At 56.7% G+C, this 57,671-nt stretch carries 44 protein-coding genes and 4 pseudogenes (1 of these 48 cut by a window edge); 29 read left to right on the top strand and 19 right to left on the bottom strand.

What is annotated here, in order from left to right; genetic code table 11:
- Positions 1 to 156 precede the first annotated feature (156 nt).
- Both P3T21_RS22585 and P3T21_RS22580 read left to right on the top strand, forming a co-directional pair.
- Complete coding sequence (locus P3T21_RS22585; protein WP_429258161.1) at positions 157 to 477, top strand: hypothetical protein; 321 nt, start codon at positions 157 to 159, stop codon at positions 475 to 477.
- A gap of 166 nt (positions 478 to 643) precedes the next feature.
- Positions 644 to 1,273: a 2-hydroxychromene-2-carboxylate isomerase gene (locus tag P3T21_RS22580; RefSeq protein WP_429258160.1), complete on the top strand. Its 630-nt coding sequence runs from the start codon at positions 644 to 646 to the stop codon at positions 1,271 to 1,273.
- Positions 1,274 to 1,781: 508 nt separating this feature from the next.
- Here P3T21_RS22580 and P3T21_RS22575 read toward each other — a convergent pair.
- Positions 1,782 to 2,546, bottom strand: coding sequence for an enoyl-CoA hydratase (locus P3T21_RS22575; protein WP_429258159.1), 765 nt, complete (start codon positions 2,544 to 2,546; stop codon positions 1,782 to 1,784).
- Positions 2,547 to 3,340: 794 nt separating this feature from the next.
- Here P3T21_RS22575 and P3T21_RS22570 point away from each other — a divergent pair.
- Both P3T21_RS22570 and P3T21_RS22565 read left to right on the top strand, forming a co-directional pair.
- Positions 3,341 to 4,450 carry an alkene reductase gene (locus P3T21_RS22570; RefSeq protein ID WP_429258158.1) on the top strand — a complete coding sequence of 370 codons (1,110 nt, stop codon included), beginning with the start codon at positions 3,341 to 3,343 and terminating at the stop codon, positions 4,448 to 4,450.
- An 11-nt stretch (positions 4,451 to 4,461) separates the two neighbouring features.
- Entirely contained in the window at positions 4,462 to 5,574 is a 1,113-nt protein-coding gene (locus tag P3T21_RS22565) for an NADH:flavin oxidoreductase/NADH oxidase (protein ID WP_429258157.1), read from the top strand.
- Positions 5,575 to 5,836: 262 nt separating this feature from the next.
- Here the strand turns inward: P3T21_RS22565 and P3T21_RS22560 are convergent, their stop codons facing one another.
- Positions 5,837 to 5,968 carry a hypothetical protein gene (locus P3T21_RS22560; protein WP_429258156.1) on the bottom strand — a complete coding sequence of 44 codons (132 nt, stop codon included), beginning with the start codon at positions 5,966 to 5,968 and terminating at the stop codon, positions 5,837 to 5,839.
- Positions 5,969 to 6,559: 591 nt separating this feature from the next.
- Between P3T21_RS22560 and P3T21_RS22555 the strand changes: the two genes are divergently transcribed.
- Complete coding sequence (locus tag P3T21_RS22555; RefSeq protein WP_429258155.1) at positions 6,560 to 7,279, top strand: SDR family NAD(P)-dependent oxidoreductase; 720 nt, start codon at positions 6,560 to 6,562, stop codon at positions 7,277 to 7,279.
- A gap of 173 nt (positions 7,280 to 7,452) precedes the next feature.
- Here P3T21_RS22555 and P3T21_RS22550 read toward each other — a convergent pair whose 3' ends face one another.
- Positions 7,453 to 7,677, bottom strand: coding sequence for a hypothetical protein (locus tag P3T21_RS22550; protein ID WP_429258154.1), 225 nt, complete (start codon positions 7,675 to 7,677; stop codon positions 7,453 to 7,455).
- A gap of 263 nt (positions 7,678 to 7,940) precedes the next feature.
- Here P3T21_RS22550 and P3T21_RS22545 point away from each other — a divergent pair, with 263 nt between their 5' ends.
- Positions 7,941 to 8,588, top strand: a complete 648-nt coding sequence (locus P3T21_RS22545; RefSeq protein ID WP_429258153.1) for a glutathione S-transferase family protein — start codon at positions 7,941 to 7,943, stop codon at positions 8,586 to 8,588.
- 270 nt (positions 8,589 to 8,858) lie between these two features.
- Here P3T21_RS22545 and P3T21_RS22540 read toward each other — a convergent pair whose 3' ends face one another.
- The 5 genes from P3T21_RS22540 to P3T21_RS22520 form a co-directional block, all read right to left on the bottom strand.
- Positions 8,859 to 10,460, bottom strand: a complete 1,602-nt coding sequence (locus P3T21_RS22540) for an MFS transporter (protein ID WP_429258152.1) — start codon at positions 10,458 to 10,460, stop codon at positions 8,859 to 8,861.
- Between the two features lie 68 nt (positions 10,461 to 10,528).
- Positions 10,529 to 11,305 carry an enoyl-CoA hydratase gene (locus P3T21_RS22535; RefSeq protein ID WP_429258151.1) on the bottom strand — a complete coding sequence of 259 codons (777 nt, stop codon included), beginning with the start codon at positions 11,303 to 11,305 and terminating at the stop codon, positions 10,529 to 10,531.
- Positions 11,306 to 11,342: 37 nt separating this feature from the next.
- Positions 11,343 to 12,128 carry an enoyl-CoA hydratase/isomerase family protein gene (locus P3T21_RS22530; RefSeq protein ID WP_429258150.1) on the bottom strand — a complete coding sequence of 262 codons (786 nt, stop codon included), beginning with the start codon at positions 12,126 to 12,128 and terminating at the stop codon, positions 11,343 to 11,345.
- A 6-nt stretch (positions 12,129 to 12,134) separates the two neighbouring features.
- Positions 12,135 to 13,340 (bottom strand): CaiB/BaiF CoA transferase family protein, encoded by a 1,206-nt coding sequence (locus P3T21_RS22525; protein ID WP_429258149.1) that lies wholly within the window; start codon positions 13,338 to 13,340, stop codon positions 12,135 to 12,137.
- A gap of 269 nt (positions 13,341 to 13,609) precedes the next feature.
- Positions 13,610 to 14,521, bottom strand: coding sequence for a LysR family transcriptional regulator (locus P3T21_RS22520; protein ID WP_429258148.1), 912 nt, complete (start codon positions 14,519 to 14,521; stop codon positions 13,610 to 13,612).
- A 332-nt stretch (positions 14,522 to 14,853) separates the two neighbouring features.
- Here P3T21_RS22520 and P3T21_RS22515 point away from each other — a divergent pair, with 332 nt between their 5' ends.
- From P3T21_RS22515 to P3T21_RS22455, 13 genes are all read left to right on the top strand, one after another.
- Positions 14,854 to 15,627: an ABC transporter ATP-binding protein gene (locus tag P3T21_RS22515; protein WP_429258180.1), complete on the top strand. Its 774-nt coding sequence runs from the start codon at positions 14,854 to 14,856 to the stop codon at positions 15,625 to 15,627.
- Positions 15,627 to 16,334, top strand: a complete 708-nt coding sequence (locus tag P3T21_RS22510) for an ABC transporter ATP-binding protein (RefSeq protein WP_429258147.1) — start codon at positions 15,627 to 15,629, stop codon at positions 16,332 to 16,334. The genes P3T21_RS22515 and P3T21_RS22510 overlap by 1 nt, the downstream gene beginning before the upstream one ends.
- A gap of 71 nt (positions 16,335 to 16,405) precedes the next feature.
- Positions 16,406 to 17,560 (top strand): ABC transporter substrate-binding protein, encoded by a 1,155-nt coding sequence (locus P3T21_RS22505; protein WP_429258179.1) that lies wholly within the window; start codon positions 16,406 to 16,408, stop codon positions 17,558 to 17,560.
- A gap of 34 nt (positions 17,561 to 17,594) precedes the next feature.
- Complete coding sequence (locus tag P3T21_RS22500) at positions 17,595 to 18,470, top strand: branched-chain amino acid ABC transporter permease (protein WP_429258146.1); 876 nt, start codon at positions 17,595 to 17,597, stop codon at positions 18,468 to 18,470.
- A gap of 8 nt (positions 18,471 to 18,478) precedes the next feature.
- Complete coding sequence (locus P3T21_RS22495) at positions 18,479 to 19,471, top strand: branched-chain amino acid ABC transporter permease (protein WP_429258145.1); 993 nt, start codon at positions 18,479 to 18,481, stop codon at positions 19,469 to 19,471.
- Positions 19,472 to 19,494: 23 nt separating this feature from the next.
- Positions 19,495 to 20,241 (top strand): SDR family NAD(P)-dependent oxidoreductase, encoded by a 747-nt coding sequence (locus tag P3T21_RS22490; protein WP_429258144.1) that lies wholly within the window; start codon positions 19,495 to 19,497, stop codon positions 20,239 to 20,241.
- Between the two features lie 7 nt (positions 20,242 to 20,248).
- The gene (locus P3T21_RS22485) at positions 20,249 to 21,730 is read left to right on the top strand and encodes an aldehyde dehydrogenase (protein WP_429258143.1); all 1,482 of its coding nucleotides are present in this window, start codon (positions 20,249 to 20,251) and stop codon (positions 21,728 to 21,730) included.
- Between the two features lie 46 nt (positions 21,731 to 21,776).
- A complete protein-coding gene (locus P3T21_RS22480) occupies positions 21,777 to 22,607 on the top strand; it encodes an SDR family NAD(P)-dependent oxidoreductase (protein WP_429258142.1) in 831 nt (276 codons plus the stop codon).
- Between the two features lie 42 nt (positions 22,608 to 22,649).
- On the top strand, positions 22,650 to 24,095 hold the full coding sequence (locus tag P3T21_RS22475; RefSeq protein WP_429258141.1) for an NAD-dependent succinate-semialdehyde dehydrogenase: 1,446 nt from the start codon (positions 22,650 to 22,652) through the stop codon (positions 24,093 to 24,095).
- 74 nt (positions 24,096 to 24,169) lie between these two features.
- Positions 24,170 to 24,844 carry an SDR family NAD(P)-dependent oxidoreductase gene (locus P3T21_RS22470; protein WP_429258140.1) on the top strand — a complete coding sequence of 225 codons (675 nt, stop codon included), beginning with the start codon at positions 24,170 to 24,172 and terminating at the stop codon, positions 24,842 to 24,844.
- Positions 24,845 to 25,088: 244 nt separating this feature from the next.
- Complete coding sequence (locus P3T21_RS22465; RefSeq protein ID WP_429258139.1) at positions 25,089 to 25,508, top strand: hypothetical protein; 420 nt, start codon at positions 25,089 to 25,091, stop codon at positions 25,506 to 25,508.
- 205 nt (positions 25,509 to 25,713) lie between these two features.
- On the top strand, positions 25,714 to 27,069 hold the full coding sequence (locus tag P3T21_RS22460; protein ID WP_429258138.1) for an MFS transporter: 1,356 nt from the start codon (positions 25,714 to 25,716) through the stop codon (positions 27,067 to 27,069).
- A 300-nt stretch (positions 27,070 to 27,369) separates the two neighbouring features.
- The gene (locus P3T21_RS22455) at positions 27,370 to 28,137 is read left to right on the top strand and encodes an aldo/keto reductase (RefSeq protein WP_429258137.1); all 768 of its coding nucleotides are present in this window, start codon (positions 27,370 to 27,372) and stop codon (positions 28,135 to 28,137) included.
- A gap of 249 nt (positions 28,138 to 28,386) precedes the next feature.
- Here the strand turns inward: P3T21_RS22455 and P3T21_RS22450 are convergent, their stop codons facing one another.
- Positions 28,387 to 31,581, bottom strand: coding sequence for an efflux RND transporter permease subunit (locus P3T21_RS22450; RefSeq protein ID WP_429258136.1), 3,195 nt, complete (start codon positions 31,579 to 31,581; stop codon positions 28,387 to 28,389).
- Positions 31,582 to 32,144: 563 nt separating this feature from the next.
- On the opposite strand from P3T21_RS22450, the pseudogene P3T21_RS22445 reads away from it, so the two are divergent.
- Positions 32,145 to 32,444, top strand: a pseudogene (locus P3T21_RS22445) (hypothetical protein); the annotation flags it as partial.
- 833 nt (positions 32,445 to 33,277) lie between these two features.
- On the opposite strand, the gene P3T21_RS22440 reads toward P3T21_RS22445, so the two are convergent.
- Complete coding sequence (locus tag P3T21_RS22440; RefSeq protein ID WP_429258135.1) at positions 33,278 to 34,516, bottom strand: MFS transporter; 1,239 nt, start codon at positions 34,514 to 34,516, stop codon at positions 33,278 to 33,280.
- 789 nt (positions 34,517 to 35,305) lie between these two features.
- On the opposite strand from P3T21_RS22440, the pseudogene P3T21_RS22435 reads away from it, so the two are divergent.
- Positions 35,306 to 35,712, top strand: a pseudogene (locus P3T21_RS22435) (IS3 family transposase); the annotation flags it as partial.
- Positions 35,713 to 35,727: 15 nt separating this feature from the next.
- Here P3T21_RS22435 and P3T21_RS22430 read toward each other — a convergent pair.
- The 6 genes from P3T21_RS22430 to P3T21_RS22405 form a co-directional block, all read right to left on the bottom strand.
- The gene (locus P3T21_RS22430) at positions 35,728 to 35,940 is read right to left on the bottom strand and encodes a hypothetical protein (protein WP_429258134.1); all 213 of its coding nucleotides are present in this window, start codon (positions 35,938 to 35,940) and stop codon (positions 35,728 to 35,730) included.
- 447 nt (positions 35,941 to 36,387) lie between these two features.
- Positions 36,388 to 37,398 (bottom strand): LysR family transcriptional regulator, encoded by a 1,011-nt coding sequence (locus P3T21_RS22425; RefSeq protein WP_429258133.1) that lies wholly within the window; start codon positions 37,396 to 37,398, stop codon positions 36,388 to 36,390.
- A gap of 384 nt (positions 37,399 to 37,782) precedes the next feature.
- On the bottom strand, positions 37,783 to 38,895 hold the full coding sequence (locus tag P3T21_RS22420; RefSeq protein ID WP_429258132.1) for a porin: 1,113 nt from the start codon (positions 38,893 to 38,895) through the stop codon (positions 37,783 to 37,785).
- 299 nt (positions 38,896 to 39,194) lie between these two features.
- Positions 39,195 to 40,649 (bottom strand): CoA transferase, encoded by a 1,455-nt coding sequence (locus P3T21_RS22415; protein ID WP_429258131.1) that lies wholly within the window; start codon positions 40,647 to 40,649, stop codon positions 39,195 to 39,197.
- A gap of 209 nt (positions 40,650 to 40,858) precedes the next feature.
- Entirely contained in the window at positions 40,859 to 42,232 is a 1,374-nt protein-coding gene (locus tag P3T21_RS22410; RefSeq protein WP_429258130.1) for an aldehyde dehydrogenase family protein, read from the bottom strand.
- An 88-nt stretch (positions 42,233 to 42,320) separates the two neighbouring features.
- The gene (locus P3T21_RS22405) at positions 42,321 to 43,958 is read right to left on the bottom strand and encodes a GMC family oxidoreductase (protein ID WP_429258129.1); all 1,638 of its coding nucleotides are present in this window, start codon (positions 43,956 to 43,958) and stop codon (positions 42,321 to 42,323) included.
- Between the two features lie 900 nt (positions 43,959 to 44,858).
- On the opposite strand from P3T21_RS22405, the gene P3T21_RS22400 reads away from it, so the two are divergent.
- From P3T21_RS22400 to P3T21_RS22375, 6 genes and pseudogenes are all read left to right on the top strand, one after another.
- Positions 44,859 to 45,296, top strand: coding sequence for a hypothetical protein (locus P3T21_RS22400; protein WP_429258128.1), 438 nt, complete (start codon positions 44,859 to 44,861; stop codon positions 45,294 to 45,296).
- A gap of 48 nt (positions 45,297 to 45,344) precedes the next feature.
- Entirely contained in the window at positions 45,345 to 47,027 is a 1,683-nt protein-coding gene (locus tag P3T21_RS22395; RefSeq protein ID WP_429258127.1) for an MFS transporter, read from the top strand.
- A 722-nt stretch (positions 47,028 to 47,749) separates the two neighbouring features.
- Positions 47,750 to 48,925: a cytochrome P450 gene (locus P3T21_RS22390; RefSeq protein ID WP_429258126.1), complete on the top strand. Its 1,176-nt coding sequence runs from the start codon at positions 47,750 to 47,752 to the stop codon at positions 48,923 to 48,925.
- A gap of 35 nt (positions 48,926 to 48,960) precedes the next feature.
- Positions 48,961 to 49,965 carry a PDR/VanB family oxidoreductase gene (locus P3T21_RS22385; RefSeq protein WP_429258125.1) on the top strand — a complete coding sequence of 335 codons (1,005 nt, stop codon included), beginning with the start codon at positions 48,961 to 48,963 and terminating at the stop codon, positions 49,963 to 49,965.
- Positions 49,966 to 50,165: 200 nt separating this feature from the next.
- Positions 50,166 to 50,804, top strand: a complete 639-nt coding sequence (locus P3T21_RS22380) for a flavin reductase family protein (protein WP_429258124.1) — start codon at positions 50,166 to 50,168, stop codon at positions 50,802 to 50,804.
- Between the two features lie 263 nt (positions 50,805 to 51,067).
- A pseudogene (locus P3T21_RS22375) lies at positions 51,068 to 51,200 on the top strand (MerR family DNA-binding transcriptional regulator); the annotation flags it as partial.
- A gap of 95 nt (positions 51,201 to 51,295) precedes the next feature.
- Here P3T21_RS22375 and P3T21_RS22370 read toward each other — a convergent pair.
- From P3T21_RS22370 to gcvA, 3 genes are all read right to left on the bottom strand, one after another.
- Positions 51,296 to 51,739, bottom strand: a complete 444-nt coding sequence (locus P3T21_RS22370; protein WP_429258123.1) for a PaaI family thioesterase — start codon at positions 51,737 to 51,739, stop codon at positions 51,296 to 51,298.
- 24 nt (positions 51,740 to 51,763) lie between these two features.
- Positions 51,764 to 53,899: a CoA transferase gene (locus P3T21_RS22365; protein WP_429258122.1), complete on the bottom strand. Its 2,136-nt coding sequence runs from the start codon at positions 53,897 to 53,899 to the stop codon at positions 51,764 to 51,766.
- A gap of 628 nt (positions 53,900 to 54,527) precedes the next feature.
- Entirely contained in the window at positions 54,528 to 55,559 is a 1,032-nt protein-coding gene (gene gcvA, locus P3T21_RS22360; RefSeq protein WP_429258121.1) for a transcriptional regulator GcvA, read from the bottom strand.
- A gap of 397 nt (positions 55,560 to 55,956) precedes the next feature.
- On the opposite strand from gcvA, the pseudogene egtB reads away from it, so the two are divergent.
- Both egtB and egtD read left to right on the top strand, forming a co-directional pair.
- Positions 55,957 to 57,165, top strand: a pseudogene (gene egtB, locus P3T21_RS22355) (ergothioneine biosynthesis protein EgtB); the annotation flags it as partial.
- 48 nt (positions 57,166 to 57,213) lie between these two features.
- Positions 57,214 to 57,671, top strand: partial view of an L-histidine N(alpha)-methyltransferase gene (egtD, locus tag P3T21_RS22350; RefSeq protein ID WP_429258178.1) — the 5' portion only. It continues 436 nt past the right edge of the window; the window shows 458 of its 894 coding nt (coding positions 1-458); the start codon lies at positions 57,214 to 57,216; its stop codon lies off the right edge, out of view.

The raw sequence follows: 57,671 nt of genomic DNA, 5'->3' as shown, positions 1-57,671 counted from the left end.
GAAGTGCCACGCCGTCCTATGGGCATGGCGCGGCGAGGGACGATTTCCGCCGGCGCGTCCTACTCGTGAAATCATGCAGCTTTTGTTCCGGGACACCAGCACTTTGGAACCGGACGACCCACCGCGGATGTTGCAGTAAGTATATCGGATGACCCCATGAACCGCACTTACCACTACCAGGGATTCGACATCGAAGTAGCTGTTGAGACTGACTACAGTTGGAAAACCGGCCTGAGCGCAACCGCCAGGAGGGGGTATGCGGCAATCGTGAGGATCCGCAGGGCTGCTTCCGCTGTCGCTGTCTTCTCCCCGCTTCGTTTCGGGGAATATCCTGGCAAGCCATATTTCAGCGAAGTCGACGCACTCATGGGCGGCTATAGCGCGGGGCGGCGTATTGTCGATGACTTGTTCACTGCGAAAACCTGTGCCGCGGAGGAACCTTTAGCATTTCATCCATTCGGCCATGATGCTGAATGACCCAACCGCTTTACCTGACGTCGCCGCGCGATCATTTCGTCATGGTCGCTCCTGTCCTTTCTGCGTCAAGTCCGCGCATAGTCGTCGGCGGTTACGGCGCCTGCAAATCCGATCGCATACCGTAGAGCTGTTTTAGAATGGATTTCCGGGTCCATAGGGGACTGCGATGACTTCGTCACGCTCACCGAGAGACAACTACATGCTCCCTGCAATTCAGTTTTATTTCGATTTCGGCAGCCCGCCGACTTACCTCGCTTCACGCATGCTTCCCGCTATCGCCAGGGACGCCGGAGTCGCCATCGACTGGAGGCCCGTGCTGCTGGGTGGCATCTTCAAGTCACTTGGCAATACATCGCCGATGGACATATCGCAAAAGGCAGATTGGATGCGCAGAGACTTGCAGCAGTGGGCAAGGAAATGGAACGTACCGTTTGAATTCAACCCGTTCTTCCCGGTTAACACGCTCACGCTCCAACGCGGCGCCGTCGCTTACCAGAACAGTCCGCTTTTCGACCGCTATGTCCGAACAGTCTTTTCGGCGATGTGGGAAAAACCACAGAACCTAAACGATCCTGCCACGCTGACCACGGTCCTATCGGACGCTGGATTCGACGCGAACGATTTCCTTAAAATGGTTGCCTCCCCTGAGGTCAAGGCGCGTCTTCGCACGAACACGGAAGATGCCATCAGCAGAGGCGTTTTTGGATGTCCGTCATTCTTTGTCGGCGGCGAGATGTTTTTCGGCCAGGATCGACTGGACTTCGTCAGCGACGCGCTCCGAGACGTCGCGCGATGACGTGGCTTGCAGTCCGTGCGCTCCATACAATTGGGTACAGACCGATATTTAGACGAATTCGATTTTTCCCGTGATGCACTAACGCCTTTCCCTGCGTATTCGCACTTTGCAAATTACGTGTTCTGACGCTATCGTGCGAAGTTGATGTCGGTAAGGCAACAGGCGAATCGGCCTCTGTTCGCGCCGGGTTACAGCCGCCCCCTCTTCCAGCAATTGTCGACAGGGCTACCATGCATCGCTCGCACTGTCGATAATGCGAAAGGTCGTGCTATCCGTGGCCACGCACCGAGATTCGGATGATTTAACGACATCAAGGCAAAGAACCGGAGCCGCGTGAGGCTTGGAGCGACATGCGCACGAAATATCGGATGCCGTCCTATCGGCCGCGGGACACCTCGGGGCATTTTGGAAAAGGATGTTGGCGTACTGATCTTCGGGATCGCTCATAAAGCAAGCACGCCAGTATAGGACGGCAAGTCATCGGCGGCCTGACACTGGCGCGCTTATTTCAGAATTGGCTGAAATCAGGCTTGCGCTTTTCACCGAATGCTGCGAAAGCCTCTTTCGCGGCACCCCCAGTAACCATTCGATCAAACACTGCAATTTCTTCGGTCATCCGAGCCTCAACAGCAGCCCGTTCGCTCATCTTCATCAGGCGCTTGGTTTCAACGATGGCAGAAAGCGGTTTCGCGACCAGTTTCTTAGCCTCAGACAGCGCGAAAGCGTACGTCTCGGTCGCCGGCAAGATCTGATTCACGAGTCCCACTTCCTGTGCCGAACGCGCGTCGAAAGGATCGCCGGTCAATAACATACGCGCCGCACGCTGATAACCTGCCAGGCGGGGCAACAGCAAGCTAGAGGCAGCCTCAGGACAGACCCCAAGACTAACGAACGGCAAACTGAATTTCGCATTGTCACCTGCGAAGATAAGATCGCAATGTAACAACATGGTCACGCCAATTCCCACCGCGATACCGCATACAGCACCAATCACTGGCTTTGGGAATTCATTGAGGGCACGCAGAAACTGCCAAACTGGAGCATCACCAGTCACGGGAGGATTCTTCACGAACTCACCAACGTCATAACCTGCGGAAAACATCTGCTCGTTGCCCGTCAACACGACCGCTCGAATCTGCCCGTCGCTTGCCGCCTCACCTAGCGTGCTGGCAAGCATCTCGTACATCGCTCCGGTCAACGAATTCTTCTTTTCTGGACGGTTAAACGTGACGATTAGCACGCCCGATTCGTTGGTTGTCAAAATATCGTTCAATGATGTCTCCTTGTGTCGATCGGTTGTAGTAACGAACAGAATTGCCCAAGACCAGCAGTAAGTTTCAGTACGGTTCGAGGGACGTTCTCTTAAAACACATGCTTGTGCCACACCCACTGACCGGATGACGCACTCCAGGGACTTCAGGTAAGCGTCGGACAATCGGTGTCAGCCCGTTGACGCGCCTCGAGCGAGCGCGCCCCTTCCCGTCGCAGCAGAATCGCGCCACCAGACCGTCCTGGCTCGACAGCGTTTGATTCGCTCACAAGCTGGAAACCGTGGCAATGTCGATGGCAACCAGCAAAGGCTCGTCAATCTTCTGACCATCAGAATCACGCGCGAATACGCGTCGAGTCATTGGTATCATAATGCCATCGCAGTCCCGATTAGATGCATAGTTTGCACCGGTAGCTCCGCCCACGGTGTAATCATGGCGTCGCAGCAGGCCATCAACTCCGAAGTATGAAACCTGTTCGCATGAATGCGTATGGATGGTTCCCGGGAACGACTCCGCCTTGAGCGCGAGAGTGGCAGTCCTGGCCAATTCGTTGGCGCCTCGATATTTCCGCAAGGCGATACCGCACCGTTCGCGATCTCCCGCTCCGACACTTCGACACACGCTCCCCTTCCTGCCCTGTGCCGGATTCGGACATAAATGTCCGATATGTTGTGAAGAGCAGACTATTTTTCTACGAAGTAGAGATCACTACACTCATGCTGATTGCAGCGGGAAACGAAAACGAGCTCACGCCCCGCTGAGCTCGATATCCTATTTGAATGGCAGAAAGGAAACAATGTCAAAACTTCATTCCCCCGTTAAAGTCGGTCCTTACGAATTATCCCATCGCGTTGTGCTGGCACCGCTCACTCGTATGCGCGCCGAAAAAGGTGCAAGGCCCGGCCCGTTAATGGCCGAGTACTATGCCCAACGCGCTTCCGAGGGTGGCCTCCTCATCAGCGAATGTTCCATCGCGGCGCCCAACGGCAACGGCTACCTCGGTGCGCCCGGTCTCTACGACGACAGCCAGACCACCGGTTGGAAACTGGTGACCGACGCCGTGCACGCCAACGGTGGCCGTATCTTTGCGCAGATCTATCACGCCGGGCGACAGTCCAACAGCCAGCTGCAACCGGGGGGTGCGCAGCCTGTGTCGCCTTCGGCCGTGCCGCATGGTGGTGCCGCCTACACGGAATCGGGCTGGGTTCCGAACACGCCCAGCCGTCCGCTGACAATCCCCGAAATCGCGAATCTCGTCGAGAGCTTCCGGACTGCTGCGATTCGCGCCAAAGAGGCTGGCTTCGATGGCGTTGAATTGCATGCCGCCAATGGCTACCTGTTCGATCAGTTCCTGCAGGACGGCAGCAACAAGCGCACCGATATCTATGGCGGCTCGTTCGAAAACCGAGCGCGCTTCCTGATCGACGTCATCAAGGCCGTCAGTTCTGTCTGGGGCAGCGAACGCGTGGCCGTGCGCCTCGGACCCAGCGGCACTTGGGGCGATATGTCCGACAGCAATCCGGAAGGTCTCTTCACCTATGTGGCGCAAGAACTGGCGAAACTGAACCTGGCCTACCTGCACCTTATCGAGCCACGCGTATTCGGCAACGTCGATGATGAGAGCAAGGACCAGAACCCTGTCGCCGCACAGCTGATCCGCAAACACTACAAGGGTGTCATTATCGCCGCCGGCGGCTTCAAGGGTCATACGGCCGAAGCAGTCCTTCAGGCGGGCGACGCTGACCTGGTTGCTTTTGGCCGCGACTTCATCGCCAATCCCGATCTGCCCGAACGTCTGCGACGCAACCTGCCACTGAACTCATATGACCGTCCCACTTTCTTTGGCGGGTCCGAGGTCGGCTACACCGACTATCCGTTTTATAGCAACGACTCTGTAGCAGCATAACGGAACACATCATGAGCAAGCTTTTTACATCCACCGCCCTGCGCCAGTTGAAGCCGTCGAACCGTATAGCAATTTCTCCCATGTGCCAATACGTTGCCAAAGACGGCTGCGCCACGTCTTGGCATCTGATTCACTACGGTAGCCTCACCTCGTCTGGTGCTCAGCTACTGTTCATCGAGGCAACAGCTGTCGAACCGGAAGGCCGGATCACACCCGGCGATCTTGGCTTGTGGGATGACGTCACCGAGGCAGCGTTAAAGCCGTCCATCGATGCCATCCACGAGTACTCGTCGGCCTCCGTAATCCTGCAACTGGGCCACGCTGGACGCAAAGCATCCAGCGAAGTGCCATGGAAAGGCGGCCAGCAAATCCTGCCAGCGCACGGCGGCTGGCATACATACGCTCCGTCGGCGCTGTCGCAGATCGACGGTGAAATCCCGCCGGTAGCATTGGACCGGGCTGGCATGGTGCGAATACGCGAAGCCTTCGTTGCATCGGCGCAGCGTGCCATACGGCTCGGCGTAAATGGCCTCGAATTGCATGCAGCACATGGCTACCTGCTGCATGAGTTTCTCTCGCCTATTTCGAACCAGCGGAGCGACGAGTACGGCGGTTCATTGGAAAATCGCATGCGCTTCCCGTTAGAGGTCTACGACGCCGTACGCGCTGTTTTGCCCTCGGGAATGCCACTGGGGGTCAAGGTCTCTGCCACCGACTGGGTAGACGAAGGCTGGGATCTGGAACAGACGATTGCCTTCGCGCAAGCACTTAAGCAGCGTGGCGTCGACTGGATCTCAGTATCTTCCGGGGGTATTTCGCCACGGCAGAAAATTGCCATCGGCCCAGGCTATCAGGTGCCGTTCGCCCACGCCATCCGCGATAGAGCCCAGGTTGCAACCATCGCAGTTGGTTTGATCACGGATCCCCAGCAGGCTGAAGAAGTAATCTCGAACGGCCAGGCGGACTTCGTCGCAATGGCGCGCGCCGTCCTGTACAACCCCCGCTGGGGCTGGCATGCGGCGGCTCAGTTAGGCGCTAAGGTGACGGCGGCACCGTCATACTGGCGCGCCCCACCGCGCGAACACCCGGATTTGTTTCAGGGCACCCAGTACGGTGCGCGCTGAACGGGAATCGCATTTGATTTTCGGCATTGATGGAGCTTGAGGGCCTCGCAATTCAGGCGTCTCCGTGCAATGTACCAGGCTCGGAAGGCAGTCGTGCGATCGCAAAGCACGGCTGCCCATGGACTTTCGTGTGGTGCCGCATGTGATACCACGGCCTGCGGCGCTAGATCTGCAAATTCTGCTTGTTAAAGTCGATGAAAGCTTCGTGGCGTGTGCGAGGCAAATCGGCCCTTGGCCACGTGACGGAAGAGGTCTGTCAGGTTCAGACGCCGTGTCGTACGGTGCAATACGATTCGGCGCAGTTGATGCCAATTGCCCTGACGTTGATGTGGATTTCAGTCGCACCAATGCCGACCGCGCGGTCGAAAGAAAGCCACCACGTTGTCGATTGCATTGAAGGCTCTTTCCTCGATGCTGATCACGCTCCCGCCGACCACGGGCAAGATTGACATTGCCGTGCTGGTTATCCACGGCGTGGCCTGAAGACCTCGGTCTTCAGGCTGGAGATTAAAGGCGGGTGTAGACAGCGAAGCTCGGATGTTGTGATTTTTGAAGCGCCGCTGCGACTCCGCTCGCCGGGGGCAAGCACCGCAAGATATCGCGACCGACTCCGGCGCGGTGCCACCACGGTTACACGGCTTCAATGTTATGCCCGAGAGGCATGCCTCCCTGCCTAGAAGGTCTTTGTCACACCTCTCCACGGAACCTATAGTCGTTACGCCACCCTAGATCACGGGTGACGCAATTGAGTTCTTTGTCTGACTGCAGAAACCCTCGCGAGCTAAGGCCGCACTGCAGTCGGCGCCGGGAAGCGTGCGAACGTGGTCATCGCCGCTCTTCATGGCGGGGCGGAGCCGAGAAGGTTCCGGCTTTTTTGAAATGCTCCGGGCAGCGATAACAGTCAATGAATCATTAACCGAATCGGTGAAGCGGTGAATCGCTCACGGAAATTTTAGGAAATCACATGTCTAAGTTAGCCCAGAAGGTGGCACTCGTTACCGGCGGTTCACGCGGCATCGGTGCGGCAATCACGAAACGTCTGGCCGCAGACGGAGCGAGCGTGGCCTTCACATATGCGAAGGACGCCAGCGCGGCTTCGGCCGTGGTCAAAGAGATTGAACTCAATGGCGGAAAGGCTATCGCGATCCAGGCGGACGCTACTGACGTCAAAGCTGTCGAGGCTGCAGTCGAAAAAACTGTTGCGACCTTCGGTCGGCTGGATGTGCTGGTGAACAATGCTGGCACAGCAATTCCGAAACCGTTCGAAGACACGACGCTGGAGGAGATGGATAAAGTGATCGACATCAACATTCGCGGCGTATTCGCTACGACCAAGGCTGCGCTGAAGCACCTGAGCGATGGTGGCCGCATCATCATGATCGGTTCGGCGGTGGGCGAGCGTGCGATTGCGCCCGGGCTGGTGCCCTACGCAGCCACGAAGGCAGCCGTCAGGATGTTCACCCAGGCGCTGTCCAGAGAGTTGGGGGGCCGGGGCATCACGGTCAACAACGTCCAGCCTGGTCCAATCGATACAGACCTGAACCCCGCCTCAGGTGAGTGGGCGGTGCCGCAGAAGGCCGCCACAGTACTCGGTCGCTATGGACGCGCTGAGGAGATCGCCGCAATGGTAGCGTTCGTGGCCGGCCCGGAGGCCACGTACATTACCGGAACGAATCTTACCGTGGATGGCGGAATGAATGCCTGAGCTTGAGCACATACCAGGCCCATGGATTTGAGGAAGGGAGCCGTCCGTGCGGACGCAAAGGAGGGTCGACGAACTAATGGAGTCGGCTCCCCATTAGAAGGCCGCCTTTTGCAGACAGGCTTTGCGCGTCGAGGACTTCTCCGGCACTTGAGCGTTGGATCGGTCAAAGCGTTCTACGTCGGACGAACCTGATTGCCCGGCCAGGCTCCGTTGAAGTCGATGATCGCGCCGGTGAGGAAGCGGGCCTGTGTGGTCGCGAGGAACCTTATTAGTTCGCCGATTTCGCCTGGGCGAACGAGGACTCGAAATCCCGCTTCGCCAAGAGCATCCACCGTCGGAGGCCCGGCATAACCGGTACAGTTTGTGACGAGTGCTGCAGGCTTGGAACTCGTGGACATCGGTGTCTCCCAAGGGATGGCCTGCCAACTCACGGCTCGACGCAAGTACCGATTGTGCGCAACACTGATCTTCGGAGCCAGAGTGGCCAACGCTCCTGCACATAGGTCCTCGACGAGGCCGGGGACGGCGAACCCGACGACCATCAGATCCTCAATCGGCAACACAAGTAACGACTGATGCCTTACAGTGTCGCCTTTGTTGCGCTCAGGATAGCAAAAATCCCCTGTATCTTTCGATCTACGAATCAAAAAGGATCTCCCAAATGACCATCGAAGCACCCATCCTTTACGAATCAAAGGGCTCTCCCAACGCTCGCCGTGTGCGCATCTTTATCGCCGAAAAAGGCATCACGATTCCGACGAAGGCTGTCGACCTTGGCACCAAGGAGCAGTTTTCAGACCCCTACAAAGCGATCAATCCGCGCAGCCAGGTGCCGGCACTGACGCTCGACGACGGTTCCACCATCACAGAAGTGCTCGCCATCTGGCGCTATCTGGAAGATGCGTATCCGCAAACCCCGCTGCTAGGCACTAACGCGAAGACGAAAGCGCTCGTCACCATGTGGGAGCGCCGCGCCGAACTCGATGGCTTCGCGCCGGTCATGGAAGGTGTGCGCAACGCGATTGCCGGGTTGAAGGGTCGCGCGCTGTCGGGTCCGCATGCGTACGAGCAGATTCCCGAATTGGTCGAGCGCAGCAAGCAGCGCGTGGCCAACTTTTATGCCGACTTCAATGAACGTCTCGCGGCCGTACCGTTTGTCGCCGGCGAAGAATTTTCAGCGGTGGACATAACGACGCTGGTCACCGTGGACTTCGCAACCAACGCACTGAAGATGCCGATTCCGGCCGAGCACGCAGCCTTTCAGCAGTGGTACGACAAGATGTCAAACCGTCCGGGCGCAGGTGTCTAACCAGGCCCCTAGGTGAGCTTCATCGAGCGCTCGTTGCGGGTTCGCGAGTAGCTTCTACGAGGCGATTGAGCTCGTTGCGTCGCAATGTACCCAATCGCCTACTTCGTTTTTTCTTGCGATTGGTCGAACGTGCACACGAGCATGAGCCTGACCAACGCTTCCAGATAAGCACGCCTTATCCGGCAAATCTGCCAAGACGTTCAATCGTGCGGTGGGGACCGGTCCTGCAGACTTTGCCTTTCGATCCGCGCCCCTGCCCCTTCCCCAAGTTCAGTCGCAGGAAGCATCTTTCCTGAGAAATAGACCACCAATGACTACTGTGCTCAGGGTGAAAAGGACCGGGTACCACAGGCCAGCGTATATGTTCCCCGTATGCGCTACGATCGCGAACGCGATGGCGGGGAAAAATCCGCCAATCAAACCATTTCCCAGGTGATAGGGAAATGAAAGCGCGGTGTATCTGATGCGTCCAGGGAACATCTCCACGAGTGCCGCAGCCAGCGGTGCAAACACCATGGCAAGATAGGTGCCCATTAGCGCTACAAGCAGTACGACCATCGGCGCGTTAACTCGGGAAGGGGCAGCGGATGCGGGATAGCCCGCGTCAATAAGGCTGCGCTTGATGGACGCAAGGTCGCCTCCAGGATACTCTTTGGCACCAATGGCCAGGAACACGTCACTACTGCCCTGTACGTCTTCGCTTACATACGGAATACCGCTGTCGGCAAGCAGGGTCCTGACGTTATCGCAAGCGCCGGCACTATCGTTTTTTCTAAAAATGCTGAATTGCAAAGAACATTTCTTCTCGTCAGCCTTTATCGTGACCGGCGATACGGCGATGGCAGATTCAAGCGCAGGGTTTGCGTAGTGCGTCAGCCCATGAAAGATCGGAAAAACCGTGAGGGCGCTCAATAGACACCCGGCCATGATGATCGGCTTTCTCCCGATCCTGTCGGATAGTGTCCCCATCAACCAGAACATCGGTGTCACGATAACCAACGCGATGGCGACATACAGGCCTGCCGCTCCGGCGTCTACCCGGAGTATGTGTGACAGGAAAAAAAATGAGTATACCTGCCCGGTATAGATCACCGTCGTAACTCCGGTAATCAAACCAAACAATGCGATCAAGACCACCCTCAAGTTACGCCACTGCCCAAAGGTTTCCGCTATAGGCCGCTCCGCCGTCCGGCCCTCTGCCTTCATTTTTTGAAATACGGGGGATTCACTGACGGACAGTCGGATATATAGGGAAATGGCAAGCAGGACACCCGACGAGAGAAACGGAATACGCCAACCCCATATATCAAACGCCGGACCGGAGAGCCTCCTGCATGCGTAGACAACGATTAGCGCGAGCACCATGCCCAGCGGTCCTGTTGTCTGAATCCAGCTGGTATGCGCACCGCGTTTTTTCGGCGGTGCGTGCTCGGCGACAAAAATCGCCGCTCCCCCGTACTCCCCGCCGATACCGACACCCTGCAGGATGCGCAGAACAGTGAGAAGCGCAGGAGCCGCCAGCCCCCATGAGGCGTACGACGGCAAAATTCCTACACAAAATGTTGATCCCCCCATCAGCACGAGTGTCGCAAGAAAAGTGTGCTTGCGCCCCAAGCAGTCACCCAGTCGCCCAAAAATGAGAGCGCCTAGAGGTCGAAAGGCAAAGCCGATTCCAAACGCAAGCAAAGCGAAAATGAACTGTGAACTGCTTGATAGCCCGCTAAAGAATCGGGCGGATATTTCGGAAGCGAGCGTCCCGTATAGGAAGAAGTCGTACCATTCAAAGAGTGTCCCAAGCGTAGACGCCACTAGAACTCTCGCCTTCCCCTGGCTGCCGGCTACTGCGGCACCACTAGAAATTCCGACATCCATTGTCTCTCCTCCAACTTCCTGTCACGGGTGGATTTCCGACATCCTCATCGATCCGCAACTTCACCTGTTTAATTTCCATGCTTCTTAGCCAGGAATGCGCGCATCGCCATTCCTGGCTCGTCCGTCAAGAACGCGTCGCCAAACGGACCGAGGCTCATCTGAATGGCCTCTGTCAACGGCAGCTCCTCCCACGCGTTGCACAAAGCCTTCTGTGTCCTGATTGCCTCGGCAGGGCATTCGATAATCGTCGACACGATGTCTTCCACTGCAGCGCCCAGATTTTCAGGCGGGACGACATCGTCCAGCAGCCCCCACGTGTGCGCGACTGTTGCGTCAACCGCCCGTCCAGTAAGCAGCCACGATCTAGTCCGGCCGGCACCTATTTGCCGAGGAAGCATGGCTGCGTGGACCACCGACGGGATACCGAGCTTGACTTCTGGCATCGCAAATTGGGAGGTGGTCGAAGCAACCCGAATATCGCATGCGGCAGCGAACTCGACGCCCATCCCAAGGCACCAACCGTCGATCGCCGCTATAACCGGTACCGGCAAAGTTCGAACACTTTCGCAGAGATCGCCCACACGGCTGATAAATTCCCGAGCAGTTGTTGGGTCGAGTTTCAACATCTCCTTGATATTTGCGCCCCCAATCCATGCGCGATCGTTTCCCCCCGTAACGACGAGGCATCGAACCGTATCGTCTTCTTTGATTTCTGCGATCGCCCGAATTAGCGACTGCATTTCGGATACGCCGAGAACGTTTATCTTCCCCGCCCTGATATCCAGATATGCGACGCCTCTCGTATCGCGTGACAGCGCGAAACAGCTGCTACCTTCTTTCTCCATCTATTTTACCGTATCAAGTGTTGAGTAACGTTGTGTGTCAGCCGCATCGCCAAACTGGTTTGCGATCCTCAAAGAATGCTTCAAGACGTTCTTGCGCTTCGTCGGTCAGCGCCACGTTGCAAAACTGCTCGACCGCTGCCTGGATATCTCGGCGGTAGTTTTGGTCAATAGCAGACATGTAGGCAGCACGCCCGCGTCGAACAGTCTCAGCGGGCTTCGACGTTAGCAATTTTGCAAGCTGTCTTGCGGCGTCCAGCACGGCATCCTCGTCGACGATCCGGTTAATCAAACCAATGTCGAGAGCCTCCTGGGCGGGGAAGGTGCGGCCTGTGAACAACAGATCGAATGCACGATGGCGTCCGACGATTCGCGGTAAGTGGGCATAGTGGATCGCCGGCAAGAGACCATTATCGATCTCCGGATAGCCAAATGTTGCCGATCTGGACGCGACGACGAGGTCGCACGAGACGGCTACTGTCATCCCGCCCCCTCGTGTAGCACCTGACACTGCGGCGATTGACGGCTTGCCCAAGGCGAACTGCGCGTCAAAGAGATCCACATACAGCTTTTGAAGGACACTCCGGAGTTGCGAAGGCTGGTAAGTGCGGAGGATTTTGAGGTCTAAACCAGCACAAAAACGGTTCGGGATTGCACTGTGCAGAATGACTGCCCTCGCCTCCTGATCGGTTGCCGCTTGGCGGAAGGCAGCGAGCAACTCCGCAAGAGTCGACTCGTCCAGAGCGTTCACAGGGGGGCGGGCCAGCGAAATTTCCGCGACGCCGTCGCGGATCTCATAAAGGATCGAATTCATAGTTTCAGACATGTTTGGTTACACCGACGCCCCGACTCCGGGACGAGCGGAGAGGCGATCAAGCTCCGCTTGGTCCGATCCCTGACGCGGAGGTAAAGACCTGATTTGACCAGGGGTCCGAGAAAATCGAACGGGAATATTCGTTATACGCACGGTTCCTTCGGTAGGATGCTCACGTTCCACAAAAAATTCCGTTTCCTTCAGGTGCTTGTCCTGGAGCAGATCATCGATCGACAATACAGGTGCCACGGGTATATCCGCTGGTTCCAGCAGATCGATCCATTCCCCGGTAGTGCGCTCCTTCACGATGTCCGCAAGCGCCCCATAAAGTGAATCGAAATTCATACTGCGCGCTTTAGCACTTGTAAAGCGTACATCTGTGGCCATATCACCGCGGCCAGCGAGCACGAAAAAGCGGCTCCATTGCGCGTCGGTGTATGGCAATAAACTGACGAAGCCGTCCTTTGTTTGATAGGGCCGTCGATGCGGTGACAACACGCGTCCATAACCCGTCGGCCCAAGCGATGGCTCAAAGGTTTTGCCTCCCAAATGCTCAATCAGAGCAAAAGAGACGAGAGTCTCGAACATGGGAACCTCGATGGCTTGGCCTCGACCAGATTTCTCGCGCTCATATAGCGCCATCGGGATGGAATATGCGAGTGTGAGCCCAGCTACCTTGTCCGCGATGATCGTGTTCACGTAGGACGGCGCATCTACGTTTCGGCCTTGCAGACTTGCTATGCCACTCATTGCCTGGATGATGTCGTCAAAGGCCGGTTTTTCCGCATAGGGTCCGTTCTGACCAAAACCGACCGCAGCGCAATAGATAAGGCGTGTATTGTCACGAGACAGTGCCTCGTAGTCCAAACCAAGCTTTCGCAAAGCGCGTGGTCTGACGTTTGACACAAAGACATCAGCATCTGCAATCAAACGTTTCAGCGTTGCCAAATCATTCTGGACTTTCAAGTCAAGCGTGATGCTCTTCTTGTTACGATTCAGCGCAATATAGATCGCCCCCATTCCAGGGGAGCTTGCCGGCTCGGGATAGCGAAACACATCTCCCTCGGGTGCCTCAATCTTTAAGATTTCGGCACCCATGTCACCCAGTATCTGGGTGGCGTACGGACCCATTCCAACTGATGTCAGGTCGACAACCCTAACACCAGCGAGAGGCCCAAATGGACCTTCGGATGTGGGCGACGTGTCTTTAGTTGCGCTTGTCATGGTTGCAATTCTTTCGGTTCTTGTTCCGTACCTCCATAGTGAGAGCATCAGACTATTCCAACAATCGACTTATTGTTATAGATCAATCTCGATTTGGAATAATTTGGGTAACGGGTCGAAGGCGAAGGACGCCTGGCGTGCCGTCGCAATACTCAAATCGCCCACGCACCGGACGTTGTCGGAAGGTTGGCTAGCGCGTCCTTCAATCGAAGGAGTTGCGGAGACCGGAGAAGACGCACGGATTGAAGCCGCGGACCGTTTCTGCTGCATTAGTTACAAAAACGGTTCGTTTTCCTCAACCTGTTCATCAACATGTCAGAGAGCTTGCCCGCCGCAATTGACGGACGTCCGTTGCCACGACGGATTAGCGACAGCATCCGGGGATATTTCTGGCTACCTTCAATCGGTACCACGCTGAGATTAAAAGCCTCGGCCAATGACACCACGTAAGCTGGAACAACGGCTACCCCGATTCCCGTACGTACGAGGCTTAGTAACGTGCTCAACGCGCCCGCTTCCACCATCGGCTGGAAGTCCTCCCGCTGTTCACGCATGATTGCCTCCACCATCCGTCCCATATTGTTGTCGCTACGCAGCATGATCACGTTTTCGTCTGCTATTCGCCGCCAGGTGACTTTGCGTGCAGTGGCCATCGGGTGATCGGCCGGGCACGCAAGAAACAGTCGATCCTCCTGGATAGGCTCGGTGAGCAGGCGTGGGTCGTCCCGGTCGGGCGCCACAACACCGAAGTCGACGCGGCCATTCAACACATACTCGATTGCCACATCAGTAGACACTTCATGCGCCTCAAGGCGAACGTGCGGATACGTGCGGTGGTATTCGGCCATCACATCGCAAATCAGGCCGTGAAATATCATCGGTGCGGCAGCGATGCTTACGCTGCCACGGCGCACCGAAGTCAAGTCTGCCAGGCTGCGGGCCGCAGCGTCGAGCGTACCGAGAATCTCTATCGCGAAGCGGTACAAGTCAGTCGCGCCGTCCATTGGCTCAACCTTGCGCGTTGAGCGTTCAAATAGGGCGAACCCGACCTCATCTTCCAGTTCCGCACACAGCTTGCTCACCGCGGATTGCGTCATGAACAGTGCGTCAGCAGTCTCGGTGAAGCTGCGCAATTCATAGAGTTTAACGAATACCTTCAATTGCTTGACCGTCAGATTCATCACCAGCTCTCCTTATGTGCTGACAGCGGAGCGCTTCGGCACGACGTCAAATTATTCCATATCATGATGGATTCATGAAGATAATTCCATTGTCGGAATATCTAAATCGACGCAGTATCTCCCCAAGGCGCAACCCTCAAGGAGACAGAGGGCCGCCAGGCCACCTGCTGCGACGAACTTCGTTCGGCACACCTGCCCGTAAAGCACAGACCAAGCGGTACAACGACATGAGCCACAGCCCTATTGCGACAGTGCGCAGTGCTATCGCATCCTCACCATCAACTCGTGTGGAAGCGTTCAATAGCAGAGAACTGTCTGACGAAACCGAATCAATGACGGACGATCCATCGCAGGACACGATTCTGGAAACACGCAACATGACGCGCGCGTTTTCAGGCTTTGTGGCCGTGCAGGACGTCTCGCTTCGCGTCGCGCGTGGCTCGATTCACGCTTTGATCGGTCCAAATGGTGCGGGAAAGACAACGTGTTTCAACCTACTAACAAAATTTCTTCAGCCAAGCGCCGGAAGAATTTTCTTCAATGGTGAAGACATTACGCGCAGCAATCCTGTACAGGTTGCGCGACGCGGCCTTGTCAGGTCGTTTCAGATTTCGGCAGTATTCCCACACCTTAACCTACGTGAGAATGTCCGCCTTGCCTTGCAAAGGCGACTTGGCACTACCTATCATTTCTGGAAAAGCGGGCGCTCACTGAACCCGCTCGACATGCACGCTCTGGAGCTGCTCGACGAAGTCGGATTGGCGTCATATGCCGATGAGCAAGCCGGCAACCTCTCATACGGACGTAAGCGAGCGCTTGAAATTGCGACCACTCTTGCGGCAGATCCCGAACTCATGCTTCTTGACGAGCCAACTCAAGGGATGGGTCACGAAGACGTCGGACGCGTCACCGCACTCATAAAGCGCGTCTCTGCCGGACGTACAGTGTTGATGGTCGAACACAACATGAGCGTCATCTCGAAAATCGCGGACACCGTTACGGTGCTACAACGCGGCAAAGTCATTGCCGAAGGCTCATACCAGGCTGTATCGCGCGACCAGCGCGTCACTGAGGCCTATATGGGCATGCCCGCTGAGGCGTTGTGATGGCCTGTGTTCTCGACATCAAAAATCTCCAGGCGTGGTACGGCGAATCACATGTTTTGCACGGTGTGGATATTCGCGTACATGAAGGGGAAGTTGTAACACTGCTAGGTCGAAACGGAGCCGGGCGCACGACTACCCTGCGCGCCATTATGGGCATGACAGACGCGAGAAGCGGAAGCATTGCTATACGCGGAACAGAGACCACTGGACTACCCGGTCACAGGATCGCGCATCTGGGTGTTGGCTACTGCCCGGAAGAGCGCGGCATTTTCGCAAGCTTGACCTGCGAGGAAAATCTCCTGCTACCGCCGGTATTGCGCGGTACCACACCTTCCATGTCACTGGAAGAGATCTACGACATCTTCCCGAACCTTGCTGAACGCAGGCACAGCCCAGGCGCGCGACTGTCTGGAGGGGAACAGCAAATGCTCGCGGTCGCACGTCTTCTGCGCACCGGCGCCGATCTGCTATTGCTTGACGAGATATCCGAAGGCTTGGCACCCGTCGTGGTGAAGTCGCTTGCTCGCACAATCGGAATACTCCGTGCCAAGGGTTTCACTATCGTAATGGTAGAACAGAACTTCCAGTTTGCCGCTCCACTAGCCGACCGGTTCTACGTTATGGAGCATGGCCGGGTTGTTGAGTCATTCGAAGCATCGCAATTACCTGCGCTCACATCTCGCTTGACCGAACTTCTCGGGGTTTAAGCCCACATTCATATTACAAAGACGGAGACATAGTGAACACAATCCTTGCTCAAGTTACCCTGGCGCTTGGTATGAGCGTACCGCTACTTGCCATGGCTGCACAGGACAGAGTCACCATCGGCTTTATCACTGACATGTCCGGCCTTTACGCAGACAAAGAGGGAAAAAATGGCGCGCTGACCGTTCAGATGGCGATCGACGACTTTGGCGGAAAGGTTAACGGTATGCCTGTGGAACTGCTTACGGCAGATCATCAAAATAAGGCGGACATCGCCGCAACCAAAGCGCGTGAATGGATCGACACCCGCAATCTGACAATGCTACTGGGGGGGACCAATTCAGCAGCTGACCTTGCAATGTCCAGGATTGCGCGAGATAAAAAGCGGGTATTTATAACTAGCGGCGGAACCGTCTCAACGCTAACCAATGAGGAATGCAGCCCATATACCGTGCAGTACGATATAGACACTGTCGGCATGGCAAAGGGTATCGCTACCGCGGTCCTGGATCAGGACAATAAGCGATGGTACTTTCTGACGGCCGACTATGCTTTCGGCAACTCACTCCAGAGTGACGCAAGCACGGTCATCGCCAGCAAGGGTGGTACGGTGATTGGTTCGGTACGCCATCCGCTCAACGCCAGTGACTTCTCGTCATATCTGCTCCAGGCACAAGCTTCGAAAGCACAGGTTCTCGCACTGGCCGACGCCGGCGGTGATTTCATCAATGCCGCAAAAGCAGCCAAGGAATTCAGCATCGGAAAATCGATGAAGATTGTCGGCATGCTGGTTTTTAACGACGACATTCACAGCCTGGGATTGCAAAACACCGAAGGACTACTTCTTACTGCAACGTGGGACTGGAATCTCGATGAGAAAACACGTGCGTTCGGCAAGCGATTCTACGCAAAGACCGGGCGCATGCCCACGTCCGTGCAGGCTGCCGACTATTCAGCAACGACAACCTACCTAAAGGCAGTACAGGCCACAAAGTCGACTGACGCCGACGCAATCATGGCATATCTCAAGAAGACGCCGATCGACGATTTTTATGCTCATGGAGTAATTCGCGCGGACGGTAGATTTGTACACGATATGTACCTTCTGCAAGTCAAGTCGCCGGCTGAATCGAAAGCTCCGTGGGACTACTTTCGGGTGATCTCCCGCCTGAAAGGCGAGGATATCGCGACGACAAAATCGGAAAGCAAGTGCGTGCTATGGCATTAGGCGCAGCAATCAGTCCAACCCGGATCCGACCAGTATGAACATCTCCTTGCCAGTTCTCGCCGGCCAACTGTTAATGGGAATCGTCAATGGTTCCTTCTACGCGGTCCTGAGCCTAGGCCTTGCGGTTATTTTCGGCCTGTTAGGCGTGGTCAATTTCGCTCACGGCGCGTTCTTCATGCTCGGCGCCGTGGTGACATACATTGGTATGTCGTGTTTTTCACTCGGTTACTGGGCAATGCTTGTAGTGGCCCCACTCACGGTCGGAATACTCGCCACCGTCGTCGAGAGATTCCTACTTCGTAGAATTTACAAGCTCGATCATATGTACGGCATGCTGCTTACGCTTGGTTTGGCTATGGTAGTCGAGGCAGGTTTTCAATCCGTCTATGGTTCTTCGGGCTTGCCTTACGATACACCTGCGCCGCTTGATGGGGCAGCCAACCTTGGATTCATGATTCTACCCGTCTATCGTGCCTGGGTGGTAGTAATCGCTCTCTCTGCGTGCGCCGCCACCTGGTTTCTGATCGAACGAACCCGTCTGGGCGCCTATTTGCGTGCGGGCACTGAGAACTCGCGCCTAGTTGAAGCGTTCGGCGTCAATGTACCCCGAATGATCACGTTCACTTACGCGTTCGGAGCCGCACTGGCTGCCTTCGCCGGAGTCCTTGCTGCGCCGGTGATGCAGGTTTCGCCGCTAATGGGCCAGAACTATATCGTGGTTGTGTTCGCCATTGTCGTCATCGGCGGCATGGGTTCGATCACCGGAGCGGTTATTTCAGGTCTTGCATTAGGTTTAGCCGAGGCCGTTGCCAAAGTCGTCTATCCCGAGTCGTCCGCAACGATCGTCTTCGCCATCATGATCGCGGTGTTGTTGATTTGCCCCGCAGGTCTATTCGGCAAACAGAGTTAAGCGACGCCATGAAAACCTATCCTTATCTCGCTCCGACTGGCTACGCCATTTTTCTGCTCGGGCTCGTCACCGCACCGGTTCTCGGCGTCTACCCGGTCTTCGTCATGAAATTTCTATGCCTGGCGTTGTACGCCTCGGCGTTCAACCTCCTGATCGGCTACGCCGGCCTGCTGTCATTCGGTCATGCTGCTTTTCTCGGCGGGTCGGCTTACGTCGCCGGCTATGCGATGAAAACGTGGGGCGTGGAGCCCGAAATAGCGCTGCTTGGAGGCACAGCTTTCGGTGCCTTGCTTGGTGCGATATTTGGTCTACTGGCCATCCGTCGCCAAGGTATTTATTTCGCTATGGTTACGCTTGCCCTTGCACAAATGGTGTTCTTCCTGGCGCTGCAAAGCAAAGCGACCGGTGGAGAAGACGGACTGCAGGGGGTCCCGCGCGGCAAGATCTTCGGGATGTTGAATTTAAGCAATGATGTCACGCTTTACTACGTCGTCGTAGTTATCGTCGTATTTGCATTCCTCTTTATCTCACGCCTGCTCGGTTCACCCTTTGGCCAGGTTCTGGGTTGTATACGCGAAAACAGTGCCCGCGCAACCTCCCTTGGTTACGACGTCGATCGTGTGAAGCTATTGGTGTACGTCATATCGGCCGCGCTCTCGGGCTTGGCCGGATCGCTCAAGGCTCTGGTGCTTGGCTTCGCAACACTAGCAGACGTTCATTGGAGTACTTCGGGGCAAGTCATCCTTATAACGCTTTTGGGCGGGATGGGCACTTTATCGGGTCCGTTGATGGGTGCGGCAATTGTTACGTTCCTCAATGATCGGCTTGAAGCAACGGCTGAATTCCTGAAAAACCTGACGTCCATCGCGTGGTTTGGCACGTTGGGCCAATACACAACCTTGATTTCCGGCTTCATTTTCGTCATATGTGTCCTCGCTTTCCGACGTGGCGTGATGGGCGAGCTGATTTCGTTCGCTAACCGTCGTCGGAGGACACGTTGATAACCAACCCGGAGTGCTTAACGATGAACTCTCCCGTCGTACTGGTCACCGGTGCCTTGACCGGAATTGGACGTGCTACCGCTCTGGCCTTCGCCCGCGACGGAGCGCGAGTCGTGATTTCCGGCCGCGATGAAGCTGCCGGCGCAAGCCTTGCGGCCGAGCTTCGTGATTGCGGTGCTGTAACAGAGTTCGTGTATGCCGACGTTCGCCTAGAGGACGACATGCAAACGCTAGTCGATGCCGCCATTAACCGGTTTGGAAGACTCGATGTCGCTGTCAACAGTGCCGGGACTGAGGGACGCACCGGACATGTAGTCGAACAGACCGCGCAAACCTATGCCAGTGTCTTCGATACCAATGTTCTCGGAACCATCCTCGCGATGAAGCACGAACTCCGTGTGATGCTGCCACAAGGCAGCGGCAGCATCATCAATATCTCATCGACGCTGGGCAGCCGCGGTGCTGTCGGAGCTTCCATGTATACGGCAAGCAAACACGCGGTTGAAGGCCTGACCAAGGCGGCAGCGCTTGAGGCCGCAGCTCGCGGAGTACGAGTTAACGCAATCGCACCTGGTCCGATCGAGACAGGATTGCTGGACCGGTTCGCTGGGAGCGCTGAGCGGAAGGAGGCGCTCATCGGGGGCATTCCGTTGCGGCGCGTTGGGTTACCTCAGGAAGTGGCAGACACCGCGCGCTTCCTGAGCTCTCCGGGAGCTGCTTTCATTGTTGGACAGATTATAGGCGTGGACGGCGGCAAGACAGCCATGTAAGGAAGGCATGACTATGCACACATTTTCGAACTATTACGACGGCCGCGACGTCGCGGCGCTGAGCGGCGGCGTCTTCGAGACCATCAATCCGACGACAGGACAACCTTGGGGCATTTTTGCGCTCTCGGCAGCGGCCGATGTCGACGCAGCGGCGCGCGCCGCTGATTTGGCATTCAACGGTGAATGGGGCCGCATCTCGCACACGCGACGCGGTCGGCTTCTGATGCAACTGGGCGATCGTATCTGGGAGAACGCCGAGAGGCTGGCGGCCTTGGACACTGCGCAAAACCGAAAAATCTACGTCGAAGTCGTCGCTCAGATCAAGGCGATGCGTGACTGGATGTACTACTACGGCGGCCTGGCGCACAAGATTGAAGGCGCCGTCATTCCTCTAGATCAGACAAGTGTCCTGAACTACACGTTGCGAGAAGCGCTAGGTGTGGTTGGCGTAATCGTACCGTGGAATTCCCCCATCTTTCCTACGGTAATGTCAATCGCACCCGCTCTGGCGGCGGGCAACACCGTGATCATCAAACCTTCAGAAGTCACTTCTGCCTCGGCGATCGAGTTGGCAAAGCTGGCGATCGAGGCTGGCCTGCCCAAGGGAGTTCTGAATGTTCTTACCGGCTTGCGCGAAGCTGGCGAAGCCCTGGTAGCTCATCCCGCAGTACAGAAGATCTGCTTTACCGGCAGCGATGCAGCAGGCCGTGCTATTGCTGCGCGTGCGGGCGAGAGACTTGTTTCCTGCACGCTGGAGCTGGGTGGCAAAAGCCCCAATATATTTTTTGAAGACGTCGATCTCGACCAGGCGGAAACAGGCGCACTGGCGGGGATCTTTGCCGCGACTGGTCAGACATGCATCGCCGGCAGCCGCGCGTATGTCCATACCTCGATCTACGAGGCCCTTGTTGAGCGCGTTGTTAAACGTGCACGCGCAATCCGGGTCGGCGATCCAATGGCCAGCCACACGCAGATGGGGCCGGTGTCCACTGAGGCACAGCTGCGAAAGGACGAGACGATGGTTCAACGCGCGATCGACGATGGCGCCGAACTATTGTGCGGTGGAGACCGGGTAACCGTTCCGGGTTGCGAGGGCGGCTTTTTCTATCAGCCGACCATTTTGCAAAACTCCGCGCCATCCAGCGAGCTGATGCAGCAGGAAGTGTTTGGCCCAGTATTGACTATCACGCCCTTCTCGGACGAGGACGATATCGTCGCGATGGCTAATGGCACGATCTACGGCCTGGGTGCCGGCATCTGGACACGTGACATTAAACGCGCCCATCAGCTTGCGCGTCGCATCAAGGCGGGCACGGTATGGATCAATACCTACCGTGCCATGAACTATGCATCGCCCTTCGGCGGCATGAAGGCAAGCGGCATCGGTCGGCAGAACGGTATCGAGGCCATCAACCAGTATCTCCAGACAAAGAGTGTCTGGTGTGAGCTTGGCGAGGCAATAGCAGACCCGTTCATCATGAAGGTTTGAACTGCTCCGCTGCAGGTCCTGGCATTCTTAACCTGGAGACCACTCTATGAAGACGTTGCAAGGCAAGACCGCAGTCATAACCGGCGCGGGGAGCGGTATCGGGCGGGCCATCGCGCTAACATTGGCGGAAGCGGGAACCCGGATCGTGGTGTCCGACATCGTTGCCGAGGCAGCCGCGGCGGTCGCCTCGGAGGTGCGCGAGCGAGGCGTTGAGGCCCTGTCAGTTGTAACCAATGTCGCCGACCATGCCTCGGTAGAAGCGCTGGCCGAAGCAGCCTACGACAAGTTTGGCGCGGTCGATATCCTGTGTAACAACGCTGGCGTGTCGTGGCGGCCCTTTCGCACGATACTCGAGGCCAACATGGCCGACTGGCAATTCCTGTTTGGAGTAAATCTCTGGGGCGTGATACACGGACTCGACGTATTTCTGCCGCGCATGCGGCAACAGTCCGGCGAGAAACACATCGTCAACACTGCCTCCATTTCCGCTCTGGTACCGCTGGCTGGACATTTGCCGTATAGCGCTTCGAAAGCCGCGGTGGCCTCGATCTCAGAAGCAGCCGCCGAGGAACTCGCCCCGGAAGGCTTTTGCGTAACGATTCTTTGCCCCGGTTTCGTCAAAACGAATATTACGCAAAACGGTGATGCGTTACGTCCAGCCGATGAACGATCCACTATGCGCACCTTCACTCCCTATGAGAACCCTCTTCTTAAAACGCTCGCAATGACCCCGATGGAACCGGAGGATGTGGGCCGTATGGTACGGCAGGCCATTCTTGACGGCACGTTGTATGTCCACACGCAACCGCTCCCGCCCGCAATCGTCGAGCGTCGCATAACGACATTGTTCGGCGCAGCAACGCGGGGCATCGCGTAACTGTACCCCTTCGGATTTCCAGACTTACCCAAGGCAGCACCAATGACTACACCCATATATCCCAACACGCAGCTTCACATTAATGGCGTCTGGCAGGATGCCAGGGACGGCCGCACACTCGATGTCGTCAATCCAGCCACAGGCGTGGCGATCGCGACTGTTGCACACGCGGGAATTCCCGAACTCGATCACGCACTCTCTGCGGCTCATCGTGCCTTCGGTGTCTGGCGCGACACACCCGCGTACGAACGCAGCGCGATCATGCGGCGAGCAGCCGCTCTCCTGCGCGAGCGCTCTGAACGGATTGCTGCATGGCTTACTCAGGAGCAAGGCAAGCCGCTCGGCGAGGCGAAGACCGAAGTCTCGCTGGCCGCCGGCTTGATCGAATGGTTCGCCGAAGAAGGGTTTCGCGTGTACGGTCGCATCGTGCCGTCACGCAATCTGGAAGCGCAGCAACTGGTCGTCCGGGACCCGGTCGGTCCGGTCGCGGCGTTCACGCCATGGAACTTCCCGATTAATCAGGTCGTGCGCAAGATGGGGGCCGCATTGGCGACAGGGTGCTCAATTATCGTCAAGGCACCAGAGGAAACGCCCGCTGCGCCTGCGGAGCTGGTGCGAGCTTTTGTCGACGCCGGCATTCCCCCGGGCGTGATTGGCCTCGTCTACGGCAACCCAGCCGAAATCTCGAATTATCTGATCCCGCACCCTGTCATCCGCAAGGTAACGTTTACCGGCTCAACTGCCGTGGGCAAAGAACTCGCGTCACTCGCTGGTCGGCACATGAAGCGTGTAACGATGGAGTTAGGAGGTCATGCCCCGTTCATCGTCGCTGAAGATGCGGACCTTGAGCGCGCTCTTGACGCCGCCCTCGCCGGAAAATTTCGTAATGCAGGCCAAGTCTGCATTTCGCCAACACGTTTTCTGGTGCAGCGCGACGTTGCCGCTGAGTTTGGCCGGGAGTTCGGCCGTCGCGCGAGCAAACTGCAGGTCGGCGATGGCCTTACCGATGGCACGCAGGTCGGTGCGCTCGCTAATCCGCGTCGCATAGCAGCCATGGACGGATTCACCCGTGACGCCATTGAGTGCGGCGCGACACTTGTTGCCGGCGGGGAGCGCGTCGGAACGACCGGCAATTTCTGGAAGCCCACGGTGCTGGCTGACGTGCCACGAGAAGCCCGCGTTTTTAACGACGAACCATTTGGACCGATTGCGGCCATTCAACCGTTTGACACGCTGGAAGACGCGATCGTTGAAGCCAATCGTTTGCCCTACGGGCTCTCCGGTTACGCCTTCACTCAATCGCTGCGCAACACACGTCTGCTAACGCGTGGGGTCGAGGTCGGCATGCTTTGGATCAATCAGACCGCCGCCACGTGGCCTGAATTACCGTTCTTGGGTGTCAAGGATTCCGGGTACGGATCGGAAGGAGGCCCGGAGGCGATGGATGCCTATTTGAATTCGCGAACCGTGTCCGTGCTGCAAGTTTGAGGAAGCGCCAACACGTTACTAGTTTCGCCCCGGGCGTTGCCCGGCGCTCACTTGCCAATCAAGGAGACAGCATCATGGCAGGCCGTTTGGAAGGAAAACGCATCATCGTCACCGACAAGGACAAATACAGTGGCCAAGGGATCGTCGAACTGTTCAGAGAGGAAGGCGGCACCGTGTTCCCTACCGACCGTGCTTTCAAAAGCCAGGCCGACGCAAATGAGTTTGTTCGCGAAGTGGGTCATGTAGATATTCTGATCGCCAACCATGCAGTTGAATTCGAATTCATTCAGGCCGTCGACAATGACGAAAGGGAAATGGAGCGCATCTTTCAGGGTGTCTTCTATCCGCTCCACCGCATGGTGCGTGCAGTCTTGCCACAAATGCTCGAACGAAAGCGAGGCAAGATTGTAGTTACCGGAAGTGCATCTGCGCTTCGCGGCCGGGCCGGCGGCGTCGCCCTGTATGCCGCGGCCCGGGGAGCACAACTTGCCTATATGCACAATCTGGCGCTCGAAGTTGCACCTCATATCAACGTCAACGCCACCGCCCAAACTTACGTCGACAATCCGACGTATTTTCCTCCGGAATATCAGCAAACAGCCGACTTCCGTGAGCGCCTCGCCGAATGTCCCGCTGGGCGGCTCGCGAGCATGCGCGAATGTGCCCAGACCGTGCTGTTTCTTGCGGGGCCGGAAAGCGATTTCTTTTATGGTCAAACGATTCCTTTTGGGGGGGGCTGGACGGTATGAAAACCAGCGCGATAAATCTGAACGCTTTGAATAGCGGTCGCCTGTATGCATTCGCCGGGAGATCCGGCGAACGCCATGAACACACAACGATGTCGCTTTGGCCGGATCATGCCTCACAGGCATGCGGTCGAACTTATTAAGTATTTTCCCGTTCGGCAATATTCGCCTAACCTCCTTCTTAAACCGCTCGTTGGCGCCTTCGCCATGAAGGCCTCATTTACAGAAGTAATCAAGGAACACACTTATGACCGTCAAGACCACCAACGAACAGAGCAAGTCAGTCGTGGATGCCTACTACCAAGCGGGCGTACTGGGCCGTCTGACTGATTTCGCCCCTTACCTGCATCCGGACTTTTCGACCACAGCGCCGAACTATCTGCCTTGGGGCGGCGTGCACGCGGGCGCTGCGTTCTTCCGCGATGAGGTACTTCCCAATTTGCCGGACGTCCTCGACTTTAGTAGGTTTAGCTATGACGTGCTCTTCGCTGAGCACGAGCGAGTGATCGCGCTGGTGAACTTCGGCCTCACCGGCAGCGACGCGACAATCAAAATCTCTGAGCACTGGACTGTCGAGGGTGACAAAGCCACGTCCATTTGGGTAGCTTACTTCGAGCCTCAGGCATTGCTGGATAAGCTCGGTATTACCCACGGCCTTCGCGGCTGAATCTCGCGCCTGTCACTGGCGGACGGCAGAGGCAGCATTAATTCGATATGTCACCGACGGAGCGTCCGAGGGCTTGACTATGGACGCTCAAGTCCGAGATGCTCGGAACCCCGGGGCTATTTCTCTTGACCCGGTCAATCCCTACACTCTCGTTCAAGTCAGAGCCGTGAACTAGACTCGTCAGCAACTCAATCTCGAAGAATCCATGTCTAAATTCGATGGTGGCCCCGCCATCTCCGCCGGCGGCGTCAACTGCGATACGGCTGAAGCCACCTTCTCCAGCGATACCGACTATCCGTTCGCCAACAACGGTGCGCTGGCAGCGCAAGCGGAACACATGATGAACTCCCCTGCTACGCCCGCTTCATTGACCTCGCTGTACTGGCTAGCGCTCGGCACATTTGCAGTTGGCACAGAAAGCTTCATGGTTGCTGGCCTGCTGCCCAATATCGCCGCAGACCTGCATACAAGCGTTGTCGCCACGGGCCAACTGGTGACTGTCTTCGTTTTGGCCTACGCGCTCAGTTCGCCAATTCTGACAGCCCTAACTGGAACCTTTCGTCGGCACACGCTGATGATTCTGTCGCTCTCGACGTTCGCCCTTGCGAACGTCGTTGCCCGGGCGGCCCAAAACTATTGGGAATTGATGGCGGCCCGCATCCTGCTCCCGGCCGCAGCCGGCCTGTATGTTCCCGGCGCTAACGCACTGGCTGGCGCCATCGCCGGTCCTGAACGGCGCGGGACGGCGCTCGCGATCGTCAACGGCGGCCTGACGATCGCAGTTGCCCTAGGCGTACCGCTGGGAGCGCTAATTGGTGACCGTCTCGGCTGGCGCATGACATTCGGTGGCGTCGCCGTCCTGTCCGCTGCCGCCGTCGCAGGTCTGCTGTTCGGCCTTCCACGCGCAATCGGCGCAGGATTGCCTACCGCCACACTGCGCGAACGCATCCGTGTCGCACGTCAGCCGGTCATCCTGATGACCTTGCTCGTCACCACGCTTTGGGCCATGGGCGCCTACACCATCTATACGTACCTGGCGCTGTTCGTTGCCAAAACCACGCCGTTGCATGGCGCGCAAATCGGCTACGTGCTGTTCACTTGGGGCGTTGCGGCCGGCATCGGTGTGTTCGTCGGCGGCAAGGCAGTGGACCGCGCTGGCTCGCGCCGCGTAATACTCCCCTGCTTGACGGTGTCGATTCTGGCTTTTTCGCTCATGTCCGCAAGCGCGCGTTGGTTGCCGACGACACTGGCGCTCGTTCCTGTCCTGTTTGCCGTGGTGGCCTGGGGCATTGCCCATTGGTCCTTCTACCCCGCGCAGCAAGCAGGTTTGATCAATCTCGCCGGGTTGCGCGGAACGCCGATCGCCCTGTCAATGAATGCGTCCTTTATGTATCTCGGCTTTTCACTCGGCGCTGCGCTCGGGTCCCTCACTTTGAGCTTCGCCTCTGTAGATGATCTGGGATGGGCTGCCTCCGACTGCGAAGTGGCAGCGCTGGTCCTGACGGTTGGCATTGGCAGGCACCTGACACGCTCACAGAATGCGATTCCAAATGTCTTGTAAAGGGACCGGCTGCGGCGCACCGGCAAAGCACAGCTCACTGGTCTTTCACACGTCGTCTTGCGAAACGGGATGATTACCTTCTGCCTGTGAGATATTCCTATCGTATTGCTGGCGTCGCGACAGTCCCCGCCCGGACCACCATCCTCCAGAATCAGGTGGTAGTTCCTCAGGCATGACCACTATCAAACTGCAGGTAAAGACTAAATTGAACAACCCACAATTCTTCAAGATTGGCGGCGACACCCAGATCCAACGGCTCGGATTTGGCGCCATGCGAATCACGGGCCTGGCATCTGGGGTATGCCGCTTGATCGCGCAGAAGCAATTCGCGTGCTGCGCCGTCTTCCCGAACTAGGCGTAAATTTCATCGACACGGCAGACTCCTACGGGCCCAACGTCTCGGAAGAATTGATCCGGGAAGCGCTGCATCCATATGACGCGAAGATGCTAGTGGCAACAAAGGCCGGACTCACTCGCACAGGCCCCAATCAGTGGGTGCCGCAGGGGCGGCCCGAGTACCTGATTAAACAGGCACACGACAGCCTGCGCCGTTTAGGTCTTGAACAAATCGGTCTGTGGCAATTGCATCGCATCGATTCGTCGGTATCGCGAGACGAGCAGTTTGACGCCGTGCGCCAGCTTATCGACAGCGGAGTCATTCGCCATGCTGGCCTGAGCGAAGTATCGGTGGCCGACATCAAGGCAGCGTCCAAATATTTCAAAGTGGCGACTGTGCAGAATCGCTTCAACCTTGGTGACCGCGGCAGCGAGGACGTCGTGGATCATTGTATGGCTCACGGTATTGGCTTCATCCCCTGGTATCCATTAGCGGCCGGCGAGCTGACACGGACTGGGTCGCTGTTGGAAGCGATCGCGCGGAACAACAAGGCAAGTGTGGGACAGATCGCTCTCGCGTGGCTGTTGCAACGCAGCCCGGTGATCCTGCCGATACCAGGCACCTCCAAGGTCGCGCACCTGGAGGAAAACGTGGCTGCCGGCGCGATCACCCTGTCCGATCAGGAATTTAGCGAGCTGGACCGCGCCACCGCGCATCGACGGCGAGGCTAGTCCACAACTGCGCTAAACCCATTCGAGGCCAGCCTGGCTGTCCTCGCGCCGAAACGCTTCGCTCCGCTCGAGACCGGCTCGTACGCCTTGAAGCATCGCGTCATGCGCGCGCCGACGTTGTCCCCAAGCAGCCCCCTGCTCCCTAACTGCGCTTGGCGCATCGATGCCCGGCCGTTTGTACATCGGGTCAATGCAATACCGACGCGACAAGCCGAACCAATGTGAGTTGATGTCGGTTCCTCTATGTCATCAGGATTCGACCGGGGCCTCTACCTCGCGTACATGAGGATTGTAACCATGCGTGGCAACCAGTTTCTCGCCGCCAGCGACTTTGCGCAGAAGCACGTAGAAAACGGGGGTAAGCAACAGGCCGAACAAAGTCACGCCCAGCATCCCGAAAAACACAGCGATACCCATTGCCTTGCGCATTTCCGCGCCCGCCCCTGACGAGAACACCAGCGGAAGCACGCCCATGATGAAGGCGAACGAGGTCATCAAGATTGGACGAAGACGCAAGCGGCTCGCCTCGATTGCGGCTTCGACGATTGTGCGGCCTTGCATCTCCAGTTCACGGGCAAATTCGACAATCAGGATTGCGTTCTTGGCAGACAAGCCGACCAGCACCACCAAACCGATCTGTGTGAAGATGTTGTTGTCTCCATGCGTGATCCATACACCGAATAGCGCTGAAAAAATGCTGAGCGGCACAACCATGATTACCGCCAACGGAAGCGTAAGGCTTTCATATAGAGCCGCGAGTACTAGAAAGACCAACAGCACGCTAACCGGGAACACGATCATCGCAGCATTACCCGCGAGCTGCTGCTGGTAGGTCAGGTCGGTCCATTCGAACTTGATTCCACGCGGCAACACCTCTGCGGCAATACGCTCGGCGGCTGCTTGTGCCTGGCCCTCCGAATAGCCAGGCGCCGGTCCGCTATTAATATCTGCCGCCGTATACCCGTTGTATCTCACCACCATCTCAGGACCGTAGGTTGGTGATACCTTAACGATCGACGAAAGCGGCACCATTTCACCGTTTGCATTGCGTGTCTTGAGCATGCCAACGTTTTCGGTCGATGCGCGGAATGGCGCATCCGCCTGCACCCGTACCTGATATACGCGACCGAATCGATTAAAGTCGTTGACATAAAACGAACCCAGATAAACCTGCATCGTGCTAAACACATCGTCTACCGAAACGCCAAGCTGCTCTGCTCGAACCCGGTCAATGTCGACATTCAGTTCTGGTACGTTGATTTGATAGCTGGAGAACGTCGGTCCAAGTTCGGGTGTCTGCGCCGCTCGTTGAATAAAGGCCTGAGCTGCATCGTTCAATGCCGTGTAGCCTAGCGAGCCACGATCCTCGAGTTGCATCTTAAAGCCACCGAGCGTTCCCAAACCAAGCACGGGAGGTGGTGGAAATACCGCTGTGTACGAGCCCTTGATCGTCGAAAACCTTTGACGCAGGGAACCGGCAATGGCGTCCGCGGATAGCGCTTTAGCTTTTCGCTCTGCGGATGGTTTGAGCAGGATAAACACAATGCCGGCGCTCGATGAATTAGTGAACCCGTTAATTGACATTCCCGGGAACGCAACGGTCCCCTCGACACCTGGTTGACCCTTGGCGAGGTCGGACATTTGCCGTACTACGTCCTCCGATCGATCAAGGGTTGCACCGTTGGGCAATTGAGCGAAACTGACCAGGTAATCCTTGTCGAGTTGTGGGACAAACCCGCTCGGCACAAGCTTGCCCATTAGAACCGCCCCGCCGATTAACAGCACATAAAGGCCCATCATCAAACTCTTACGGCCGACGATGCCCGAAACACCTTTACCATACGACTCCGAACCGCGATGGAACAATTTATTGAATCTGTGAAAGAAGCCTCCCAAAAATCGGTCCATCAGGCGGGTGAGCCAGTCCTTCGGTTCATCGTGGCCTTTCAAAAGCACGGCTGCCAAAGCCGGTGACAGCGTCAGGGAGTTGAACGCCGAGATAACCGTCGAGATCGCAATTGTCATTGCAAATTGCTTATAGAACTGACCCGTAACCCCTGTCATGAAAGCCAGGGGTACAAACACAGCTATCAGCGTCAACGCAATGGCGATAATCGGGCCACTCACCTCGCGCATAGCCAGGTAAGTAGCCTCTCGCGGCGAAAGCCCAGACGCGAGATTTCGCTCGACGTTCTCAACCACAACGATCGCATCATCTACGACAATCCCGATCGCCAGCACCATCCCGAACAACGAAAGCGCGTTGATTGAGAAGCCAAATGCGAGAAGCAGTGAAAATGTGCCAATAATCGAAACAGGTACTGCAAGTAAAGGAATCAGAGATGCGCGCCATGTTTGCAGGAAGACAATTACCACGAGAACCACGAGGGCAATCGCTTCGAGAAGAGTGTGAACCACCGCACCGATACTCAAACGTACAAACTGCGTCGTATCATAGTCGATGATGTAGTCTACCCCTTGCGGCATGTCAGCCTTCAGGTCCGCCATGGCTTTATAGACCGACTTTGATATCTGAAGGGAATTAGCGTTTGGTTGCTCGTAGACCCATAATCCAACTGCCTGCTTGTTATTGACGAGCGAGCGCAGCCCATACTCGGATGCGCCCATCTCGATGCGAGCCACATCGCGCAAGTGGGTAACCGCTCCACCAGGAGAGGTCTTTAATACAATGTTCTCAAACTCGGCCTCAGTGCGCAGGCGTCCCTGTGCATTCACATTCAGTTGCAATGGAACGCTGGGAAGAGAAGGCGATGAGCCGATGGCGCCTACTGCGACCTGGATATTTTGTTTACGGATCGCATTGACAACATCGCTCCCATTCATGTTGTACTGCGCAACCTTCCCTGGGTCGAGCCATACACGCATGGAATAGTCTCCGGCGCCTTTGAGCTGCACTTCACCAACGCCGTCGATTCGCTCCAGTCGATTTTTTACATTGATAAGAGCATAGTTGCGTAGATACTTCGTGTCGTACTTATTGTCTGGCGAGATAATATGTACCGTCAAAAGCATCACCGGCGATGCCTTAATCGTCGTTACGCCGAGTCGTTGCACATCTTCCGGAAGTCGAGGAAGCGCCTGTTGCACCCGATTTTCGACGAGCTGTTGCGCCAGGTCCGGATTCACACCCAGCTTGAAGGTGACTGTCAGCGCCAAATTGCCATCGCTATTCGCTTGGGACTGCATATATAGCATGTCCTGAACACCGTTAATCGACTCCTCCAGTGGAGAGGCAACGGTTTCGGCAATGACCTTGGGATTTGCACCCGGGAACTGCGCCCTTACGATCACGGAGGTCGGGATAATCTCCGGATACTCCGAAGTCGGTAACTTCAAGAGCGAAATGAGACCGCCCAGTAACACAAGTACGGATAAAACCCCTGCGAAAATGGGACGATCGATAAAAAATTTAGAAATATTCATAATGGAGCTCTGATGGCGTCACCGCCGTTCAACATGCTATCTTAGAGATGTTCGATACTGTGTTCATTGCGGCTTAGGGCCTCGCAGAGTCGCGCGGGACAAATGCGTTGCAATTCGTTCACCAGGCACGAGGCGTTTTCCGCATAAAATACTTTGCCCGCGTGTTGCGGCCTAATGGGAAGGCGCCCTGGCGGCTCCGCAACGAAAAAACTGCACGCACCTGCCCATCGCGACTTGCCACACAACTCGACCCGAACCGAGAATTTCGAGCACCTCTCTGGCGAGCGGTTTTTTGCACCCTTCCCTTCGATTTCGATGAGATCGACTTTAGGGGTCTAGCCGCATTTGATAAATCATCAAAGTACGAGCACACAATTACGAATTTCAGAAACAATGCGAACGCAACTGAAAATTGACTCCACGCGGCATCGTTCTAAGGCCGATTGACACAAGTGAGGATTTGCCGCAGTTCGCGTAGACCGTGAACAAATCTGAACATTGCGTTCAGAATGAGTTCTACACCCGGTATATTTGAAAGATACCGGGTGTGACTCTTATCAACTGGCGAAGCGGCAGAGCAACTGGGCGTGGCGGTCGGCGCACTGCTACGCTGGCACCGGCAAGGGCGACTGGCGCCCTTCTGCAGGACGGTTGGCGGACATCACCGTTATCGGCATGACACGCTACATTCGGGTCTGGGCGCCACGCCCGGACCAGTTGGCAAGACTGTCTGCTACCTTTCCCCAAACTCCTGCGTTCGTCGCCGAGAACTCCTGCTTGCCATCTATGAGACCGTTAGCTTAATGGTGCACAAACCTGCCCATGCAGATTGTTGTCGCAGGGGTAACGGTAGTCCCTGCTGAGGGGGGCGGCGTTGCCGCCATCACCCATGGTACCTGTCGCACTCCGGCGCGGCTTGCCGCCCCGGGTGGCGAGCCACTGCTCGCGCACCACACCTCTGTACGCCGCATGAGCACTGCGCCAGGCGACCACACGCGAATCTCCCGCTATCCTTGCAGGTAGCTCGAGGGCGTGGTGACCTCCCTGCACCGGAACACGGATCACCGTGTCAGCTCGTGGCAGACGTTCAGTCAACTTCTGTCCGCGACGGGCGATGACACCCGCGGCGGCAGTATGCACACTCCAGCCTCGTCGCGCTGCGTATTTCACCGCACCGATGGTCGACGTATAGGCCGGGTCAATCAGGATCAGCTCGACACCCGCACGAAAGCACTTCGCTTCGAGCAGTTGCCGGTATTTCGCGTAGAGAGCCCGGAGAGCATCCGCGCGCCCTTTGGGCTGAGCTGCGCTATCGCTTCTTCTTCGCCGTGAAGTCGAGATCCTCGGCGACGATGGGTTTCAGTTCGTCCTTCGCCCAGGCCACAGCATCCGAGAGCACGTCGGACAGCGCGGCCTCGCGCTGTCCCGACGTGGCGTCTTCGCGAAGCAGCGCAAAACGCCGGGTCGATATCAGGTTGCCCGACGGGTCGGTCTCGGTGACGGCGAGATGGTCATCCGAAGCGCAGGGGAACCGATCAGCACAGTTTAGGAGCGGAAAGTTTCTTTGCGTCCAAGCTGCACTAGTACTTTTCAGCCTGCACTTGGACGCGCCACCCGCACATGCGTGGTTTCCGGGTTCGCCCAGCTCGAACGAGCTATTGTCCGCGACTTGGCACTCTGCGCAGAGCGATATGACTTACGCAGATTGGGGTCCTTGTTTCGTCACGCCGCGTCGGAAAGCGCGCCATTCAAGGGAAACGATTAAGATCAGTCCAATCAGTGAGACGCCGATTCCTGCGTACGGTACGAATGCCGCACCTAGATGAGAGGAGTCGATAACCTTTCCACCGATGAATCCACCAAGGCAGTTGGCGAGATTGAAAGCGGAGATGTTCACAGTCGCGGAAAGTTCGGGGGCACCCTGTCCATACTTCATAACGCGCATCTGCATTGGCGAGACGTTTGCAAATGATGCGATCCCAAAAATGAAAGATGCCGCCGTGAAGGCCCAAAACGAATGTACAACTGCACCAAGCAATAGCAATGACAAAATCATTGCGAACGGCCAAAATATTAGCGTAGCAGAAAGATTGCGGTCTGCAGATTGGCCACCGATCCGATTGCCGACCAACATGCCGAAGCCAACAATAATCATTAGAATCACAGTACCCTCCCTTGAGTAACCCGCGACGAGTTCTCCGACCGGAGCAATATAGCCATAGCAGGCCATAAATCCGGTCCAGGCGAGCACGGTGAAGGCGACGCTGGCGATCAACTGCGGGTTCCGGAAAGCAGCCAGTTGTAAGCGGACGCTCATTCGGTCCTCGTCGATTTTCATTGTCTTCAACAATAGTTGAACACCGACCAGAGCCACCACCCCTAGTCCGGCGACAGCGTAGAGCGTTGTTGACCAACCAAAATGGGTGCCAATCCAAGTCCCTGCAGGGACCCCTAAGACACTGGCAAGCGTAAGCCCGGCAAACATCTGACCAAGCGCCCGGCCCGCGTGTTCGGGACGCACTAGACTGGTAGCAACTACCGCGCCGATGCCGTAAAACGGACCTTGAACAAGTCCTACAAGCACACGTGCGCCAAGCACCACCGAAAAGTCGGTAGCCGTAGCCGAGATGAGATTACCTGCGATGAATAAAAGCATCAAAAACAGCAATACTCGTTTCTTCTCGAAGCGCGCTAAAAAAATGGTTAACGGGGGACCGCCAAAAACGACAGCGACTGCAAATGCAATGATTAGATAGCCGGCTTGTCCCTCCGTGACGTGGAGGCTACTTGAGATCTGGGTGATGAGGCCCGCTATTACAAACTCCGCTGTTCCGACTGCAAAGGCACATAATGTTAACAGCCACACTTGAATGGGCATACGCGGAGATGACTCAGGTGATGGTGCCGCAGAATCGGGGGTCATTGTCGTGGACATTGGATTATCTCTGAAGGATAGAAGCAGAATTTGACTGCCAGAAATAGGTTTGTATGCGGCTTACCGCGGAATTGCGGATCCGTTGTGTGCTTTCAGGTAGAGAAATGCTCGCATCGAGTAGCATTTACGCTCGTGTACTAATCGTCGTCCGAATCCGTCTAATACAGATCGTCAGCGCGGATCCACCGGCAACCGTCGCATTGGCGAGTCCGAAATCTGCTCCGTGTGATACGCCGGTACGCAGAGTTCTACTGTGCACTTGGCATTACTACGTCGATTCACTCGTTTGAGTATTCCGTGCATATGAGTTGCACGGCTAGCTTTCCCGATTCGATGTTGTATTCCTTTGTGTTTCCGAAATATGATTCAAAATGTCGCTGCGCGCTTCCATTGTTCCCAATGGTTTGCGTACTTTGACCGCATTTGGAATGTGGGTACTCCGACCTCGGGCGGTAGAGCGGCGCGGGCACATATCCACTTGCTACAGACGCAAAAGCTACATTCGCGATGACTGCGCCTGCAATCATGGCTAAAAGATGAATTTTCATGATCAATTTCTCTTTCCAATGATTCGGATATCCCTCTAGATTTGCGAGGCATGTCTTAAAGGGCATCCGTTCTGTGGATGATAGACGGTCGTTGCGGCGGATTTGTGCGGAAAAAAATAAGTTAACTGTTTTGGAAAGATGTAACAATTGAGAATTTTTCTTGGTAATTTCAATATTGAATTGCCGGGAAGATGGATAGGGAAAGCCGGCATTCGAGCGCGCCCGAAAAAACGAATGCGTGGCTGAGCAGGACGGCGAGCTCGGTGGAGCCGACACGTAGCCGGCAAGCCCGGATGAGATGGAAGTGGCTGGACTGCGTGCCGAAATGACCCGCCTGAAAATGGAGCACGACATTTTAAAAAGGGCTGCGGCGTAGTTCGCGAAGGACTCGAAGTGAAGTACGCCTTCATCGAACGCAACCGCAGTCACCGGCCAATTTCGGTTATGCGAAGTACTGGAGGTCAGTGCCAGCGGCGCTCATCAACGCCGGCAACGCGCTGTGCAAGACAAGCTGCATCGAAGCCGCGTGAGCGACGACGCGCCGCTGGCACACATCATGGCGATTCGCGGGGGATTAAAGGCGAGTCCGGGTGGCCGCGCGCGTGGAAAGAGCTGCTTGCACGCGACGCCGCCTCGGCACGCGCCCGGTATGTGTGCAGCCCTTCAAATGGATGACGAGCGCGATATCGCTTGTCGCGCGATACGCGATTCCAGTTCCCCCACTCGCAGCAGCGCAACATTCAAGCGTCGTTCCAGTTCGTTGGCGACGAGCCGGTTCTCGGGGGCAGCAGCGACGTACTGTTTCCGCGCGCTTTGGGCCGCGTAAGGTGTCGCTCGCAGATCCCGCTGCAATGCAGTCAGCACGTCGTCCTGCATTCGCGTTTCATCTTCGCCTGCCAGGATTATCAGGGCGATAGTTGCGTACACTCAAGAGCCAATTCGACGGCTCCTGATTGACTGAATAGTTGTGAACACCGTTGCCAGCCCGCGGATCGATTGCGGAGATTTTGTGACGAGCAGGTCGCAAGCAATATCGTACCGATGTTGTTTTCAACTGGCGTCGTCAGTTATGCCGTGTGTCGGTATTTCCGTCGAGAACTGAGTCTATGCGACATAGAAGCATTGGTTTCAGAGCGTGGCGTAGCTTCTCGTGTACAAGATGTTCCGCCCTCGGTAGCGACAAGGACGTGCGAGTTCTGAACACGTGGTCGATAGACGTCGTGTCAGTCGGTAACAACGAATTCCATTGAGAGATCGCATACGCCTTAGAAACGGCGACGTGAATTTTAGCGTGAAAAGAACCATCAGAGATGGTGGCGGCCTTTAACGCATCGCCTCGCAATAGTTGACGTTGACTGCGTGACGTTGTTCGACGGTTAGCGGCTGCAGGCCGGAGAAGTACATCTCTTCAATCAAAGGGTCGCTCCCGCCCGACAATAGCGGACAACGCGAAAACAGTTCCGAAACCCAGTCGACGAATGCGCGAACTTTTGGTGAGAGGTGTCGATTGTGCGGATAAACCAGTGATACAGGGAGAGCTTGTGGCTTCGCTTGCGGCAGGACTTCCACTAGTTGACCACTTCGTAGATACGGTAACAGCATGAAACGGGCAATCTGAATGAGACCGGCCCCTGCTACGCCGCTCTTTATGTAGCTTTCAGCATCATTGAAGGCAACGTGGCCTGTCATTTTTACGTTAACCTGTTTCTCCCCGACGACGAAATTCATGTCGCTGATCCGCCCGGTAAGCGCAGAGAAATACAGCACAGCGGTGTGATTGGAAAGATCATCGATAGTCTCCGGCATTCCATGCTGTTCCAGGTAGCTTGGACTGGCGGCGGTTATACCAGCAAACAGGCCGACTTTCCGAGCAACCAAGCTGGAGTCCTGTAAGGCGCCCACCCGAATTACACAGTCGACGCCATCCTGGATCAGATCCACAGGCTTATCACTGAATCCTATGAGGACCTGGATGCCCGGATTGCGTGAGTGAAATTCATCCAGCTGGGGCATGATAATCTTTGTTCCGATCAGGCCTGGCATGTCGACGCGCAGTCTGCCTTTGGGCGCCACGCCTGCACTCGCGAAAGAGCTTTCTGTCTCCTCTACGTCCGATAGGATCCTGACGCACGCCTCGTAGTAGGCAGCACCGTCCGGGGTCAAATTCAAGCGTCGAGTTGTACGCTGAAGGAGCCGAACGTGAAGATCATTTTCGAGCGCTTGAATGATCGTAGTTACCGAGGCTCGAGTCATATGAAGAGTGTCGGCGGCGCGGGAGAAGCTGTTCGCCTCTACCACTCGGGTAAATACTTTCATCGCGTTGAAGCGGTCCATTTTCTTGCGTCCTCTACCTGAGGGAATTTCATCGTATCAATGAGTCGACAGTCATTGTAAGGCTGACATGGACAATCGTACGCGAAAATATCAAAATCGTCCCTGCCGCATTTGACAATTTTTCAGCAGCTGCGTTTGCGAAGTCGGCGCGGTTTTGCAGCCAGCGAATTCCGGATCCGACGTCACCGTTTACCCGTGGCGTGGCCTGAAGGCCGAGATTTTCAGGCCACGTCGTGGATACAGACTGGAATGAATTCGGGACAGGTAAGCGACCTGCCTCGATAGTCAAGCTATGGGCGGCCGCCCTGGTATGGACGGCCGCGGAACGTCGAAAACAGCCAAGGCACCAGTCAGCGCTCTAGCCACCGGCGTCCGGCAACGTGACTAGAACTTGTGTTCGATACCGAGACCTATCTGAAACGACGACCCAGCCCCATTTCTCAGTGGCGTGCCGGTATCCAAAGCCGAACCGAACGCGTTAAAGCGTTCGAAATCGACAAGCCCTATCAGTTCGGTATTCTTTGACAGAAAATATTCGGTTGCAAAGTAGAGCTTGTTCGCGACCTGATCAGGCGCACCGTCGCTATTTCGTTTGCCATGGTAGTAAGCGAGCGTGAGGTCAACAAAAGGCGTGACGAACCAGCTCGCGCCGCCAGAGTAAACCTGCGTCTTAAGATGCTGGTATACGGAACTACCGCTCTGAATCTCATTCTGTGCCCATGTCGCTCTAAACTGAACTGTCCCGATGGAATAGACGCCTCCGATGGCGTACGCGTTGAGGTTCACGCCATTCTTGTCCTTGAACTGCATGACGGCACTGCGCAGAGTCACTGACCGGTCGTCGTAACCCAGCAGGCCACCGAGCGAGCTGTTTCCCCTAAAATTGCCAGCATTACCACCGAAGGCATACATGGAAGTCGCTGTGACACCGTGATTCGAATATGTGTACTTCATTGAATTGTCCTGACGGTCGAGGCTATTTGATGCAAGCCCTGAGTCAGAACCGAAGTTGCCGGCGATCACCGTACCTGGACCTCCCAAGTAGCCGAAACGGATGTTCATATTCGAGGCACTATTCCCAACGTGAAGAGGGTCCGCTGCGTAAAACACTTCAGCGAGGGGCGTGTAGTGACGCCCGAACGTAACCGTTCCCCACTTATCACTAGACAGCCCAACATACGCATTTCGGTCAAAGAATCGGGATGTCGTCCCTCCTGCCCCGTTTGCAAGGTTGATGGTGGAAATCAGGCTAAAGATTGCCTTAATTCCTCCGCCCAGATCCTCCTTGCCGAGAATCCCCCACTGCGACGGTGTCCAAAAGCCCGAGTTCATTGCAATCGCGGAGCCACCTGCATTCTGACTAGAACTTGCGGCCTGCTGCGACCGACTCACGATACCGACATCGACGATCCCGAACAGAGTGACAGATGACTGCCCCCATGCTAATCCGGATATCACTGACGAAGCACCTATGATTAGCCATCCTAACTTTTTCATTGTCTCCAATCCTTTAATGGTTTATATTTAAAATAGACTTCTACAGCCAACTCCAACTACATGTTTCTCCGAGGATTTCCGAGGTTTCCTCAGGCCAACATTTTTTCTTATTAATTGCTCTACCGACGCTCCCTGCCCTTCGTCATCAGTCCCAATCCGACGCGAACGAAAATGGGGGAAATCAGTCCAAGCCAATCATCAGGAAAGGCAGAACTTCGGCACATCTGTCCGAAATGTGGTGGCGCAGTTTTGAATGAGCAGACTGTTGTCGCGCCACCCCATCTTCCCTAATCACATTTTCATTTTTCTGGCCACACGGGCGGATGACTTCCGGGTGGCATGGACGGTCGTGCCCATGACACATCCGTGCGGGATAAATTCGCGCTATGGCGAAGCGCGCGCAGTTGACCAAATCCCGACTCGCGCGTCTCGAGGTATTCCTCCGCGTCTGGCATCGATACCCCAAACCCGTCGGCTACGCGCCCCAAACCTCGCAGCCAATGGCCAGTCTGTGCCAATGAGAGATTCACGTGCCAAGTGCCGCCCTGCTCCCTCTGTCGGATCAGTGCCGCTGCGACACACATAGCGATAAGAAATCCAGTGCAATGGTCGATAATCTGCATGGGGAACGCGCGGGGTTGTTCCTGTCTTGCCGCGAAACCCTCTGCGGCGTTGAAGCCCATAGTGGTCTGGACCAATGAGTCGAAGCCGCGCCTCATCGCCCACGGTCCATTTCGACCGTATGCCGTCAGCGTTACATACACCATTCCTGGGTGGCGACTGGCGATATCTTTAGGGCCAAATCCCAGTGCCTCAAATCCGCCAGGACGATATCCTTGTACTAGAACATCGGCCCCATCTAGCAACCGCTCGAAAGTCGACCGCCCCTCAAGCGACCCAAGATCGACATGCGTGGAAAGCTTGCCGCGGCTGGTTTCCGCTATCGCCTCAATATTTGGCAGATAAGGCGCGTTGACGAGCATTACGTCTGCGCCATATCCGGCCAGGGTCCGCCCTCCCACTGGGCCGGCGAGAATGCGCGTCGCGTCGAGCACGCGGACGCCTGCCAGAGGCGAAGGCATCGCGGCGGTATTGTCCGCGTGCGACGCGGCGGCCAAGTCGCGTGGCGGCGCATCGCCAATGCGCTCAATGGAAAACAGTGGCATCGCGGCAACCGCCATTCCTTGCGGCGACGCATCCCATTCGGCAAACGTACGCAGCGCCGTCACGACCAGGCCTGCGTTGGCAGCAAGAGTCTCGAAATCCTCAGCACGCCACGAACCAAGAACTTCCGCAATGTCAGAACGTGTTGCGCTGTGCGGGTCGAGGCCTAGCAAGCGCAGCGCACCGTGCCTATGATGCTCGAACACAGCGTGCAGACGTACCCAGCCATCCCGGCAGCGATACAAACCCGAGAGGGCGTCGAACAGTTCCGGAGAGTGGCCATTGACGCTAAACCAGCCAGTGCATTCCAGAGCAGCATGACGCATGTCCACGCTGACGTTTTGGCGGGGAGCACCTCGGCGATGGCCAAACTCGCAGGCGGCCAACGCCGCAGCGGCAATGGATACCTGTGCGGCAGTACCGATCGCAAACGAGGACGGGAACACCGGGTCGGATCCACTCAATACGACGTTGTCGAGCGCGCTTGCATCCAGACCGGCCGTCTGCCACAGTTCGCGAAGTATACGAAGCGGTTCCGGCTGAAAATCCGCCGCCCCGTCTTGATCAGCCGAGGATTCGTTTGCCTTCATCTCGTCTATCCAGTTGAAACCACAAATTAGATATCGGTATATCGTTGTCCTATTTTTAATGGACAACGATCAATCCTATTTTCTATGGCCCGTCCCGGAAGGCGGAGTCTCATCCCTACTCCAGTTGCTGTAGCGCACACACTCTTTGCCCGAGACTGGTGGAATCCTGCCCTGGTCAAGCGCGATTGCAGTTTCCACCAGACGGTCCGTTACAGACGCACGGTTACACACTTGACCTGCGTGTAGTTGTACAAGGCCTCAATACCTTTCTCACGTCCGTAGCCACTGAGCTTGTAGCCGCCCAAAGGCGTCTCTACACCGCCCGCCATATACTCGTTGATGTAGATCTGGCCGGCTTCGAGGCGTGCCGCCACTCGGTGCGCGCGTGCCAGATCTCGCGTCCAGATGCCCGCCGCGAGACCGAAATCGGAATCATTGGCTATAGCCACTGCCTCGTCCTCACCGTCGAACGGGATAACACAAGCAACCGGACCAAAGATCTCTTCGCGGGCGATACGCATCTTGTTGGTAACGCCGGTATAAAGAGTTGGCGTGACATACCAACCACCCTGCAACTCAGCTGCGTCGGGAAGAGTACCCCCAACAGCCGCCACCGCGCCCTCCTCCTGTGCCACATCAAAGTACTCGCGCACCTTGTCGTACTGCTGGCGGGTCGTCATCGGGCCAACGGAAGCATCGGGCCCTGAGCCGATCTTGAGATTACGCATCGCGCCGGTCATAGCCTCGACAAATGCGTCATGAATGGACCGTTCCACAAGTACCCGCGTCCCGGCAATGCACGCCTGCCCTGCGTTGAAGACGAAGCCGCGCAGGGCTCCGGGCACCGCCTGCACCAGATCTGCATCAGCGAACACCACATCGGGTGACTTGCCACCCAGTTCAAGCGTCAGCGGGATGAGCCTCTCGGCAGCGACACGAGCCACTTCGCGGCCCCCGCGTACGGAACCGGTGAAGGCAACCTTGCGCACATCACGATGTTCGACCAGCGCTGCTCCGACTTCTGGACCCGTTCCGGTGACCACGTTGAGCACGCCAGGTGGCAAGCCGCATTTATCAACGGCCATTAGGGCCAGGCGTAGCAGGGTCGTCGACGTCACCTCCGAGGGTTTGGCCACGACAGTATTGCCGGACGCCAGCGCAGGCGCGATGGCGCGGCCGGCCTGGTTGAGTGGCAAGTTCCACGGCAGGATCGTCGCGACTACGCCGAACGGCTCACGCCGTGTGTACGAATGGTATCCGGCCCCCAAGTCAATCGTCTCGCCTTGAAGTGCGTTGACCAAGCCGCCATAGAACTCGAAATACTGGGCGGTATTCTCCATTTCTATGGCCACTTGCGTCGGAGGCTTGCCGGTCTCCTCGCGTTCCAGTTCGCCCAATTCGCCTGCGTGCGTGCGAATAAGCGCGGCCATGCGGGTGAGCACGCGGCCACGCTCTGCCGGGCGCACGTCCCGCCAGCCGGGCAGCGCACGCTTACTCGCTGCGACTGCCAAATCAACGTCTCGAGCATCGCCCCGTGCCACAGTGGCGACCTTCTCGCCAGTGGCGGGGTTAAAGACATCCATATACTGCGCCGTGCCAGGGGGGACGGACACACCATCAATGACGTGTTGCTCATGTCTCACGATCTAAATCTCCGTGTTCAGAATCCAATTAGGCGGCCAGTTCATCTTCGCGGATCATATCCGCCGCTTTCTCTGCGATCATTATGGTCGGCCCGTTAGTGTTGCCGCCGACAAGAGTCGGCATGATAGAAGCGTCGACGACGCGCAGCCGTCGTATGCCGCGCACACGCAAGCGACTGTCAACAACTGCATCCGCATCGCATCCCATTTTGCACGTGCCTACTGGGTGATATAGCGACTGGGCGGTGCGTCTCAGAAACTCGATGGCTTGCTCTTCGGTACGCTCGCCGGTGTCAGGCAAGTTCTCGCGCACGATGGAATCGCGCAAGGGTGCAGTACGTGCAATATCGCGGGCGAACTGTAAAGCATGCAATGCGCACTGCACGTCATGCGGGTCGCTCAGATAGTTCGGACGAATCGCAGGCACTTCGCGCGCAGACGCGCCGCTCAGTCCAACCGAGCCCCGCGAGCGAGGGCGCAACTGCATTGAGGCGATCTGTATGCCTGGGAACGGATGCACACGCAGCTTGGTGCTCTCGAAAGTAAAGCTCCACGGCCGGAAACTGATCTGCATGTCTGGCCTGTCGAGGTCGGAGCGGCTACGCACGAACGCTAGTGCGTGGGAAGTGCCCATTGCTAGCGGGCCGCCACGAGTCACCAAATACTGCACGCCGCGCAGGTACTTGCGCCAGCCCGAGAGCGTCGCATTCATTGACATACCCGATTTGACTTCGTAACCGACGTTGACGGCCAAGTGATCCTGCAGATTCTTGCCGACGCCAGGCAAGTCTGCCTGAACCGACAGCCCGCGTGCGCGCAGCTCTTCGGTTGGCCCAATACCAGACAGCATGAGCAGTTGCGGGCTCCCAACGGCGCCGCAGCTAATCACCGTCTCGCGCGCTGCAAAGGCACGAAACAAGGCACCGTCACGCTCATACAGCACACCAATCACTTCATTGCGGATTAACAGCAGGCGATGCGCCAGGCAACGATCGCGCACCACCAGATTTGGCCTCGTACGTGCCGGACCCAGGTAGGCACGAGCGGCGGAGCAGCGGATGCCGCGCGCTATGGTGTGCTGACTGTAACCCACGCCTTCTTGCTGCTTTCCGTTGAAATCCGGGTTGAGGGGAACTCCCAACCCGGCTGCGGCTTCGATGAATTGTTGCGTGACCGGATGCTTGTAGGCACCACGGGAAATTTGAAGAGGGCCGCCGACGCCGCGCCAATCATCGCCGCCATCCAGATTGTTCTCCATACGCTTGAAGTACGGCAGTATGTCGGCGTAAGCCCATCCGTGATTGCCCGCAGCGGCCCAATCGTCGTAGTCGCGAGCGTTTCCACGCACATGCTGCATACCATTAATGGCACTTGAACCACCCACGATCTTGCCTCGCGGCCAATAGATCTCACGGCCATCCAAGTCCGCCACGGGTTCACTGGAGGATTTCCAGTTCACACTTGAGTTCTGGAACAAAAACGGCAATCCGGCCGGAGCACGAACCCAGAAGGTTTCCACGTCCGGGCCAGCCTCCAGCAGCAACACCTTGCACGCTGAATCAGCTGACAGCCGGTTGGCAAGTACACATCCAGCAGATCCTGCACCAACGATAATGTAGTCAAACCGCTCGGGTGCACCATCAGTATTGGGTTCAACTACACTCATCGCATTCCGGCCTTTTGCCTATTCGTCCCCATGGGTTCCTCGTGTCATAACAGACCAATGCCTCATTTGGTACAGGCCGGGCCGCCGCACAGGCGCTTTGTTATACGGCCACACGTTAAAGCCGAGTTGCTTTTTAGACAAATGACATTTTCTGCGTGTTCGCTTGACATTTTCTAGTCCAAGCCGATCCACGCGACTGGCCGATGCTTGACCGGGACCGTTGCGATGACACCTCCCGGGAAATCCCTATCGTACTAGCGCCTCGAGCATTTCCAAGTAGGCCTCTTCGTTGCGGCTTCTGTCCGATACCCGTACTCCACGATTGGCCACGTCTATGTAGACGCGTTTTAAGCTTGAGAATAAGTCAAGCAAGGTTCTAGAAAATCTCGCTTGTGGGCCATCGAGGTTAGGTCCTAGAGTTCACGCCATGGCCGCAAGGGCTTAGTTAGCGCGATGTAGGTTGGGCGTGGTTTGGGCCCTCGACTTCCGAAGGCGATAGCGCCTCGTCGCCCATTGCGAAGCTGAATGCAGATAACGCCCCGTGCCGAATTTTTTATACCAATCGCAATCCCGTCTACAAACACGGTCCGACGAGTGAGTCGTTGGCCGGCGTTGCAGTGAGAAATCGCAGCGATGGAATTCGCAACACGTAAGCGCAAGTACCAATGACCGACGTCGATTGGCGGGGTGCCGAATTTCGTATGGTCGTAGACCCGATTGCACTGCACAGCTCGGTCAACGTAAGGCCGGCAATGTTCCTGCGGAGGCTGAAACTGATGCGGACGTATCCGGACATCCACGATGTCTTCCAGATGGGCAATCGTGGCAATTGTGAGACGTTCAGCAAACCTGTTGTGTGCGGAACTCAGGCGTTTGTGCGCCGTGCCAAACGCGTTGGCAATGAAGATGCAGTTAACTGCCTTAAAGACAGACGCCTTGTACGCCGAGCACGTCGCACTAGTTTCCGATGGCGTGCTGGTCGAGCGACTGCTAAGCGCAGTGAAAAGCATGGTCGAGACAATAGCTGCCAATGGGCCCCTCACCGCGCGAATGATCAAGAAAGTCGCTGAAAAGGCAACAACATATCACTCAAGCAGCCCATCGACTGAAGTGGCTTGGGGATTGATGCGCGAGTCTACAGATCGAATTGACGGCTGGCGTACTTTTGCTGGAAACACAAGCCAGGTTACAGGGGCCGGCAAGCGTGTCCGGATACCACTTTTCGTACAGAGCGAACGCACGCCGTCGCTCGTGCGAAATCTCGCGACGGTTTTGATCGACCACGCGTTGACCGAATCCCGCGGCGAACCCCCGCGATCTCAAAGAATGCGGGAGTGAAGTCGCAGAGAGCATGCTGCATCAATCTAAAACATCAATGGAGACAGTATGACGAACACAGTAACGGGCACCGTCGACGGAGCCCGACCCGCAACAACCATATTAAAGGACGAGCGAATGGTGATCTTCGCGTCGTCGCTGGGCACGATATTTGAACTCTATGATTTTTTTCTTGTAGGCGCGCTCGCCGCTGAATTAGCCAAGAATTTTTTCTCCGGCCTAGACCCAACTATCGCCTACATCAGCACGTTGTTGGGTTTTGCCGCCGGCTTCGTGCTGCGCCCTTTTGGAGCACTGGTGTTCGGCCGCATCGGCGACCTCATCGGCCGCAAGCGCACCTTCCTCGTCACGGTTGTGCTAATGGGCGCATGTACCTTCGTAATCGGCCTGGTGCCCACTTACGCGAGTATCGGGATCACCGCCCCAATCCTATTCATCACAATGCGCCTATTGCAGGGACTGGCGCTCGGCGGCGAATTCAGCGGAGCCATGATCTACATCGCCGAACATGCTCCGACGCGCTCACGGGGACAATGGACCTCATGGATTAACCTGACCGGCTCGCTGGGACTGCTGCTTTCCCTGGCGGTGGTCTTGCCGACCCGCTATGCGCTAGGCCCTCGGGCTTTTGCCGAATGGGGCTGGAGAATTCCCTACCTCATGTCGATTCTTTTGCTATTGATCTCGGTCTGGATTCGCCTGAAGCTGAGCGAATCGCCGGCGTTCGAGCGTATGAAGTCAGAGGGTAGCCTGTCGAAAGCGCCGATTCGCGAGACTTTCGGCCAATGGCAAAACCTGCGACTCGTATTGATCGCTCTGATTGGCATAGTGCCGGGACAGGTGGTGGTGCAATACACCGCGCAGTTCTACACGTTGTTTTTTCTGAGCAAGACGCTCAAGGTCGAAGACGTGACGGTCAATATCCTTGTCATCACAGTCACGGTCCTGACGGCGCCGCTGTACGTTTTCTTCGGCTGGCTGTCCGACCGTGTTGGACGCAAGCCAGTCTACCTCACAGGCGTGCTGCTTAGCGCGGTATTCACCTATCCAGTCTTCGGTTTGCTCACGCACTATGCCAATCCCGTGCTCGAAGCGGCTCAGCAAGGCGTGCCGATTGTCGTCGTGGCCGATCCGGCACGATGCTCGATTCAGTTCAACCCGACGGGGACTGCGAACTTTACCAATTCGTGTGATATCGCCAAGGCAAAGCTCACTCGTGCTGGACTGGCTTATAGCAATGAAACAGCCGCGACCGGCGCGACTGCCACCATCAAAATCGGCACCCAGACGATCCAAAGTTACGACGCAACGGCCTCGGATGCGGGCGCGGAAGCAAAGCGCTTCGACGCACAACTGAAAGACGCATTGGCGAACAGGGAAGCTGCGCTTAAACTCCAGGCTACACCGGCACCCAACTGGCCGATGGCTGCCCTGATGCTTGCAATCCTCCTCTTCTTCGCGACCATGACCTTTGCATCGGCATCCACCATGCTGGTGGAACTGTTCCCATCACGCCTGCGATATACCGCCATGTCGTTCCCGTTCCACCTTGGCACCGCAGTGTTTGGCGGCTTCCTGCCAGCCATTTCGTTCGCAATCGCCGCAGCCACTGGCCACCCGCTGTCGGGACTGTTTTATCCCATCTCCCTCGCTGCACTGTCATTCTTTATGGTTTTGTTCGTCGTCAAAGAATCAAGGGGGATCGACCTGCATTCAATCGGGAAAAAGTAAGCCAGATCAGGTGCGCACTCCCGTTGCCTGCGCAACGCCTGACCGACAGAGCCAGACGTACGGGCACGCGCACTTTCCAGTCGAACGAGAAACGTAGAGATAGTTCGACTATGTTTGTTGTCGGGAACGATCGCTGCAAATCCGATTTCAATTCACCACTCGTCCCGACGACCCTCATCCATGTATGCGTCGTGCTCGACAGCTGGTCCCGCAGCGAGGGGGCCTGCTTGCCATACGATCAGCAGGCCGACAGACGCCCCGCCGAAGGCCACTGCCGGGGAGAGGCACGGTCTGCTGGCATTGGCAATCTTCTTACCATTTTGAGCAATCATGGCCTTTATTACGTGCCCGAGCGGCATCGCAACACCGCTGGTGCCCGTGGGCTGATTGGTCTAATAGGCCGACATCAACGGCCGGGTTGGTCAAACGAAGCAATCAGTGGGCTGCGCGGTTTGCCCGATGGTCGATGGGACTTTAGAGGGTGTGGCCGGCGACTTTTCGTAGGCTCATTAATCGCGTCTAGCCAATGTTAAGGCCCTCACCGAGACATCAAGGCCCCAACCGTCGGCGCCCCGTTTCCAGCCGGTAGCAAGGGATCTGCAGTTCGTGACTTTTTCTCAACTGTCGACGTATAAATTTCCGTTGTCAGGAGTCCCCGAAACCCGGAGACTCGTTACAAAACAAGCTCTAAAATTCCGAGCAATTTACACGGAGGCAAAACTGTGAACAACGCCAATCCAACTTACGACGCCGATCTTTATAGCGACGAAGTCCACCTGAACCCTTTTCCTCACTTCAAGAAGTTGCGGGATCTCGGTGCTGCAGTATGGCTTCCGCGGCATGTAGCGTGGGCAATCCCCCGCTACAAGGAGGTAAAGGAATGTCTACGGAATACGGATGTATTCGTCTCGGGTCAAGGCGTTGCTCTGAATGACAAATTCAACACGATCATGCGCGGTAACGCGGTGACTGCCGACGGCGAACTGCACACCAAGCTGCGCAAAATCATGGGTAAGCCGATGCTGCCAGGCGCGCTTATCGCCATCACCGAGCGGGTTCAGGCGACTGCTGACACCCTGTCGGATCAGTTGATAACGCGCCGCAGCTTCGATGGTGTCACAGATCTGGCTCATCACCTGCCGATGTCGTTGGTCACCGAATTCGTTGGCCTGTCCGATGAGGGTCGCGATCATATGCTTGAGTGGGCAGCTGCCGCGTTCGATGCGGTCGGCCCGATGAACGACCGCGCGCATGCCGCACAGGAAAGAATTGGCGAAGCGGTAGCGTATATCAATCACTGCGTCGCTACTCGGGCTGTGAGACCAGGCAGTTGGGGTGATGGAATTTTTCAGGCTATGGATAGCGGGGAAATTTCGCGGGAGAACGCTGGTCATCTGCTGATGGACTATATTTTTCCGTCGCTGGACACGACCATCAATGTCACGTCAACTCTGATACTCAATTTTGCACGGTCTCCCGAGCAATACGAAATGGTACGTAACGACCCTTCATTGATTCGCAATGCGATCAATGAAGCCGTCCGCATCGACTCGCCGATCAGGCAATTCTCTCGAATGGTCGTCCGCGACGTCGAAGTCGACGGTATCACTCTGAAAGCCAACACACGAGCGCTGATGATGTTTTCGTCGGCCAACCACGACGAGCGCAAATTTCAGGATCCGGAGCGGTTCGACGTACGCCGGAACGTGAGTGATCATTTGGGCTTCGGCCATGGAGTCCATCAATGTGCAGGCATGCACCTGGCGCAACTCGAAATCGGCTGTTTGCTGAAGGCCTTGATTCCGAAGATCAAGCGCTTCGAGCTTGTTGGCGAACCTAGGTACAGTGTCAACAACGTCCTTCGCGGTTTGTCCTCCCTCCCCGTCACGGTGCACTGAGCGATGAGCCACGATTTCGTCGGGAGCGTGCAACCATGCTAGCCCGTACCCTCTCCAACTCCGATGAAGCTATGACAACGAGGACGATGATGGAGGTGCGCGTAGCGCGCAAGACCTTCGAAGCGCAAGATATTTGCACGTTCGAACTTGTCGACCTCTCGGGTGGCCCGCTGCCGAATTTCAGTGCGGGGTCGCACATTGATGTCGAAGTCGGCCCGGGTGTCGTGCGCCAGTACTCTCTGTGCAACGACGCTAAGGAGCGACACCGGTATCTCATCGGCATTCTACGGGATCCCAACACTCGAGGCGGGTCGGCCCGCTTGCACGACCATGTATCCGAAGGGAGCGTGATACGGATCGGTGAACCGCGCAATCACTTTCCATTAGTGCACGGCGTTAAGCACAGCCTTTTGCTTGCCGGCGGAATCGGCGTCACACCGATCCTCTGCATGGCGGCGCAACTCGCTGAGGCTGGGGCTAACTTTGAGATGCATTACTGCACGCGTTCGCAGACACGGACAGCGTTTCGCGAGCGCATCCTGGATAGCGTCTTTGCGGACAAGGTGCACTTCCACTACGACGACGGAGGCCCTCAGCAGAAGGTTGATATTCCGGCGCTACTCGCAACGCCAGACTCCCAAACTCACCTGTATGTCTGTGGACCGAGCGGATTTCTCGACCTCGTGATCTCCACCGCCAAGGCCAACGGTTGGGCGGATTCCAACGTCCATTTTGAATACTTCACCGGCAAAGAGGTTGACGCTTCCGCCAACGTGAGCTTTCACGTAAAGATTGCTAGTACCGGTAAATTAATTCCGGTGACAAGAGATCAATCGGTGACTGCGGCACTGCTGGCCAGCGGGATTGAGATTCCTATGTCGTGTGAGTCGGGTGTGTGCGGGACATGTATCACACGCGTGCTTGAGGGAGAAATCGATCACCGTGACATGTACTTCACGGACGATGAGAAGGCACGCAATGATCAGTTCACTCCCTGCTGTTCACGTGCAAAATCAGACTTGCTCGTGCTTGACCTCTGAACGCACAGAAAAAGTGTCCGCATGACCGAGAAAGAACTGAATTTTTTGCTACCCCTACCCGCTCTGACATCCCGGATTCTGGTTGCTGGCACCCTCGGATAGCCGCCTGCCCAAGAGCCCACACACGCAGCCGAAACTCAGGCGATTCACAGGCGTCGCACAGTCCCCCCCTTTTTCAATCTCATCTTTTGAGTAAAACCATGACAGCAACACGCGGTTACGACAGTGTCGATCTCGACACATTTAGCGAAGACAGTCGCTATAAATTTCTGACCGGGTCGGTGGTGCCGCGCCCGATCGCTCTGGTGACGACGTTGAGCGAGACCGGAGTGTTGAACGCCGCGCCGTTCAGCCAATTCGTAATCATTTCGGTAACCCCGCCTCTCCTGGGCATAGTCGCGCATGACGCGACTGAGCGGCAGGTTTTCGCGGCCGCTCCTGGCGCGTACAAAGATACGGTCCGCAACATCCTTGCTAATGAGGAATTCGTTATCAATAGCGTCTCGGAATCGATGGCGCTGCAGGTCCAGGAGTGCGCCCATCCATTTCCGCCTGACGTGAGCGAAGTGGACACGGTTGGCTTCCACACCCTGCCTTCTGATCTGGTGAAGCCGTCTCGCATCGCTGAATCCCAAATTCAATTTGAGTGTCGTCTTCATCGCACGGTGCCGTTTGGCGATGGCCACTCGAAGACTACGCTGGTGGTTGGTGAAGTGGTGCGAGTCCACTGCGCCGAGGGAGTGCTCGAAGGACATCGAGTGATCCACGACGCACTGCGGCCGCTCGGCCGCATTGCGGGCCGTAACTATTGCCGTACTGCGGATATTGTGAGTGTGTAGAACTCTGCCGACCGCTTTGATGCCGGCAACACCATATACCAATACCCGTGATGCCCGCCGTCTTCGACGAGCACACGGGGCCGAAGTTATGTCAACGCATTCTACGTGCCCGCTCATGGCGCTAGCCTCTCGGCAGAACCGGTGCTCCACCGCGAGGCCATCGATACTGGAAGGGTTTGTAGCAGTAAGTGCTGAGTCTGCTCAAACCTGATCATCGCGCTTAAAAACGAGTTCTACACCCGGTATCTTTGTGGAGATATCGGATGCGACTTTTATCGATTGGCGAGACGGCGGCAGAACTGGGCGTAGCGGTAGGCACGCTGCGGCGCTGGCATCGACAGGGCCTGTTGATGCCGTTCGGCCGGACTGTCGGCGGCCCATCGACGATACCAGCGTCGACACGGTACGCGCCACCCTAGGCCGGTAGTGCCGCGGGTCAGTAAAGATCAGTTTCCCGGAAGGCACCCCAAGGGAGGCCATAAGCAACGAACTCACAGTCCATCGGCACGGGAAACGAGAGGCGAAGCGCGTTTGAAAGTGCCCTGCGCGGTGGCGATCAGCCGGCCGTCTTCTGCCAGTAGTTGACCACTCGCAAAATACAGTCGGTGCCCCGCCCGCGTCACGCGCCCTTCGGCTGTCAGCCGCCCCTGCTGGACGCCGCTCAGGTAGCTGACGGTCAGCATCACCGTGACGGCATTGCTCACAGCCGCGTCGGCCGATATCTTGAGGCCAGCGTATCCGCAGGCCGAATCCAGTAAGGTCGCGATCACCCCTCCTTGCAAACTTGCTTGCCGATTCAGGTGTCGTGACTCGATATCGAGCGCTAGCGCGCAGTGACCGGGGGTCCATTCGAGCAAGCGAACGCCAAGGTGCTCCAACAGGGGATTGTCAAGGTCGGGCGCCTTCGCTTTGCCGTCTGCAATATATTCAGTCATGGTGTGCGTCCAAAATCGCGGCCGTCAACGCGTCGACGGTGAGTTGTACAACGCTGATTGCTTGGTTTGCGCGTCGAACGGTGAGTGCCAACGTGGCCAGGCGGGGGACTCCGCCGAAGTGCCGTCCGGCCGGATCAGTTCGCTGATTTCATCGTCGTCGACGGCTTGGGGGGCCCGCTCCTGGATACTTGGCACCGTGCGTACCGTCGCCGGCGTTCTTGCCAGACGATATGGCACATTGAGCAAAGGCCAGAACCGACCATCATCGTCACGTCCCGCAGTCAACACGTCGATCGAGAAATCAGGATTGTCGAGCAACTCATCTACACGGACCACCGGCACAGCGCGCCGCCCGAGCTCAGTCAGCGTTTCGATGGCCTGTTCCCGCGTACTAGCCACGCACCTCTCTTTCAGTACATCGCTTAAGATACTGGCGCCTTGATCCGGATGACTGAGCCAAACGTGCCCGTCAAGACAAGCGATTGTCTCACCGGCCGCCTCAGCGTTACCCGCAGCGAATAGCGAGCTCCATACCGCTACATCTTGCATTGCCACTTCTACGCAAGTGCCGGCGCGCCGCGACGGATCAACGATAGCTGCGAGAATTGCGAACAAAGCCGCCTGCCCGCCGAGCACGTCTGCAGCTGAAGCACCAACCTTGACCGGGACATCATCGCTGCGGGTACGAGCCATCAATCCCCCCATTGCCTGAATAACCGTATCGAAGGCCGGTCGGGTTGGATAGGCTGACGTCAATCCAAAGCCGGAAATCGAGCAATATATAAGGTCTGGATTGAGGCCGGCGAGCGAGTCACGATCGAGCCCGAGCTTTGCGAGGGCACCAGGGCGCAAATTCTCGATCAGCAGATCTGCCGTCCGAATCAACGAGCGAAGTCGCGCGAGGTCGCCCTCCTCCTTCAGGTCGAGTGAAATGGCCCGCTTGTCGGTATTATTAAGCGCGAAGAAATAACTGAGGCCGTTTTGCCCCGGTGGCCAGGTGCGAGCAGCCTCACCGTCAGGCGGCTCAACCTTGATTACTTCCGCGCCCAGAGCGGCTAGGTGCTTGCCAACCAAAGGCGCTGTCGTGTATTGACCAATTTCAATTACCCGGATTCCAGCCAGCGGCGCACCGCCTGAACGCCGCTCCGTATCGGGGAGAACCTGCCCGAGTGCCCCATCGATAGTCCCGCTGGGAGTTGCGGCTGACGCCCCTAGCGGATGAATGGCGAAGGGAACCATCGCAGCGTAAGTACGCGGCTCCACTGGCGCCTTAGCTAACTGGCTGGCCAGCAACGGATGGCGCAATCGAAAGTTCGGCTCGTGCTGTAAATCTTCGATGGTTAGGATCGGACCAGCAGCAATGCCAATCCCTTCGCAAAGCGCAGAACATTCCTGCGTCGACAGGGTGCGAGTCCAGGCTTCAACTCTCGTATCGAGCCTGTCAACATGTCGCAATCTGTCCGGCAATCGATCGAAGACGGATTCTTCAAGTTCCGTGTCACCGATCGCATCGCGCAAACGCCGCCACTGCTCTTCTGTGCTTGTGCAGATCAATATCCAGCCGTCGCGAGTGGCGTAGGCGTTCCACGGTGCGCATGCTGGATGCCTGTTTCCGACACGGCCAACTCGGTCTTGTGCGAAAGCTTTGGGCAGAAACGTGGTCAACGCACTTGCGGCGCAGCCAAACAGCGAGACGTCGATATTCTGGCAGACGCCACGCATACTCCGCACGCGCAACGCGGCAACAATGGCTGTGGCAGCATACATGCCGGCGGAGATTTCGGTAATAGGAACGCCAATATGCACCGGAGGCCCCGCCGAAAAGCCTGTGGTATCCATCAGCCCCGTGATTGCTTGCACCTCCGCATCCGAAAACGGCATGCCCGACCGTGCGCCCATCACTCCCATTGCAGTAATGTCACACACAATCAGATGCGATTCGGCGCGCAATCTGCCCAGGGCATCTCGTGCCGCTTTCGGGGCAACGTCCGAAGCAGTTACGACGACGTCAAAGCCATCGAATGGCACTACATCCCCCGCGTCGGCGATCGTAATTTGTGCGCCGCTGGCAGCTAGCATCTCTATGCACAGGTCGACGGACCTCCGTCCACCCCACGCCAATGCACGAATACCGCTCAGCATACCGCTCGTCCGCTCCATTCCCACTCCACAAAATCATCTGCACGGCAGGGCTACAGGCTTCGAGTCCACCACCCCAAGACATTAAGCGTACCGACTGCGCCATCGTCAGACAAACGACTTTTATAGCGTGCTCGCGTGAGTTTTTGTCAAACCAAGTAAGCAGCTGGCGTATGGCGCTTCGCCCATGTATTGGATTGGCTTATCCTCAGCGGGATCAGCCAACCCTGAATCGCTGCGGGGACAACAATTCGGTGTTGAGAGCGATGACCGCGGCAAGCACCATGGCGGCTCCGGCGTCGAATTCCATGAGGCAGAATGCGGTGTGCGCGATCGGGAAACGCGCAAGACAAAGAGTGCATGAGACGCAGCGCGGTCAGATGCTAACTGCCATCGACGTAAGGACGAATATCCACGCGGCGGCCGCCGCAATGGCCCATCGAAAGGACGGGACAATGCGTTCGCCGATGCCGCGTATCGGAGCGCCGAGGAACGAAGCGTGGTTAGTGAGCTGCGATGATGACATGGAGACCGAGGACGGCAGACAACCAGACCTGGGCGCTTGCGTTGTAGTGATGCGCGAATCACCGGCCATTGAATGCGTCGGGATCGGGATCGAATCCGCAAGCATCTGCCACCTACGTGCGAATCAATCCCGTGTCATTTGTGACGACGGCGTCTGTGCCTGCTCTATCAGCCAGGCCCTGAATTGACGGAAAGCTGGGTTGCGTGAGCGATTCCTTGGGTACACCAGGTAATAGGTGAACTCTCCTCGATCGAGCACGGTGTCAAGCGGTTCAATCAATCGCCCAGCCGCAAGGTCGTCCGCGACCAAGACCCGTTGCGCCATCACGACGCCCTGCCCTTCAAGTGCTGCCTGGTAGGCCAGCACGGAACTCGCATATTTCTGTCCGGCATAAGGGTCGATTCCATCCACCCCGGCGGCCTTCAACCAGAGCATCCAATCATCCGGGCGCGCAAGGGAATGGAGCAGCGACAAATTCTTTAAATCCGCTCCGCTTCGAAAGTTCATGCGATCCCGATAGCTTGGTGTACACATAGGGGACAGTTCATTGTCAACAAGTCTGTCCATCTCGTAATTAGGCCATTTACCGTCCCCGAGGCGAATCGCGCCATCTATATCCTCGTGTTCGAAATCCACCTCCTCCAGCGAAGTAGTGATCCTCACTTCCATGTGCGGGTGGAGCGATTGGAAACTCGACAGACGCGGGATAAGCCATTTCATGGCAAACGTGGTGTAGGCACGGATCTTCAAGACTTCAGGGCCGCGCGCCCCGGTGAGCTTCTCGGTCGCTTCGCGGATCCCCTCAAAATGTACCGTAATCGCAGAAAAGTATTGCTCACCTGCGGCCGTTAGAAGGACAGCCCGCGGTTCACGCCGGAACAACTTCAGTCCAAGGTGGTCCTCGAGCAGCTGGACCTGGCGGCTGACAGCACCGGAAGTCACAGACAATTCTTCGGCAGCTTTGCGGATACTCTTCAGACGGGCTGCCGCCTCGAATGCGCGAAGAGGATTTAAAGGTGGAAGCCGCGTCATTTCATAATATGTTGTTATGTTTGAGATCCAGTCAACGGTGACCGCGAGTTCCCCGAAACCTCGACTCAAGGTTTTCCTCGCTCTGGCGGTCGGAACAGTAGACAGTATCACATCGATTACCATGCCGGCCCATTCGGACGATCTCGTAGCCCACGCTGCGACGGGCCGCCCATTGTTCGTCTAGGCTGAGTTCTGTTTTCGTCAGACCCAACTATATCCGGATAGCCAATCTGGCTACCATTCGATAGTGTCTACTGCACTGCGCAACGTCAGAAATAATGCCCTTTGGCAAATAGGTGCACCGCTTGGGTGGCCGCTGTTTCGCGATTGAAGGGGTACTCCTCCCTGTCTGCCCGTTTCGTCGCAGGCACGGCTTCGCCCGTGCCTATTTTTTCACCTTTCCGTCCGGACTGAAAGCAACTAGAGCAAGGCGACCGGCGACACATCTGCTGCGTTCTCCTGTAACCGGGAGTGCGGCTCCCGGCGCTCTCCGTTGCGCCCGTCATCAGGAAATTTTTCCATGAATCCGAACATGAGTGAGCGGCTGAATCCCGTCGGCCGCGACGATTTACTCCAGCAATACCTGCAGTTGCGCGACCGAACTGAGAGCCTCGTCGCAACGCTGGAAAATGAAGATATGGTGGTTCAGTCCATGCCGGACGCGAGTCCTGCGAAATGGCATCTGGCACATACGACATGGTTTTTCGAAACATTTCTGCTCATGAATGGATCGGAAATCTATAAAGTCTACGATCCAATCTATGGCTATCTCTTCAACTCATACTATGAGTCATTAGGACCTCGGCAACCTAGGCCCGCACGCGGACTAATGACCCGTCCGTCGGTTGAAGACGTAATGGGCTATCGGTACTATGTCGATAGCCATATGCGCGTGTTGCTGCGCTCCGGCCTGTCGCCAGAGGTCGAATCCCTGGTTCGACTCGGAATCGCGCACGAAGAACAACACCAGGAATTGTTGCTTATGGATGTTTTGCATCTATTCGCACAGTCGCCACTTAAACCACCTTACGACTCAAGCTGGGCGCCCGACTCTGCGGGTCGAACGGGCCGCTTCCTGCGAGCGCAAGGTGGTTTGACCGAGATTGGAAACGCGTCGGATCCAACCGAATTCGCCTTTGACAATGAGCGACCAAAACACCGGGTGTGGACCGAATCGTTCGAGATAGCAGATCGCCTCGTCACCAATGGCGAGTGGCTTGCTTTCATGAACGCTGATGGTTACAGGCGCCCGGATCTTTGGCTTTCAGACGGATGGGCACGGGCGCAAGCCGAGTCGTGGGAATCCCCACTCTACTGGGAGCGCGTGAAGGGAGGCTGGTCATGTATGACATTGGCGGGGATGCGCCCCATTGACGAGGCAGCCCCCGTTACTCACGTCAGCTACTACGAAGCTACCGCGTATGCACAATGGGCCGGCGCACGCCTGCCGACCGAGGCAGAATGGGAAATCGGCGCACGCAACGGTCTCCTGGAACAGGTGGACGACGTAGCGTGGCAATGGACGCAAAGCGCCTATAGCCCGTATCCCGGTTTCCGGGCGTCGGCTGATGCGGTTGGAGAGTACAACGGCAAATTCATGGCCAATCAGATGGTACTGCGCGGCGGAGCAAGCGTGACACCTGCGGGCCACTCGCGGGATACATACCGAAACTTCTTCTATCCGCACCAGCGGTGGATGTTTTCCGGCGTTCGTCTGGCTCGCGACGCATCCGACGTCAAGGGTCCATTTGCTGGGTTTGAGGGATTTGCCGCCGAAGTGGTTGCTGGCTTGTCTGTCAAACACAAGACACTGTCGCCGAAATACTTTTACGACGCTGCCGGTTCGGCGTTATTCGAAGAAATCTGCCGGACGCCAGAATACTATCCAACACGTACCGAGACGGCACTGCTTCAGCAGATAATGGGGCAGATTGTTGGACTGATACCGTCCGACGCTGTATTGGTCGAGTTTGGCAGCGGAGCGAGCGAGAAAACACAACTAATCCTCGACTCGGCACCGCAGATTAGTGCTTACGTCCCCATTGACATTAGCGCGGATGCGCTGGCCGCAGCTGTTGCGCGCCTTAACCAAAACTATCCTAACCTGATCGTCGCACCTTCGGTGGACGACTTCACGCGCGCCATGACGCTGCCGCCGATCGCACAGGACCGCCCCAAAGTCGGCTTCTTTCCGGGGTCGACAATAGGCAATTTCACGCGCGATCAGGCCGTAGC

Source organism: Paraburkholderia sp. GAS334, from assembly GCF_050436625.1.
Taxonomy (GTDB): domain Bacteria; phylum Pseudomonadota; class Gammaproteobacteria; order Burkholderiales; family Burkholderiaceae; genus Paraburkholderia.
Note: the sequence above shows the minus strand (reverse complement) of the source record. Positions and strands in the feature narration are given on the sequence as shown.

Bases quoted from the DNA above. Each gene is read 5' to 3' on its own strand.
- P3T21_RS22385 (WP_429258125.1), top strand. From the start codon at position 48,961: ATGCTAGCCCGTACCCTCTCCAACTCCGATGAAGCTATGACAACGAGG.
- P3T21_RS22470 (WP_429258140.1), top strand. From the start codon at position 24,170: ATGGCAGGCCGTTTGGAAGGAAAACGCATCATCGTCACCGACAAGGAC.
- P3T21_RS22450 (WP_429258136.1), bottom strand. From the start codon at position 31,581: ATGAATATTTCTAAATTTTTTATCGATCGTCCCATTTTCGCAGGGGTT.
- P3T21_RS22505 (WP_429258179.1), top strand. From the start codon at position 16,406: ATGAGCGTACCGCTACTTGCCATGGCTGCACAGGACAGAGTCACCATC.
- P3T21_RS22520 (WP_429258148.1), bottom strand. From the start codon at position 14,521: ATGAATCTGACGGTCAAGCAATTGAAGGTATTCGTTAAACTCTATGAA.
- P3T21_RS22410 (WP_429258130.1), bottom strand. From the start codon at position 42,232: ATGGATGTCTTTAACCCCGCCACTGGCGAGAAGGTCGCCACTGTGGCA.
- P3T21_RS22415 (WP_429258131.1), bottom strand. From the start codon at position 40,649: ATGAAGGCAAACGAATCCTCGGCTGATCAAGACGGGGCGGCGGATTTT.
- P3T21_RS22370 (WP_429258123.1), bottom strand. From the start codon at position 51,739: ATGACTGAATATATTGCAGACGGCAAAGCGAAGGCGCCCGACCTTGAC.
- P3T21_RS22460 (WP_429258138.1), top strand. From the start codon at position 25,714: ATGTCTAAATTCGATGGTGGCCCCGCCATCTCCGCCGGCGGCGTCAAC.
- P3T21_RS22475 (WP_429258141.1), top strand. From the start codon at position 22,650: ATGACTACACCCATATATCCCAACACGCAGCTTCACATTAATGGCGTC.
- P3T21_RS22515 (WP_429258180.1), top strand. From the start codon at position 14,854: ATGACGGACGATCCATCGCAGGACACGATTCTGGAAACACGCAACATG.
- P3T21_RS22465 (WP_429258139.1), top strand. From the start codon at position 25,089: ATGACCGTCAAGACCACCAACGAACAGAGCAAGTCAGTCGTGGATGCC.
- P3T21_RS22545 (WP_429258153.1), top strand. From the start codon at position 7,941: ATGACCATCGAAGCACCCATCCTTTACGAATCAAAGGGCTCTCCCAAC.
- P3T21_RS22380 (WP_429258124.1), top strand. From the start codon at position 50,166: ATGACAGCAACACGCGGTTACGACAGTGTCGATCTCGACACATTTAGC.
- P3T21_RS22560 (WP_429258156.1), bottom strand. From the start codon at position 5,968: ATGCAATCGACAACGTGGTGGCTTTCTTTCGACCGCGCGGTCGGCATT.
- P3T21_RS22530 (WP_429258150.1), bottom strand. From the start codon at position 12,128: ATGTCTGAAACTATGAATTCGATCCTTTATGAGATCCGCGACGGCGTC.
- P3T21_RS22510 (WP_429258147.1), top strand. From the start codon at position 15,627: ATGGCCTGTGTTCTCGACATCAAAAATCTCCAGGCGTGGTACGGCGAA.
- P3T21_RS22585 (WP_429258161.1), top strand. From the start codon at position 157: ATGAACCGCACTTACCACTACCAGGGATTCGACATCGAAGTAGCTGTT.
- P3T21_RS22485 (WP_429258143.1), top strand. From the start codon at position 20,249: ATGACTATGCACACATTTTCGAACTATTACGACGGCCGCGACGTCGCG.
- P3T21_RS22420 (WP_429258132.1), bottom strand. From the start codon at position 38,895: ATGAAAAAGTTAGGATGGCTAATCATAGGTGCTTCGTCAGTGATATCC.
- P3T21_RS22400 (WP_429258128.1), top strand. From the start codon at position 44,859: ATGAAGATGCAGTTAACTGCCTTAAAGACAGACGCCTTGTACGCCGAG.
- P3T21_RS22440 (WP_429258135.1), bottom strand. From the start codon at position 34,516: ATGTCCACGACAATGACCCCCGATTCTGCGGCACCATCACCTGAGTCA.
- P3T21_RS22500 (WP_429258146.1), top strand. From the start codon at position 17,595: ATGAACATCTCCTTGCCAGTTCTCGCCGGCCAACTGTTAATGGGAATC.
- P3T21_RS22580 (WP_429258160.1), top strand. From the start codon at position 644: ATGACTTCGTCACGCTCACCGAGAGACAACTACATGCTCCCTGCAATT.
- P3T21_RS22455 (WP_429258137.1), top strand. From the start codon at position 27,370: ATGCCGCTTGATCGCGCAGAAGCAATTCGCGTGCTGCGCCGTCTTCCC.
- gcvA (WP_429258121.1), bottom strand. From the start codon at position 55,559: ATGGTAATCGATGTGATACTGTCTACTGTTCCGACCGCCAGAGCGAGG.
- P3T21_RS22405 (WP_429258129.1), bottom strand. From the start codon at position 43,958: ATGAGTGTAGTTGAACCCAATACTGATGGTGCACCCGAGCGGTTTGAC.
- P3T21_RS22430 (WP_429258134.1), bottom strand. From the start codon at position 35,940: ATGCAGGACGACGTGCTGACTGCATTGCAGCGGGATCTGCGAGCGACA.
- P3T21_RS22495 (WP_429258145.1), top strand. From the start codon at position 18,479: ATGAAAACCTATCCTTATCTCGCTCCGACTGGCTACGCCATTTTTCTG.
- P3T21_RS22540 (WP_429258152.1), bottom strand. From the start codon at position 10,460: ATGGATGTCGGAATTTCTAGTGGTGCCGCAGTAGCCGGCAGCCAGGGG.
- P3T21_RS22480 (WP_429258142.1), top strand. From the start codon at position 21,777: ATGAAGACGTTGCAAGGCAAGACCGCAGTCATAACCGGCGCGGGGAGC.
- P3T21_RS22525 (WP_429258149.1), bottom strand. From the start codon at position 13,340: ATGACAAGCGCAACTAAAGACACGTCGCCCACATCCGAAGGTCCATTT.
- P3T21_RS22550 (WP_429258154.1), bottom strand. From the start codon at position 7,677: ATGTCCACGAGTTCCAAGCCTGCAGCACTCGTCACAAACTGTACCGGT.
- P3T21_RS22365 (WP_429258122.1), bottom strand. From the start codon at position 53,899: ATGGAGCGGACGAGCGGTATGCTGAGCGGTATTCGTGCATTGGCGTGG.
- P3T21_RS22395 (WP_429258127.1), top strand. From the start codon at position 45,345: ATGACGAACACAGTAACGGGCACCGTCGACGGAGCCCGACCCGCAACA.
- P3T21_RS22535 (WP_429258151.1), bottom strand. From the start codon at position 11,305: ATGGAGAAAGAAGGTAGCAGCTGTTTCGCGCTGTCACGCGATACGAGA.
- P3T21_RS22565 (WP_429258157.1), top strand. From the start codon at position 4,462: ATGAGCAAGCTTTTTACATCCACCGCCCTGCGCCAGTTGAAGCCGTCG.
- P3T21_RS22425 (WP_429258133.1), bottom strand. From the start codon at position 37,398: ATGGACCGCTTCAACGCGATGAAAGTATTTACCCGAGTGGTAGAGGCG.
- P3T21_RS22570 (WP_429258158.1), top strand. From the start codon at position 3,341: ATGTCAAAACTTCATTCCCCCGTTAAAGTCGGTCCTTACGAATTATCC.
- P3T21_RS22490 (WP_429258144.1), top strand. From the start codon at position 19,495: ATGAACTCTCCCGTCGTACTGGTCACCGGTGCCTTGACCGGAATTGGA.